Below are 56,343 nucleotides of genomic sequence, written 5' to 3' on the forward strand. Positions count from 1 at the left end.
TCGTGACAAAGGTGCAGCTGGAGAGCCAGCTGGATTCCTCGCTGCGCAATGTCTCGGTCAGCGACGAGTACGTGCAGAAGCTGTTCATCGCCTGCACCCTTCCCGACCGGGCGACCGTCCCGCCGATCAAGGGGACGTACACCGTGCAGCTCGTCACCGTGTCCGGGAGCACCTGCACCTCCGCCGGGGCCTCGCCGATCGGCGTGACGGCCGCCGACATCGCCGTGGCCGCCGGTGTGCGGGACAACGCCCTGCACACGGCCAGCACGAAGAGTGGCAAGAGGATGCGCGTGTACACAGACGCGTACGCACCCCACAACCCGGCGCCCGGCCTGGCCCCGGGAAGCTTCGCGGTCTCCGTCGCCCGTCCGATGAGCGAGATCGACGCCCCGCTCTCCACCCTCGCCTGGATGCTCCTGGCCGTCTCCGGCATCGGCGTCATCGGCGCGGGCGCGGCCGGCCTCTGGATCGCCCGCACCGGGCTGCGCCCCGTGGACGAGCTCACCCGGGCCGTCGAGCACGTCGCCCGCACCGAGGACCTCACTGTCCGCATCCCGGCCGAGGGCGAGGACGAGATCGCCCGGCTGTCCCGCTCCTTCAACTCGATGACCGCGTCCCTGGCCACCTCCCGCGACCGCCAGGCCCAGCTGATCGCGGACGCCGGCCACGAGCTGCGCACTCCCCTGACGTCCCTGCGCACCAACGTCGAGCTCCTCGCTCGCAGCGACGACACCGGCCGGGCCATCCCGCCCGACGACCGCAAGGCCCTGATGAAGTCGGTCAAGGCCCAGATGACCGAGCTGGCCTCGCTCATCGGCGACCTCCAGGAACTGGCCCGCCCCGACGCCCCCGCCCCCGGCCCGCTCCAGGTCGTCGCGCTGCACGACATCGCGGACACCGCACTGGAACGCGCCCGGCTGCGCGGACCCGAGCTGACCATCAGGGCCGACCTGACCCCTTGGTACGTACGGGCCGAGCCCGCCGCGCTGGAGCGGGCGGTGGTCAACGTCCTGGACAACGCGGTCAAGTTCAGCCCGCCCCGCGGCACGATCGAGATCGCCCTGCGCGACGGCGAGCTGACCGTGCGGGACCAGGGCCCCGGCATCCCCGCCGACGAACTCCCCCACGTCTTCGAACGCTTCTGGCGCTCCCCGTCCGCCCGCCAGCTCCCCGGCTCGGGCCTGGGCCTGTCGATCGTCGCCCGCACGGTCCAGCAGTCGGGCGGCGAGGTCACCCTGCGCCCGGCGGTGGAGGGTCCGGGCACGATCGCCTCGATCCGCCTGCCGGGGGCACCGCAGCCGCCGCCGGGGCTGTGAGCACGGGCGGTCCGGGTACCGCGCGGAGTCAGAGACGGCGCCGGAACTCGGCAGCGAACTGCGGAGCGCCTCCCGCGTCCAGCCTGTCCAGCAGCCCGTGCAGGTCGCGGGGCTCCTTCCGGTAGGAGCCCACCTGCGTACGCAGGACGGAGTTCATCTCCACCGGGGCGAGATCGAGCATGTCCAGCAGGAAGTCGTCGGGGCGCATTACCTCGATCTCGTACGGATCCGACGCCTCGGCCGGGAAGTCCTTCACATTCAGCGTGACGACGGCATGCGCCTGTCCCCGGACCGCCGCCGCCAGCACATGCCGGTCCTTGGGGTCGTTCGCCATGGCAGGTATGAGCGCCTCGTATCCCGACACGAGACTGTCGGGAAACGTGCCCGCCATGACTTCGACGATTCCCTTGGCCTTCAAGGCCCCGATCCGCTCGCCGACATTCCTGGTCAGCTCATCCAGGATGTCGGTGGACCAGAGCGGCTCATAGAGCTCGGCCTCGGCAAGGTTCAGCAATGTGTCCCTGAGGTAGTTCGGGAAAAGAACACAGGTGTCCAGGACGACGCGCTGCACATCGCTCCAGTCGACTCGGGCGGATTCAGCTGATCAGTTGTCGTAGAGACCGGCGTCCTCGGTCAGTCCGACCAGTTCGTCCAGTCCTCGGCGACGCTGCGAGCGCCTCTTCTCCTTGTAGTCGAGAACGTCCGCCAGCAGCACTCTGCGGTGTCTTCCGGGCCGCGAGAAGGGGATCCCGCCCTCATCCAGGATTTTGACGAACGTCGGCCGGCTGACTCCCAGGAGGTCGGCAGCCTCTTGCGTCGTCAGTGTGGTGTTCACCGGTGCGACCGTCACGGCCTTGCCCTCCGACAGGGCCCGCACCACCACCATCAGCGCCTCGTAGACCTCCGGGGGCAGCGTGCGCGTGGCGCCGTCGGGGCCGCGCAGCATGGCCGGCTCCACAGCTTGTGGGGTCCGGTCCAGGAAGGCGCAGAGCTCAGCGATCTCCGCGCGGTGCTCGGGCAGGAGAGTGCGGTCTTCGGTAGTGCCGTGCATAGCTCTGTCTCCTTTGAGAGTAGAACCAGCATCGCACAATTCGAAAGAAACGCAAGCCCTGATTCGGGCCCGCTCACCGGCCGACCGAGCGCCAGATGTGGTGCGGAACCGTCCGCGCGGCTTCTTCCATGTCGATGTCCCCGACGGAGAGCCAGCGGCGCACAATGCCCGTCACCGGGCCCAGGATCAGCGACTCCAGTACGGGCAGGGGGAGGTCGACAAGCTGCCCGGACGCCTGATGGGCGTGCAGCCAGGCCGCGATCGGGGCCAGCCGGGCTTCCTGGGCGCCCCGGAGCCGGCGGGCGTGTACCGCGATCTCGCGGTCCGCGGTGACGGAGTGCATGAGCCGTGCCGCGTCCGGGTGGAGCTGGGCGAAGCGGAAGTAGGCCCGCACCACGGCGTGGACGCCGGAACGGGCGTCGTCCGTCTGCTCCAGCGCCTTGCCCAGATCGTCGAGGAGCCGGCCCAGCCAGGACTGCGCGAGCGCGAGCGCCACTCCTTGGAGGCTGCCGAAGTGGTGGTAGATGCTTCCCGCGCTGACCCCGCTGGCCGAGGTGATCGCGGAGAGCGTGAGGCCGGATTCGCCCTCCGCCACATAGATGTCGAGTGCGCAGTCGAGCACCTGGGCGGCAGTGGCCTCACCACGTTGTTGCTTCGGGCTCATCGATGCCGTCCTCGTTCCCGGAACCGCAGGTCCCTCGTGGAGTGTCTCCGGGAACAGCGTAGTGAAGCTTCTGGAATTCTTTCCGGAAGTAGCTCCAATAGCTGCGTGTCGTACCTCAGACTGAACACCGACTGCTTCAAGTCGCAGCAGAGCAAGCGGACTTCGGATGACTGAGACGGTCCCACGGGCTGCGGCGCGGGACACGCGGGGGAGCGCTCGAACATGACCAGCGTGCACAACGACGATCACGAGAGCAGCGAGGACAACATCGACGGCGGCATCAAGCCGCTGACCGCGAACGACCCGGCCCGCATCGGGCCCTATCTGTTGCTCGGCAGGCTCGGAGCGGGCGGTATGGGCCGGGTCTACCTCGCCCGTTCCGAGGGCGGCCGCACGGTCGCGGTCAAGGTGGTGCACGCGGAGCACGTCGCGGATCCCCAGTTCAGGGCCCGTTTCCGCCGCGAGGTCGACGCGGCGAGGCGGGTGGGCGAGCACTACACCGCGCCCGTGCTGGACGCGGCCCCCGACGAGGAGTACCCCTGGGTGGCCACCGGCTACGTACCGGGGCTCTCACTCGAACAGATCGTGCGGGGCCACGGCGCGCTCCCCACCGAATCCGTGCTCGCTCTCGCAGACGGGCTGCTGCGGGCACTCAAGGACATCCACGCGGCCGGCATCGTCCACCGCGACCTCAAGCCCTCGAACGTGATGCTCACGGTCGAGGGCCCCAAGGTCATCGACTTCGGCATCGCCCGCGCCGTCGAGACCTCGGTCGAATCCCTGCTCACCAGCACGGGGATGGTGATCGGGTCACCGGGCTTCATGTCCCCGGAGCAGATCCTCGGCGAGAGCGCGAGTCCGAAGAGCGATGTGTTCACGCTCGGGACCGTACTGACCTACGCGGCGACCGGCACGCTCCCGTTCGGCCACGGGGTGAGCAACCAGCACGCGGTGATGTACCACATAGTCGAGGCCGTCCCCGACCTCAAGAGGGTGCGCGACGAGGGCCTGCGCACCCTCATCAGCCGCCTCCTGACCAAGTCGGCCGACGAACGCCCCTCCGTGGACGAGCTGTTGGCCGATTCCGACGGTCATCGCCTGGCCCCGCCGACGGCGTCGTGGCTGCCGGCGGAGGTGGTGGGCCACCTCGCACGGCAGTCGGCGCAGCTCCTGGACGCGGAGGCGGCGCCGGTACGGCAGGAGCGCGTGGACCGCAGCACGGTCGGCCTCCGGGCGGCCGGGCCCGCTCCCGAGGTCGTCCCCGAGGCGGTTCTCGTCGGCGGGACGACCGAGCCGAAGCGCAAGCGGGAGGAGCGGCGGCGCAGGTGGGTCGTGTCCGTCCCCGTGGTTGTGGTCCTGGCCGGGGGCGGCGGCACGGTGGCCGTGCTCCAGCCGTTCAGCAGCGACAGCGGAAACCACGCGTCCGCACCGTCCGCCGGCGCGACGAGCATGGCCTCCCCCACGTCGCCGTCGTCATCGTCGTCGTCATCGCCGGAGGGCGCCCCCTCGAAGGCGAAGAAGAGCCCCGGCTCCTCCGGCGACAAGAACAAGCCGGGCGACGACGGCAAGGACGGCCGGGACGGAGAGGACGGCCGGAACGCCCAGGCCCCGGGCGGAAGTTCGGGGTCCTCCGGCGCGGGCGACACGTCGTCTACAGGCGGGACCTCGTCCGGCGGCTCGTCCAGCAGCTCGTCCGGTGGCGGCGGATCGTCGTCGACAGGCGGCACCAGCACGTCGGGCGGCGGGGGTTCGAGCGGCACGTCGGGATCCACCGGCGGCTCGGGCGGCGGGACCTCGGTCCCCTCGAAGTTCGTGGGCACCTGGAAGTACGGCGACATGTACAACTCCGGACAGCCGAACACCATCACCATCTCCCGCGCCGGTGTGGTGCACCTGTCCGACTACCTCTACAACCAGTGCCCGTACGAGGGGAAGGTGACCTCCACGGCGAGTGGCGGCAGCCGTATCAACGTCGGCACCGCCAAGCTCGTCGGCCCCAGCGTCCCCTACTGCTACCCGAGTCTCGACCCGTCGTACTTCGTCGTCAACGGCAGCGGCATCAAGTTCTACGTGAACTCCGCCGGCGCCGGCTACTACTACAAACGGGCCTGAGACCGGCGGCCGGGAGGCCACGACCAGGCGACGGCAGGGCCCCGCGACGGGGCCGCCCGCGCCTCTCAGACACCCGGATTGTGCCGGATCAGCGATTCCACCAGGCCCGACCGGGTGGCGGGGAAATCAAGCGGGACGATCCCCAGCCCGGTCCAGCCCGCCGCCTCGGAGCCGTCCAGGAACGACTGCACCTGCGGGTTGAGCCGGTCCGCGTTCCAGCGCGGCGGCATCAGGGCGGCGGTGCTGACGTAGTTCATGTACAGCTTCCCGGGCTGCTGGGCGGCCTTGCGGAACTGGGCCTCGATCTTGGAGTACTTGGCGAACGGCTCCGCCATGTAGTCGTCCTGGATGTCGAAGAGCGCCGAGTCGGCGTACCGGACACCGGGCAGCCCGCCGTTGTCGGCCAGCAGCACGACCTTGCCGCGCGCCTGACCCAGCGAGGGCAGCGCCGGATCGATGCGGAACAGCGGCCGCCAGCCCCGGTTGTCTAGGTAGTCGTCGAAAACCGCCCGGAACGTCGCGTCGCTCTCCTCCGAGTACTCCTGCTTGACCCGCATCAGCACCGTCTCGGTGGGGCGAGCCGCCAGGAAGTCCCAGCAGGCGCCCAGCACATCGCCGAACATCAGGTTCTGGTACGAGGCCCCGTGATGGATCGCGAACGAGCCACCGGTGACCCGGCACCGTACGTCCAGGAAACGGATGCCGCTGCTCAACTGCTCGGCGATCGTGGTGTTCTGGCACTCGGTCCAGGGTCCGCCGTAGCGGGCGCCGGAGTCGTGCGAGCCGGGGATCGTGAGGCGCTGCAGCCCGGTGGCGTCGGGGACGGCGCCCATCCAGTCCTGGGTGCCGAGGACTTGGCGGCCGGCGGCACCTGCGGTTCCCCCGCCGATCAGGACGGTGGCGGTGGCGGCGAGTGCGCCGGCCAGGAAGTTTCGGCGAGTGGCGGTGTACGGGCTCATGCGGGAAGTGCCTCCGTCTGCCGTGGGGGCCTGGGGCCTGGGGCCCAGGGGGTCAGCCGTCAGAGTATGACGGGTGCACGTCACTACCGGAACAGGCTGCACACCACCACAGGAACAGGGTGCACATCACTCCGGGAACAGGGTGAACGGCACTGCAGAACAGGCTGCACGGCACACGTCACGGTGCCGCCGCGGTGCCGGTCAGCAGGTCCAGCCCCAGCGGGGTGCAGGAATGCCGGACCGCCTTGCCCTCGCGTTGCGTGACGATCAGACGCGCGTCCCGGAGGGCCTTCGTGTGTTCGGAGGCCGACGATTTGCTGATCTCCAGCTCCCGGGCGATGTCCGTGGTGGTGAGCTGCTGGGTGAGCAGGCCGAGGGCGGCCGCCCGGGTACGGCCCAGCAGGGCGCTCAGGGGATCGCCGTCGTCGCGCGGGCCGAGCAGCGGCAGCGGGGTCAGGGCCGGGTAGATGAGGATGCTCGGGGCGTCGTCGTGCGCGGCGACCACGGGCGGGCCGTCCCACACGAGGGACGGCAGCAGTACGAGCCCGTGTCCGGTCAGGATGACCTCGCCGTGCTTCGCGCAGTCGAAGACCAGGGTCGTTCCCTGCCAGCGCGCACCGGGGACGAGGCCGGTCAGCGTGGCACGGATTCCGTGCTCGGCGAGAAACCGGGTGCGCCAGGCACGTTCGGCGTCGAATCCCGACCGCAGCCGGCTCCAGGACGGGGCCACGAAGCTCGCGTACGCCGACCGCACGGCCTGCTCCAGGTCCTGCCAGGCATCCTTGTCCCGGTCCGCCAGTGAGCGGATCCACGGGGTGAGCGGACGGCTCGCCCGGCAGACCCGGCCCAGTTCCGCGCGGACGGTGTCGGTGGGAGCCGACAGGACCAAGTCGAGCCCTTCCTCCAGCCCATGGCTCAGCGGGTCGAGGAACATCGGGCCCGTCGCCGTGGGCGGCACCAGTTCCAGCAGTCGGCGCGCGGCCTGCGGAAATCCGGCACGGATCGCGTGCTGCCACCGCCTGAACACCGGCGAGACGTCGCGCTGAGCCATCCCGGTGACCAGTATCAGCTCCATCAGGGGTGCCGGACCGGTCGCGAACGTCACCCCCAGCAGATCCTCGGGCGTGAAACTCACACTCAGCATGCGTCCCCCTCGTGCCGGTCCCGGATTCCCGCGCGCCACTGTTCGGCCAGAACCGAAACCATCGCGGCCCCCCGGCCCCGTCCCGACCATGGACACGCAACGCCTTCGAGGGTGGCCCCGGCAGCCCCCGGGCGAAAGCCACTATCCGGCCCTGTGCGATCCGATCGCCCAGGGCCACACCCGGACCGACGGGGGGATTTCCCGCAGCCGAGGCATGGCTACGGGAGCTGAGTGTCCGGCAGTACACCCGAACTCACGAGTCACAGGAGCCACAGATGAACGTGTTACGAGCCATATCCCTGAAGCGGGCGTCCATGGTGGGCATCGCCGTCGCCGCGACCAGCGCCGCCACCCTCGCACTCGCGCCGACGGCCGGTGCGACATCGACGAACATCGACACCTGGTCGTCGTTCTGGCAGCCCTGCGGCACCTACATGTGCCTCTACTACAGCCCCAATCTCACCAACGCGAGCTGGACTCCGTCCGGGACGTCGGACTCGGACCTGTCGGGCAACAAGTTCGCCAACCATGGGACGGGCTCGGCGGGTGCCGGGCTGGTGGTGCGCAACAACGCCGCCTCCATGGGCAACAACACCGTCAACTGCCACGTCACCGCCTTCTACTCCCCCGGCTTCAAGGGTGACTCGAACTGGCTCCACGCCGGGCGTGCGGGAAACCTGACCAGCGGCCTGCGCAACAACGAAGCCTCGATCCGGGTGGACAGCTGCACCTGAGCCGGACCTGCACGACCGCCCCGCCCGCGCCCCAGGTGCGGGCGGGGCCTTCCAGCCTCACCGGGACCCGAGAGAGCGGAGAGTCCAGACATGGCAGAACCACCCGAGAACACGGAACGGGCAGCCTTCCGGCGTCGAACGGCCTGGCTCACCGCCCTGTCCGCAGGTGCGCTGACCACCACCCTTCTCGTCTCCGGGTGCGGCGGCGAACCGTCGCGACCGCCCGCCGCTCCCGGGCCCGTGGCGACGCCGACCCCGGCCACCACAGCCAACCTCCGGCTGCCGCTGAACGCCTACCTCCCCACTCCCGAGGACCAGGCCACCGGCGAGTACCTCGTCTACCGCGTGCAACAGCACTGCATGCGCGGCTTCGGATTCCGCTATCTGCCCCACCTGACCAGCGAATACGTCGCAACCACGGTCGCGACGTGGCGCGAGTACGAGTCGCGCCGGTACGGGATCAGCGACCGGGCCATCGCCGCCGAACGCGGGTACCACCTCGGCAAGGACCCCGGCGGGACTCATGCTCCGCAGATCGCGAACGCCCTGTCCCTGCCGGAGCGCGAGGTGTTGTCGGGCCGCAAGGCGGACGGCCGGGCGTCGTCAACGCCCCTACACCGCAAGCTGGTTCCCCGAGGCGGATGCGCGGGACAGGCCGAACGAACGGTGTACGCGGACGACGCGGAGACGGCCCAACGCGGCAACGACCTCGTCGCCCGGCTGCGCCACGAGGCGTTCGAGCGCTCGCGCTCGGACCCCCGGGTCACGGCGGTGAACCGGACGTGGTCCTCCTGCATGCGGGGCAGGGGATTCACCTACCGCGATCCCGACGCCGCCCTCGAAGACTCCCGCTGGGACCTGCGCAGCTCCCGGCCCAGCCGCGAGGAGATCGCCGTCGCCACGGCCGACATCTCCTGCAAGCTGCGGGTCAACCTGCTGGGTGTGAACTTCGCCGTCGAGGCGGAGTACGAAAACGCGGCCATCAACGACCACACCCCCGAACTGGAGAAGGTCCGAACGCACAACACCTCCGACGCCGCACGGCTCCCCAGCCTGATGCAGCGGTACGACCGGGCCCCGCGCCCCTCGTGAAACGCTCGGGGCCGACCCGCCTCCAGCCATAATTTCACCCCGGCGGCACCGCGGACAGCGGGTCCCCGGCGTCCGCGGGAGAGCCGGAACCCGGACGTACGGTCCACTCGATCCAGGCACCCTGGTGACTGAGCGAGAGACCGCAGGGCTCACCGCGATGGAGCGCACCGATGGCAGCGACACATCCGCCGCCGTCCACCCAGCTCAGCGCCCGGTGACGTTCAAAGAGCGGCAGTCCGGCGGCCAGCGCCCGCACCTCCAGCCGGATGAAGCGGATCGCCCCGGCGGGGTCGAGCGCCTTGTGCCGGAACACCTCGGCGATCTCGTCGGCCTCCATCGTGCGGTAGGTGACCCGCTCGCACCAGAACACGCGCGTCGCGGACGGTACGGGTGGCTGCTCGCTCACGGGATGCCTCCTGATGCCCCATCGGAACCGCCCCGCACCTGCGGCCGGCGTGACGAGCGGCAGGCGGCGGGGAGGCCCTTCGGAACTCCGCCCAACTGGCGCAGCGCTGAGCGGAGTTGCGCGCCACGGACACCGACCGCTGTGGGCCGGTTAGACCGGGGGCGCGCCTCGAAGCTAGTACTTTGCGCGAGCCCGTATCAAGTGTTTGATATCTAACGAGTGAGATGAATATTCGCCAAGGATGAGATGCAACAGCAGCGGGCGGCCCCCACCTGCGCCGGTGGGAGCCGCCCGAAGCGAGAGCGTGGCAGCTCAGGCCAGATCGTCGAATTCGCCTTCCTTGGCGCCACCGAGGAAGGCGCGAAGCTTGGCACGGCTCGTACGGATGATCACGTCCGGATTGTCACTCTCACGCATGAGGATCTCGCCGCCGAACTCGGCGAGTTCCAGACAGTTGTCGCCGTCGGCATCGGCCGACTTGGACGACTTTCGCCACTGAATTTCCATGATTCTCACGCCTTCACACTTGCTCTGCGACTTCCTTGATGAAGTCTCTCGAACTCTGCGGATCGAGCGATCGCCCTTCCGTCCGGTCGAGTACCGCCCGAAAGACCTGGAGCCGCGCCTCGGCGTCGACGAAACCGGAGCCCAACAGGGCGTCCGTCTGCACGGTGTCGAGCTGCGGAACCGGACCGTAGACATAGTGGGTCGAGCTGCCCGCATTCGGAAAGCCGCCCACTGCGAACGGGATCACTCGCACGGTGACATTGTCGCGTTCCGACTCCTTCAGAAGGTGCTCAAGCTGTCCACGCGCCACCTTGCGCCCGCCGAACTGCATCCGCAGCGCCGCTTCGTGGACCAAGAACGTACAGACAGGCGGATTCGACCGGTCGAGCACATCCCTGCGCCTCAACCGATGCGAGATCCTTCGCCGGAGACTCGCCGGGGTCGGCGCGGGCAGGGATTCCGAGTAGACGGCACGCGCATAGTCCTCGGTCTGAAGCAGACCGGGCATATGCATGATCTGAACCGAGCGGAAGCCCGCCGCGTGATGCTCCAGTTCCGCCAGGTCGAGAGCGCTCCCGGAAAGCTCGCCGCGATAGTCCTCCCACCACCCCTTTATCCGCTCCTCGGCCATGCCGGCGAGTGCGTCGACATAGGCCGCATCGGAGCACGCGTAGTGCCCGGCCCATGTGCGCACCCGCGCACCGCTCACTCCGAACCGTCCCGATTCGGTGTTGCTGATCGTGGTGCGGTCCGTGCCCAGCAGGGCTGCGGCCTCGGTCGGCGTCAGACCGGCGTGCTCGCGCATCTTGCGCAGCTCCGCACCCAGTCGGCACTGCCGCGCGGTAGGGGGCTTCCTCGGTGGCATCAACCTCTCCTCTTGTCGAAACCCAGTCTGGCCGCATCCACTCGAAGGGGTCCACTTCTCGCAAGAATTATGGGTTCCTACACAACAATTGATACTCCCACGCTACCGTCCTTACATGCCGCGCCGCACGCCGGTAAACCCGAAGTGCAGCTGTACATAGGTGTGTTCGGACATGCCCGCGTACGGCCATCGCCACGGACGACGAGCAGCGCACCCGTTCACACCGCACCGCGTTGGGAGAACGACATGCCCCACGTCCACGCAACCCCCCGCTCCGCACCGCCGGGCCCACCGGGCGGCGAGGTCTACCGGCTCGCGCTGCCGAACACGTCCTGCGCCGCGAAGCTGTCACGCGACTTCCTCTCGTCGCTGCTGACCGTCAGCAGACACCGCGGCCTGATCGACGACGCACGCCTGTGCGTCACCGAAGTGGTCACCAACGCCCACCGCCACACGCGTACGTCCCTGATCCGGGTCGGCGTGACCGTGCAGCGCAAACAGGTCACGGTCTCCGTCGCGGACGACGACCATTGGGCCCTGCCCGAACCACCGGCCTTCCGCGAGGTACGCGAGGAGGTAGGCGAACAGGAGGGCGGGCGTGGGCTGTTGCTCGTGGAACGGCTGGCGCTCGCCTGGGGAATGACCGTGCTGGGCGGCTGTTTCCCGTACCGGAAGGCGGTCTGGTTCACGCTCGCCCGAGCCGGTTCGGCGCCCTGAACCGGCCACGGAAACGCAGAAGGGCGGTGGGCCCGCCGGCCCACCGCCCCGCTCACCCGCGTACGGGAGTTACTACTGGATGACCGTGATCCGGTCCGCCGCCGGCGGAGCCAGCGGTGCCTGGGCCGTGGAGTGGGCCGCCAGGTAGGCGTTGAACACGTCCAGGTCGGAGGGGCCGACCAGCTTGTTCGTGCCCTGGCCGAGCGCCGCGAAGCCGTCGCCGCCGCCCGCCAGGAACTCGTTCATCGCGACGCGGTAGGTCTTGGCCGGGTCGATCGCCTCACCGTTGAGCTCGATGGTGTCGGTGACCACACGGGCCGCCCCCGTCTTCGTCATGTCCAGGGTGTAGGTGAGGCCCTTGGAGATCTGGAGGATCTTCGGGCTGGCCTCGTTGGAGCCGCTGACCTGCTGCTGGAGCGCCTGGACCAGCTGGGCGCCGGTCAGGTCGACGACGTTCATCATGTTGGTGAAGGGCTGCACGGTGAAGGACTCCCCGTACGTCACCACCCCGTCGCCCTCGGCGCCGGACGCCTTGTGGACCAGGTCCGCGCGGATGCCGCCCGGGTTCATGAAGGCGACGACCGCCCCGCCCTTGTCCGCCGGGGCCAGACCCTCCAGCTGGGCATCGGCGATCAGGTCACCGAGCGGCTTCTCGGGGGCAGTGGAGCCGCGGCCGTTGATGTCGGCGGTGATGTAGCCCTGCGGCCGGTTCGAGATGGGCGCCGCGAGGGTGTTCCAGCGGGCGATCAGGGCCGTCATGTCGTTGGCCTTGGGCTGGTCCCGGCTGACGATGTGGTTCGCCGACTTCGGGTTCTTGGCACCGGCCGACTTCACCGACGTACGGACGATGTCCTTGGTGCGGCGGTCGTAGGTGAGCGTCGTGTCGGTGTAGAGCTTGCCGAAGGAGGACGCCGAGGTGACCATGCGCGGGTTGCCCGCCGGGTCCGGGATCGTGCACACGTACGCCTGGTGGGTGTGGCCCGTGACCAGGGTGTCGACCTTGGGCGTGATGCCCTTGGCGATGTCGGTGATCGGCCCGGAGATGCCGTCGCCGGCGCCGGAGGAGTCGCAGTCGTAGTTGTACGAGGTGGAGGCCGGGGCCCCGCCCTCGTGGATCAGCGCGACGATGGACTTGACGCCCTGGCGGTCCAGCTCCTTGGCGTACTTGTTGATCGTCTCGATCTCGTCGTGGAACTTCAGGCCCTTGACGCCGTTGGCCGTGACGATGTTCGGCGTGCCCTCCAGGGTCACCCCGATGAAGCCGATCTTGACGCCGTTCTTCTTCCAGACCGTGTACGGCTTGAGGATCGGCTTGCCGGACTTCTCGTTCGTCACATTGGCGGCGAGGTAGGGGAAGTCGGCGCCCTCGAACTTCTTGTCCTTCTCGTAGCATCCCTCGACCGGGTGGCAGCCGCCGTTCTGGAGGCGGGCCAGCTCGGTGGCGCCCTCGTCGAACTCGTGGTTGCCGACGGTCGTCACATCGAGGTCGATCTTGTTGAGCGCCTCGATGGTCGGCTCGTCGTGGAAGAGGCCGGACAGCAGCGGGCTCGCGCCCACCATGTCGCCGCCGGCCGCGGTGATCGAGTACGGGTGCCCCTTGCGCGCGGTGCGCAGCGAGGAGGCGAGGTACTCGACGCCGCCGGCCGGGATCGCCTTGGTCGTGCCGTCCGCCTGCGTCTCGGTGACCGTGCCGGCCGAGCCGGCCGGCGGCTCCAGGTTCCCGTGCAAGTCGTTGAAGGACAGCAGCTGCACGTCGACAGTGCGGCCCGGCTTGTGGTGGCCGCCCCCGTGTCCGTGGCCGTGGCGGTCCTGGGCGCCGGCCGGCATCGCGGCGACGAGCGCGCCGACGGTGGCGAGCCCGGCCGCGGCGGCGAGCACCCGCCGGGATGCGCGGTTCTTCTGCGGTGTCGCTGACATCGGTCCCCTTGTGAGTTCAGCGGGAGGTCGAAAGTGGTGACGAGTCTGGAGACTTCGTGCGCAGCCTAGGGTCAACGCGCGTAGCGCGACAGGTGTCCGGGGTTACGAACTGGTTGCCATGCGGTGAGGCGCCGAGGTCGCCGCCGGCCGTCGGCACCTGTGCCGGGCTGCCCGACAGCGTGCGCGAGCTGCTGCCCAGCGCCGAAGATCTCTCCCGTATCGCCGACGGTGTGCTCAACACACCGCAGACCGCCGACCGAGTCCCGAAGCGCCCGCGCACCACCCCGGTACGCACCTCGCCCCCTTAGGCTCGTAGACATGACGACTGACGCACCCCTCCCCGCTCCCGGACGTGAGATCCGGACGCTCGACGAGCTCTCCCCCGAGCAGGCGGACGCCGTGTCCGATCTGCTCGCCGAGGCGGCCCGGTCCGACGGCAGGCAGGCCGTCTCCGAGCAGGGGCGGTTGCAGCTTCGGGGCGGGCCGCGGGCGGGCGTCCGGCACCTGCTGCTGACCAGCGGGGCGGTCCTGGTCGGGTACGCACAGCTGGAGGACACCGACCCCGTCGAGGCTCCGGCGGCCGAGCTGGTCGTGCATCCGGCGTACCGGGGGCAGGGGCACGGGCGGGCGCTGGGCGCGGCGCTGCTCGCCGCGACCGGGAAGCGGCTGCGGGTGTGGGCGCACGGCGGGAAGTCCGCGGCGCGGCATCTCGCGCAGGTCCTCGGACTCTCGCTCTTCCGCGAACTGCGCCAGCTGCGCCGCCCGTTGGCTCCGCCGGACATCGCGGAGCCGGTGCTGCCGACCGGCGTCACCATCCGTACCTTCGTGCCCGGCGAGGACGACGCCGCCTGGCTCGCGGTGAACCGGGCCGCCTTCGCCCACCACCCGGAGCAGGGCTCGCTGACCCAGCGCGACCTGGACGACCGCAAGGCGGAGCCGTGGTTCGACCCGAAGGGGTTCTTCCTGGCCGAGCGCGACGGCGAGCTGATCGGCTTCCACTGGACGAAGGTGCACGCCGAGGAGCAGCTCGGCGAGGTGTACGTCGTCGGCATCCGGCCCGACGCGCAGGGCGGCGGGCTCGGCAAGGCGCTCACCGCGATCGGGCTGCGCCACCTGGCCGCCGAGGCGCTGCCGACCGCGATGCTCTACGTGGACGCGGACAACAAGGCGGCGCTGGCCGTCTACGAGCGGATGGGCTTCGCGACGCACGAGGTGGACCTGATGTACCGGACGGAGTCCTGAGGCAAGGGCCCACAGACCCAACTCACCCGGGGGCGGCGTCGCTTGACGCCGCCCCTTCCTTACGCCACTCTTTCACTACTCAATTAGTGAAAGGGGTGAACATGGCAGAGTCCGCAGCGGTCGAGTACCGCATCGACCGGCGCAGCGGCGTCGCCACGTACCTCCAGATCGTCCAGCAGACCAAGCAGGCGCTCCGCCTCGGCCTGCTGGAGCCCGGCGACCGGCTGCCCACCGCGCGCGAGGTCGTCGAGGCCACCGCCATCAACCCGAACACCGTGCTCAAGGCGTACCGGGAGCTGGAGCGCGAGGGCCTGGTCGAGGCCCGGCGCGGGCTCGGCACCTTCGTCACCCGGACCCTCGGTGGCGCGGCGGCCGCCGACGACGCACCGCTGCGCGCCGAGCTCGCCGACTGGACCCGCCGGGCCCGCGCGGCCGGGCTGGAGAAGGACGACGTGAGCGCGCTCTTCACCGCCGTACTGGACAGGACTTTCGAGGGGGATCAAGCCGGATGACAGGCGCTGCGATCGAGGCCACCGGCCTCGGCATGAAGTACCGGGGCAGAGGCAGGGGCTGGGCGCTGCGCGACTGCTCCTTCCGGCTCCCCGCCGGGCGGGTGTGCGCCCTCGTCGGGCCCAACGGCGCGGGCAAGTCCACCCTTCTCGCCCTCGCGGCCGGCTTCCTGCGGCCGTCGGAGGGCACGGTGCGGGTGCTGGGCACGGCCCCCGGGGACGCCCGTACGCGGATGGCCTTCGTGGCCCAGGACAAGCCGCTGTACCCGCAGTTGACGGTGGACGCGACGCTCTGGGCGGGCGCCGAGCTGAACCCCTTCACCTGGGACCAGGACACCGCCGAACGCATCGCCGGGAAGCTCCCGCGCGACGCCCGGGTCCGTGACCTCTCCGGCGGCCAGCGCACTCGGCTCGCCCTGGCCCTCGCGCTGGGCAAACGGCCCGAACTGCTCCTGCTGGACGAGCCGATGGCCGACCTCGACCCGCTCGCCCGCCACCAGCTGATGGGCGCCCTGATGGCGGAGGCCGCTGAGCACGCCACCACCATCGTGATGTCCTCGCACATCCTCACCGAGCTGGAGGGCGCCTGCGACTACCTCCTGCTCGTCGACGGCGGCCGGGTCCGCCTCGGCGGCGAGGCGGAGGACATCCTCGCCGCGCACACCCTGCTCACCGGCCCGGTGCGGGACACCGCACCGCACACCGTCGTCGAGTCCCGCACCGCGGGACGCCTGAAGACCGCACTCGTACGGAGGCAGGGCCCCGTGGACACCGACGTCTGGGAGGCCACCGAGCCTTCCCTGGAAGAACTGCTGCTGGCGCATCTGCGGTCGCCGGAGGCCCCGGCGCTGCTGACGCCGAGCGCGACGGCCGCCGAGGCCGGCGAAGCCGTCGAGACCGCCGGGGAGGTGGCCGCCGTATGAGCTCGATCTCCCTGCGTGGGCCGGAACGGGTCGTTGTCGCCCATCACCGGTGGGCGCTGTGGGTCATGGGCGCGCTTCCGGTCCTGGCCCTCGCCGTCCTCGCCGGCACCTGGCTGTGGACCGACCACGTCGCGGACGCCTTCGCCGCGACCGGCTGCTCGGTCGTGCACACGACGCCCGGCTGCGTCGACACGGTCGACGAATACCTCGGCCGTCAGCCGTGGCTGCAGGACGCCGTCAACTGGTCCCGCGTGCTGATGACGGTCCTCCCCGCGTTCGTCGGGATCTTCGTCGCGGGCCCGGTGATCGCCCGTGAGCTGGAGAGCGGCACGTACAAGGTGGCGTGGTCGCAGTCCGTGACACCCGCCCGCTGGTTCGCCGCCAAGCTCGCCGTCCCCGCCATGGTGACGCTGGCCTCCGTCTCCGTGCTGTCGGCCGTCTGTGCCTGGGCCCGGAACCGGGCCGACGCGCTGGGCGAGCCGCGGGTATGGCACGAACGCGATGTGTACGGCTCGATCGGCACCGTCCCGGTCGGCTACGCCCTGTGCATGCTGGCCCTCGGCGCGCTCACCGGGCTACTGCTTCGCCGCACCGTCACCGCGATGATCGTGACGGTGGCCGGTTACGGCGCGCTGGTCATCGCCCTGAACAAGGTGCGCAGCCATCTGTGGCCGGTCCTGACCGACACCTTCGCGCCGGGGAGCAAGTACCGCTTCCCCGACGGGGCCTTCGACACCGGGCAGGGGTGGCTGACCGGCACCGGTGAACGGCTGCCCCCCGACGCGTGCCTGTACTGGAACAGCGGCTTCGAGCAGTGCCTGGCCGACAAGGGCATCACGCACCGCTACATCGACTACCACCCCGCCTCGCACTTCTGGCCCCTCCAGCTCGTCGAGACCGGCATCCTGCTCGCTCTCGCCGCGCTCGCGGTCGCCATCGCCTTCCGGGTGCTGCGCCGCCGACACGGCTGACGTCCGAACCGGTTCCGGGCCCCTCCCCGGGCCCGGAATCGGTTCGTATGACCAATCCGCGCACGGCACACCGCTTCCTGCATGTCATGTCGCCGTTACCAGCCATTCAGAAGAGCTTGCGACGCTCTCAGAATGCAGCCAGCCGTGCCGACCCCCCGCAACGGGAGAAATCCCGGCGGAGACCGCACGAACCACGTCAACCGTGCGTTTCCCGCGATCTCCGCACCCTCCGGCGCGCCCCTGGAGCCGTCCGCGCGGAACAATAGGGCCATGAGCCAGCAGCCCAGCTCCGAGGTCCCGGCCCAGTCCACCGTGCAGCCGTCGGTCGGCTCACTCGCCGCGCACCGGCCGCACGCCGTCGCCGCCTCCAACGGCGCCGCGCTGTCCACCGCCGCCGACCTGGATCCCGACATCGACGCCGACGTCGACGCGTACGAACCCGATGTCGACGGCGACCAGCTGCCGCAGGGCCGCTTCCTGGACCGCGAGCGCAGTTGGCTCGCGTTCAACGAACGAGTGCTCGAACTGGCCGAGGACCCCGCGACCCCCCTCCTCGAACGGGCTAATTTCCTCGCCATCTTCGCCTCGAACCTGGACGAGTTCTTCATGGTCCGGGTGGCTGGACTGAAGCGCCGTATCGCCACCGGCGTCGCCACCCGTTCCGCCTCCGGACTCCAGCCCCGCGAGGTCCTGGACCTGATCTGGACCCGCTCGCGCGAACTCATGGCCCGGCACGCCGCCTGCTACCAGCAGGACGTCGCCCCCGCCCTGTCCGACGAGGGCATCCAGCTGATCCGCTGGCCCGAGCTGACCGAGAAGGAGCAGGCCCGCCTGTTCACCTTCTTCCGGCAGCGCGTCTTCCCCGTGCTGACACCGCTCGCCGTCGACCCGGCGCACCCCTTCCCGTACATCTCGGGGCTCTCGCTCAACCTCGCCGTCGTCGTACGCAACCCGGTCAGTGGTCACCGTCACTTCGCCCGGGTCAAGGTGCCGCCGCTGCTGACCCGTTTCCTGGAGGCGTCGCCGCAGCGGTACGTGCCCATAGAGGACATCATCGCGGCCCACCTCGAAGAACTCTTCCCGGGCATGGAGGTCCTCGCCCACCACATGTTCCGGGTCACCAGGAACGAGGACCTGGAGGTCGAGGAGGACGACGCCGAGAACCTCCTCAAGGCCCTGGAGAAGGAGCTCATGCGGCGCCGGTTCGGCCCGCCGGTCCGGCTGGAGGTAGAGGAGTCCATCGACCCGTACGTACTGGACCTGCTGGTGCGCGAGCTGAAGGTGTCCGACGCCGAGGTCTACCCGCTGCCCGGACCGCTCGATCTCACCGGGCTCTTCGGCATAGCCTCCCTGGACCGGCCCGAGCTGAAGTACCCCAAGTTCATCGCCGGCACCCACCGCGACCTCTCCGAGGTCGAATCCGCCTCCGCGCCCGACATCTTCGCCGCGCTGCGCGAACGCGACGTGCTCCTGCACCACCCGTACGACTCCTTCTCCACCTCCGTACAGGCGTTCCTGGAGCAGGCCGCCGCCGACCCCGACGTCCTCGCCATCAAGCAGACCCTGTACCGGACCTCGGGCGAATCCCCGATAGTGGAAGCCCTGATCGACGCCGCCGAGTCCGGCAAGCAGGTCCTGGTGCTCGTGGAGATCAAGGCCCGCTTCGACGAGCAGGCCAACATCAAGTGGGCGCGGAAGCTGGAGGAGTCCGGCTGCCACGTCGTCTACGGCCTCGTCGGGCTGAAGACCCACTGCAAGCTGTCGCTCGTGGTCCGCCAGGAGGGCGACACCCTGCGCCGCTACTCGCACGTCGGGACCGGCAACTACCACCCCAAGACGGCACGGCTGTACGAGGACCTCGGCCTGCTGACGGCGGACCCGCAGGTCGGCGCGGACCTCTCCGACCTCTTCAACCGGCTCTCCGGCTACTCCCGCCGCGAGACCTACCGCCGTCTCCTGGTCGCCCCGAAATCCCTGCGGGACGGGCTGATCACCCGGATCAACAAGGAGATCACCCACCAGCGGGCCGGGCGGAGCGCCTACGTCCGCATCAAGGTCAACTCGATGGTCGACGAGGCGATCATCGACGCCTGCTACCGGGCCGCGGCGGCCGGCGTACCGGTCGACATATGGGTACGCGGCATCTGCGCGATCCGCCCCGGCGTCACCGGTCTCTCCGAGAACATCCGGGTCCGCTCGATACTGGGCCGCTTCCTCGAACACTCCCGGATCTTCGCCTTCGGCAACGGCGGCGAACCCGAAGTGTGGTTCGGCAGCGCCGACATGATGCACCGCAACCTCGACCGCCGGATCGAAGCACTGGTCCGGGTCACCGACCCCGCCCACCGCGCCGCGCTCAGCCGTCTCCTGGAGACCGGCATGGCCGACACCACCTCCTCCTGGCACCTGGGTCCCGACGGGAACTGGACCCGGCACTCCACGGACGCGGACGGCCAGCCGCTGCGGCACGTACAGGAAATGCTCATTGATGCCCGGAGGCGCCGGCGTGCGACGCCATGACCACCAGACGACGCAGGCGGACCTCGCGGACCTTACGGCGGGCGCGGTACTCGCGCCCTACCTTCAGGAACAGGCCGCCGAATTCCTCCGCAGCCTGCGCCTGCACCGCGAGAACAGCGCCCCCACGGACGCCGGGACCCACGGAGCCGAGGAGGCCGCCGGCGCGCTGCGCCGCTCCTCGCGCCGGATCGGCGCCACGCTGCACACCTTCCGGGCGGCGCTGGACGCCACCTGGGCCGAGCAGCTCCGTACCGAACTGGCCTGGCTGTCGGGCACCCTGGCCAGGGAACACGCCTACGCGACCCGGCTGCGCCGGCTCCTCGAAGCCCTGCACGCCCTGTCCGGCACCTCACTGCCCACCGCCCGCAACGGGTCCGGCTCCGACAGCGCCGCAGACAAGGAGCGCGCCGCCCTCGGCGTCGGCGCGGCCCGTGCCGGAGCGCTCCTCGACCGGCAGCTGACCCTCGCCAGGACCCGCGCCCACTCCGCCGCCCTCCAGGCGCTCGGCTCCTCCCGCTTCCACGCGGTGGCCGACTCCGTCGCGCTGCTCGCCTCGGACGTCCCGCTGGCCCCGGCAGCCGCGGCCCCGGCCGAGGAGATGCTGCACGGGCCCGCCGACCGGGCCGAACAGCAGCTGCTCGGCGCGGTGGCGGCACTCCCGTCCGGCCAGGCGGTCGAGCCGTACAACGAGGCGCAGGACGCGCCCTGGCACCGGACCCGGCTGCTGCTGCGGCTGCACCGGTACGCCCACGAGGTGGTGCGGGGCGCCCCCGATCCGGTCCTGGCCGCGCCGGGGCACGCCCTCGATCTGCACCGGGATGCCTCGGAGGCGGCCGCGGCGGCGTCGTCGGCGGCCCGTACGCCCCGCATCGCGCCCGCGACCGCGTACGCCCTGGGGGTGCTCCACGCCGACCAGCGCCATGAGGTGGAGGCCGCCCGCGGCGTGTTCCGGGCGAGCTGGCCGTACGCCGCGGCCGTGACCGCCCCATGAGCGGGGCGGTGGGCGCCCGCGGTACCGGGCGTGGGCAGCGCACCGGGAACGGGCCGGTGCTCGCCGCCGGGTGCGTGCTGTGGCGGCGGTCGGAGCGCTCCGGCACGCTGGAGATCTGCCTGGTCCACCGGCCCCGTTACGACGACTGGTCGCATCCCAAGGGGAAGCTGAAGCGCGGCGAGCCCGCGCTGGACGCCGCCCGGCGTGAGGTCCTGGAGGAGACCGGCCACCACTGCGCCCCCGGCGCCGCGCTCCCCACGATCCGCTATCTCGCGAACGGCCGGCCCAAGGAGGTCGCCTACTGGGCGGCCGAGGCGACCGGCGGCTCCTTCGTGCCCGGCACCGAGGTCGACCGGGTGAGCTGGCTCTCCCCGGCGGCGGCCCGTACCCGCCTCACCCAGGACCGCGACCGGGAGCTGCTGGACGCCCTCCTGGCGACGCTGCCGGAGCACTGACGCCGCCGGGCCCTCCTCGCGACACCCACCACGCCCTGGCTCCGCCGAACCCTCCTCCCGCCCAAGGGCCAGAACCGCACCGTCCGACACGGTTCACCTTCCGTTCACTCTCCCCCGTAGGCCGCTTCACCTGTTCTGCCTAACTTCGGCAGTGCACGGGGCACGGCGCAAAGCCGGAGCACCCACCACACCGCACGCCGTCGTAGAACGAAAAGCCTCGGCGGCTCCTGGAAGGAACACCCGAAAGTGAAGCTTCAGCGCAAGAACCTGCTTCGTGCCACCGCGCTCGGTGCCCTGGCCGTCTCCGGCGCCCTGGTCCTCACGGCGTGCGGTTCGGACGACAACAGCGGCGCGACCGGCGGCAACGGCGGGAAGACGAGCGCCGCGTCGAACATCAAGTGCGACGACGCCAAGGGCCAGCTGCCCGCCTCCGGCTCCAGCGCGCAGAAGAACGCCATGGACCTCTGGGCCAAGAACTACATGGCCGGCTGCTCCGGCGTCGAGATCAACTACAAGTCCTCCTCCTCCGGCGAGGGCATCGTCGCCTTCAACCAGGGCACCGTCGGCTTCGCCGGTTCCGACTCGGCGCTGAAGCCCGAAGAGGTCGCCGACTCGAAGAAGATCTGCAAGGGCGGCCAGGGCATCAACCTCCCGATGGTCGGCGGCCCGATCGCCATCGGCTTCCACCTGGAGGGTGTCGACAGCCTCACGCTGGACGCCCCCACCCTCGCCAAGATCTTCGACGGCAAGATCAAGAAGTGGAACGACGAGGCGATCGCCAAGCTCAACACCGGCGCGAAGCTCCCGGACAAGCCGATCCAGGCCTTCCACCGCTCCGAGGACTCCGGCACCACGCAGAACCTCGGCAAGTACCTCGGCGCGGCCGCCCCGAGCGACTGGAAGTACGAGGCCGAGAAGAAGTGGCCGGCCCCCGGTGGCCAGGCCGCGTCCGGCTCCTCCGGTGTCGCCGCCCAGGTGAAGCAGGTCGACGGCTCGATCGGCTACTTCGAGCTCAGCTACGCCACCTCGCAGTCGATCTCCACCGTGGACATCGACACCGGTGGCTCCGCCCCGGTCAAGGCCACCTCGGAGAACGCCTCCAAGGCCATCGCCGCCGCCAAGATCAAGGGCACCGGCAAGGACCTGGCGCTGGACCTCGACTACACCACCAAGGCCGAGGGCGCCTACCCGATCGTCCTGGTGACGTACGAGATCGTCTGCGACAAGGGCAACAAGCCCGAGACCCTCTCCACGGTCAAGTCCTTCCTCAACTACACCGCCGGTGACGAGGGCCAGAAGCTCCTCACCGAGGCCGGCTACGCGCCGATCCCGGCCGAGATCAACAGCAAGGTCCGCGAGACCGTCGCCTCCCTCTCGTAGCCGGGACGGGCAGACCACGCCCGTAACACCTTCAGCAGAACCAGCAACATCCGGCGGACCGGTCCGGTGCACCCCTCCGGACCGGTCCGCCACCACCCATCCGGTGCACCGCCGCCAGGGGAGCCAGACCGCTCCCCCACACAGACCGGAAAGACCATGGCTTCCACCACACCGATAGAAACCCCGCCGGCGCCGCCGGTGGTGCGCAAGCGCGCCGGCGCCGGCTCCGGCCGCTTCGGCGACAAGGTCTTCCTGGGCCTCTCCAGGGGCTCGGGCATTCTGCTGCTCGTGATCATGGCGTCGATCGCCGTGTTCCTGACCTACCGCGCCTCGATCGCCGTCTCCAAGGACGAAGGCAACTTCTTCACCACCTTCGACTGGAACCCGGCCGGTGACCCGCCGGTGTTCGGCATCGCGGTCCTCCTCTTCGGCACGGTCGTCAGCTCGATCATTGCGATGGCCATCGCCGTCCCGGTCGCTGTCGGCATCGCCCTGTTCATCTCGCACTACGCGCCGCGCAAGCTGGCCGCGCCCCTCGCGTACGTCGTCGACCTGCTCGCCGCAGTGCCGAGCATCGTGTACGGCATCTGGGGCGCCCTCGTCCTGGTCCCGTACCTGGAGGGCCTGAACCTCTGGCTCGACCAGTTCTTCGGCTGGACGTACATCTTCGAGAAGACCGAGGTCGGCGTCGCCCGCTCGCTCTTCACCGTCGGCATCCTGCTCGCGATCATGATCCTGCCGATCGTGACCAGCGTCAGCCGCGAGGTCTTCCTCCAGGTCCCGAAGACGAACGAGGAGGCCGCCCTCGCGCTCGGCGCCACCCGCTGGGAAGTGATCCGCCTCTCGGTCCTCCCCTTCGGCCGCTCCGGCGTGATCTCCGCCTCGATGCTGGGACTGGGCCGCGCGCTCGGCGAGACGATGGCCGTCGCCACGGTCCTGTCGCCGAGCTTCATCATCTCCGGGCACCTGCTCAACCCCGGCGGCGGCACCTTCGCCCAGAACATCGCCGCGAAGTTCGACGAGGCCGACGAGTTCGGGCGCGACGCCCTGATCGCCTCGGGCCTCGTGCTCTTCGTCCTCACCCTGCTGGTCAACGGCGCGGCCCGGCTGATCATCGCCCGCCGCAAGGAATACTCGGGGGCCAACGCATGAGCCAGGCAGCCAACACCGGCATCCAGGAGCGCCCCGCCGCGACGGCGCCGAAGCGCCCGACGAGCCTGAGCAGCCGGGCACTGCCCCGCTGGGCCCCGTTCGCCTTCGCCGCCGTGGCGCTCGCGCTGGGCGTGGGCACCGGCGCCGCGGCCGGCTGGCAGAGCCGCACGCAGTGGGGGCTGTTCTCCGCCGTCCTCTTCGTCGTCATCTCGTACATCACGACCTCGGTCGTGGAGAACCGGCGCCAGGCCAAGGACCGGCTCGCGACCAGCATCGTCTGGGTGTGCTTCCTGCTGGCCGTCGTGCCGCTCGCCTCGCTGCTGTGGACGACGATCAGCCGGGGCGCGGAGCGCCTGGACGGGTACTTCCTGACCCACTCGATGGCCGGCGTGCTCGGCTCCGAGCCGACCGGCGGCGTCTACCACGCGCTGATCGGGACGCTGGAGCAGGTCGGCATCGCCACCGTGATCTCCGCCCCGATCGGCATGCTGACCGCCGTCTACCTGGTGGAGTACGGCAGGGGCGCCCTGGCCAGGGCCGTGACCTTCTTCGTCGATGTCATGACGGGCATCCCGTCCATCGTCGCCGGTCTCTTCATCCTCTCGATCATGCTGATGACGAAGACCCAGCCGTCCGGTCTGATGGGCGCGCTGGCCCTCACGATCCTGATGATCCCGGTCGTGGTCCGCTCCACCGAGGAGATGCTCAAGCTCGTCCCGAACGAGCTCCGCGAGGCATCGCTCGCCCTCGGCGTCCCGAAGTGGCGCACGATCCTGAAGGTGGTCCTGCCGACCGCGATCGGCGGCATCACCACCGGTGTGATGCTCGCGATCGCCCGCATCGCCGGTGAGACCGCGCCGATCATGCTGCTGGTCTTCGGCAGCCAGCTGATCAACCCCAACCCGTTCCAGGGTGCACAGTCCTCGCTCCCCTTCTACATCTGGGAGCAGTACCGGGTCGGTACCGACCAGTCGTACGACCGTGCCTGGGCCGCCGCGCTGGTCCTGATCGCCTTCGTCATGATCCTCAACCTGGTGGCCCGCGGCATCGCCCGCTGGAAGGCCCCGAAGACCGGCCGCTGACGCGGCACGAAAGAAGCAGTGATTCAGATGGCCAAGCGCATCGACGTCAGCGGTCTGTCCGCCTACTACGGCTCCCACCTCGCCATCGAGGACATCTCGATGACCGTGGAGCCCCGCTCCGTGACCGCCTTCATCGGCCCGTCCGGCTGCGGCAAGTCCACCTTCCTGCGCACCCTGAACCGCATGCACGAGGTCACCCCCGGTGGCCGCGTCGAGGGCAAGGTGCTGCTGGACGACGAGAACCTGTACGGGGCGAACGTCGACCCGGTCACCGTGCGCCGCACGGTCGGCATGGTCTTCCAGCGCCCGAACCCGTTCCCGACGATGTCGATCTTCGACAACGTCGCGGCCGGCCTCAAGCTGAACGGCTCGTACAAGAAGAGCCAGCTGCCCGAGATCGTCGAGAAGTCGCTGCGTGGCGCCAACCTCTGGAACGAGGTCAAGGACCGGCTGAACAAGCCCGGCTCCGGTCTCTCCGGCGGTCAGCAGCAGCGTCTGTGCATCGCCCGCGCGATCGCGGTCGAGCCGGACGTGCTGCTGATGGACGAGCCGTGCTCCGCCCTGGACCCGATCTCCACCCTCGCCATCGAGGACCTGATCGGCGAGCTGAAGGAACGCTTCACGATCGTCATCGTGACGCACAACATGCAGCAGGCGGCTCGCGTCTCGGACCGGACGGCGTTCTTCAACCTCGCGGCGGTCGGCAAGCCCGGAAAGCTCATCGAGCTCGACGAGACGGAACGCATCTTCTCCAACCCGTCCGTCCAGGCCACCGAGGACTACATCTCGGGACGCTTCGGATAGACAGGTCACCCGGCAACGGAGCCGGCGCGTGCCGGGGGCGTGGGTGGTTATGCCCGGTGGTGGGTTTCCACCGGCGAACCGCCTCACCCCTCCGGCGAACCGGCCTCGTCCCCAGACTGCCTTGGGGTGCTGCATGGCGGTGCCACCACAAGGCGAAGGGGCCGCCCCCACTCCCGCGAAGGGAGTGGGGGCGGCCCCATTTCCGTACGTACTGCCGTGCCCGAGCGGCCGACGGCCGTCAGCCGAAGAGCAGGACCACGACCCCATAGCTCGCCGCGGCGACCAGTGCCGCGGCCGGCATCGTGATGAACCAGCCGAGGATGATGTTCTTGGCGACGCCCCAGCGGACCGCGTTCACCCGCTTCGTGGCGCCCACACCCATGATCGCGGAGGTGATCACATGCGTCGTGGAGATCGGCGCGTGGAACAGGAACGCCGAGCCGAACATGATCGAGGCGCCCGTGGTCTCCGCCGCGAACCCCTGCGGCGGGTCCAGCTCGATGATCTTCCGGCCGAGCGTCCGCATGATGCGCCAGCCACCCGCGTACGTACCCAGCGAGAGCATCAGCGCGCAGACCAGCTTCACCCAGACCGGGATCGGGTCGCTCGGGCTCTCGACGTCGGCGATGACCAGGGCCATCACCACGATGCCCATGGTCTTCTGCGCGTCCTGGAGACCGTGGCCGAGCGCCATGCCCGCGGCCGAGACCGTCTGCGCGATCCGGAAGCCGCGCTTGGCCTTGTGCGGGTTGGACTTCCGGAACATCCACATGATCGCGACCATCACCAGATAGCCGACGACCAGACCGATGACCGGCGAGACGAACATCGGGATGACGACCTTGTCGAGCACCCCGTCCCAGTGCACCAGCGTCCCGCCGGCCAGCGCCGCGCCGACCATGCCGCCGAACAGGGCGTGCGAGGACGAGGACGGCAGGCCGAAGTACCAGGTGACGAGGTTCCAGATGATCGCGCCGACGAGCGCGGCGAAGAGAATTCCCATCCCCTTGTGGCCCTCGGGCGTCGCGATCAGGCCCTCGCTGACGGTCTTGGCGACACCGCTGCCGAGAAACGCACCGGCCAGGTTCATCACCGCGGCCATCGCGAGCGCCGCGCGGGGGGTGAGCGCACGGGTGGAGACGGACGTGGCGATGGCGTTCGCCGAGTCGTGGAAGCCGTTCGTATACGTGAAGCCGAGCGCGACACCGATGGTCACGATCAGCGCAAAGGTGTCCACGTGGTTCAGGACTCCTTGACCGCGATGGTCTCCACCGTGTTGGCGACGTGCTCGAACGCGTCGGCCGCCTCTTCCAGCACGTCCACGATCTGCTTGAGCTTCAGCACCTCTATGGCGTCGTACTTGCCGTTGAAGAGATGAGCGAGCAGCTTGCGGTGGATCTGGTCGGCCTGGTTCTCCAGACGGTTGACCTCGATCCAGTACTCGGTGAGGTTGTCCATCGTGCGCAGCCCCGGCATCGCCTCGGCGGTCAGCTCGGCCGCGCGGGCCAGCACCTCGATCTGCTGGGCAATGCCGTTGGGGAGTTCCTCGACCTGATAGAGCACGACCAGGTCGACGGCCTCCTCCATGAAGTCCATGATGTCGTCGAGCGACGACGCGAGGTTGTAAATGTCCTCGCGGTCGAACGGCGTAATGAAAGAGGAGTTCAGCTGGTGGAAGATCGCGTGGGTGGCATCGTCCCCCGCGTGCTCCGCTGCCCGCATGCGCTCCGCGATCTCGACTCGGGAGGCAGAGTCCGCCCCGAGCAGTTCCATCAGGAGTTTCGAGCCCGTGACGATGTTGTCCGCGGACGCGGAGAACATGTCGTAGAAGCTCGTCTCCCTGGGGGTCAGACGAAAGCGCACGTGGGGTCCTCGGGGTGCTTTGGATTCGGTCAGGCTGATGCTAGGCGCATCATCCGGCCACGGCTAACCGGCGTTCTTCAGTGTCGCGCATCGGGCACAGTGATCAGCACGGGCCCCCGGTCACGTTTCAGATGAATTCGTTAGGATATACCCACCAGGGGTATATAAACAGCAGGGTAAAGGGAAAACGGGAGGCAGTAATGACCACCACCGAGGCCGCCGGGACCGCCACGGAGACGGAATCCGCCATCACCGATCACGACCGGGGCATACACGGTTATCACCATCAGAAGGCCGAACACCTCAAGCGGCTGCGCCGGATCGAGGGCCAGATCCGCGGCCTCCAGCGCATGGTCGACGAGGACGTCTACTGCATCGACATACTGACCCAGGTATCTGCGTCCACGAAGGCGCTCCAGTCGTTCGCGCTCCAGCTGCTGGAGGAGCACCTGCGGCACTGCGTCGCGGACGCGGCGGTCAAGGGCGGCGGGGAGATCGACGCCAAGGTCGAGGAAGCCACGAAGGCGATCGCCCGGCTGCTCCGCACCTGATGGCGGGGGCCCGGGCCGCAGACGCCGCGCTCGCCCCCGGCGCTATCCCTGCCGGGGGCCGGTGGCCCGCTCGGTGATCACGCGGACGTCGAGCACCTCGTCGATACGGTCCGCGCTGAGCCGTTCCCCGATCGCGGCCGACGCGGCGATCATCAGCTCACCGCAGAGCTCGATCTCGGCGAGGGCCACATGGTCGGATACGGTCCGCGCGCTGAGCGTCACCACGTCACTCGCCTCTCACTGCCGTCACCGGCTTCCTAGCGTAGGGAGCGGACCACGCGCCGCGCATGGCACGGACGGACCATTTCACCGGTGCCGGCATGCCTACGTCACGCCCGCCTCCCCACCCGCGTCCTGGCTCGCGCCCCCGTCCGTCCACCGCTCGGCTATTCCTGCCGGATCTGCCCGGTGTAGATGTCACGGCCCTCCGGCAGCCGTACGGAGACCGGCACCCCGAACCCGTACAGCAGTGTGGTCGACACCACCTCCACCGCCGGCCCCTTGTTGGCGAAGCTGAACCGGTGGCGCACCTTGCGCAGCCGCCCCTGCTCGTCGAGGTACGCGTCGAACGGCACCGTGACCCTGCTGAACCCTTTCGCTGCCGCGGCCAGCGCACCGCGCGATCCGGGCGCGGCCTCGCGCGCGGCCAGTCCGATGTCCGCCGTCCCCCGGTAGTGCCGCACGGGGACCCCGGCGAGCACGGTTTTCTCCACGTACGTCACCTGCCGTGCCCCGCCCAGCAGTTCGGCGGCGGCCATCGGATCGGTCACCCCGCCGGTGACGAGGTTGCCGTCCTCCAGGGTCGTCGTGTCCACCCTGACCCATTTGTCGGCGGGCACTCCGGCGCCGCGGTTCATCATGTAGAGCGCGCCGGGGGCCAGCAGTTCGGTGATGGGGCGGTGCTCGTCCTCACCGGCGGCGTCCTCGGGCAGCACGACGGTGAGCCGGCCGGTCCGGTTGCGGAAGTCGTACGTGCCCCGGCCCCGGATGGTCACCCGCGTCCCGCCCGCCGCGGTCTCCATCGACGTCAGCACCTCGGCGGTCCCGGCGACGGCCCCGGAGCCTGGGGAGGCCGAGGAATCGGCAGCGGCCGAGGAACCAGGAGAGGCCGAGGAACCAGGGGAGGCCATGGCCGCCGTTCCCGTCCCGCTCACCGTCCCCGCGAGCACCGCGGCCGCGCGGTGGACCGCGTCGAGGGAGTCGGCCCCGCCCCGTTCGTCGGCCACGGCCGGGTCACCGTCTCCGCCCGCCGAGCATCCGGCGGTCGCCGCCATCACGCCCACCACGGCAAGGGCGCAGACAGCGCGAGCCCCGCCCTTGGACCTGTGCTGCCGCACCACCATCGCCTGCCAACCCCCAACGCCGTAACGCCTGCCCGAGAGGCCCATCCGTTCCGCATAACGACGACCCGTGTCCCCCGTCACGCCGCCCGCACCGGGCACACCGCCGGGTGGCCGTGGCCAGTACCGTGGACGGGTGTATGACCGACGCACCGACGAGGTCCCGCCGACCGCCCCCACCGCCACGTCCGCCGGGCACGGACCCACGACCGTGGAACGCGGTTCCTTCTGCATCGCGCGCTGCGGCTGCGGCTGGTCCGGCCCGGCCCGCCGCTCCAGGGACCGGGCACGTACGGATGCCGCGGAGCACCGCGCGGCCCCCTGATCTCCCTCTTCCCCCCGGCCGTTGTGCCGTCCCCGACCTCCCCCTCTGCAGCCGATCCCCCCACGCCCGGCCTCCCCCGGCCACCACCGGCCGGCCCATGAGCGCCAAGACTCGGAGATCCGATGAACCTGCCGCCCCTGCCCGCCCGGCGCACCCTCCTCACCGCGGGCGCCGCCGCACTCGTCGGCGTCACCGCCAGCGCCTGCAGCGGCACTTCCGGCGGCTCCACGGCCCCGTCCGATGCCGCCGGCACCTCCGACGGCTCCGGTACCTCGGGCAGCACGGGTGCCTCCCCCGCCCCACCGGCCCCGTCGAAGTCGGCCCCCACCGGACCGGCGGACTTCTCCGCCCTGGCCAAGAGCCTCGACGGCAGCCTCGTACGACCTCAGGACGCCTCCTATCCGACCGCCCGTCAGCTCTACAACACCCGCTTCGACGGCCTGAAGCCCGCCGCCGTCGCCTATGTCCGGCACGAGGCGGACATCCGCGAGTGCCTGGCCTTCGCCCGCCGCAAGGGCACCCCCGTCTCCATCCGCAGCGGGGGCCACTCGTACGCGGGCTGGTCGAGCGGGAACGGACGGCTCGTCATCGACGTCTCGTCGCTGTCCCGCGTCGGGACGGACGGCACGACAGGCGCGGGCGCCAAGCTCATCGATGTCTACCAGGGCCTCGCCCGCAGTGGCCTGACGATCCCCGGCGGCTCCTGCCCCACCGTCGGCATCTCCGGCCTCACCCTCGGCGGTGGCCACGGCGTCGCCTCCCGCGCGTACGGCCTGACCTGCGACAGCCTGACCGCGGCGACGCTCGTCACGGCCGACGGCAAGACCCTCACCGTGGACGCCGGACACCACCCGGACCTCTTCTGGGCGCTGCGCGGCGCGGGCAACGGAAACTTCGGTGTGGTCACCGAGCTGACGTTTCGTACCCGCCCGGTCCCGCAGACCGTCACCGCCTACATGTCGTGGCCGTGGTCACGCGCCCGGTCCGTCGTCTCGGCCTGGCAGGAGTGGGGCCCGGACCAGCCAGACGAGATCTGGTCCTCCGCACACCTCGCCGCCGGCCCCGGGGGCGGCGACCCGACCGTCTCGGTCGCCGCGTTCAGCCTCGGTACGTACGGCGACCTGCAGAACGCCGTCGACCGCCTGGCCGACCGGATCGGCGCTTCGGCCTCCTCCGTGTCGCTGCGCCGCCGCAGCTACCAGGAGTCGATGCTCGTGTACGCGGGCTGCTCGGGCATCACCGACGCCCAGTGCCATCTGCCGGGGACGACGCCCGGCCGTACCAGGCAGGGCACGCTCCAGCGCGAGACGTACGGCGCCGCGTCCGACTTCTACGACCGCTCGCTGTCCCCGGCGGGCGTGCAGGCCCTGCTCGACCGGACCGAGGTGTTCACCCGGATTCCGGTGACACAGTCCGGGGGCGGCGGCTCCATAGCGCTCACCGCGCTCGGCGGGGCGATCAACCGGGTCTCCCCGCAGTCGACGGCCTTCGTCCACCGGGGCTCGCGGGTGCTCGCGCAGTACATCGCTTCCTGGAGCCCCGGTACGACCGGCACCGCCCAGCAGGAGTGGCTGAAAAACACTCATGCGGCGATGCGCCGGCACGCGTCGGGCGCGGCGTACCAGAACTACACCGACCCGACGCTGACCGACTGGCGCCGGGCCTACTACGGCTCGGCGGCCGACCGCCTCGCCGGTCTGAAGAAGCAGTACGACCCCGACCGCCTCTTCGCCTTCCCACAGGCGCTCTGAGGGCGCCGGCCCTTATGCCGCGAGGTCCTTCTCGCCGTCGCCGCCGCCAGTGCCCGGCCGCGGCTCGGGGATTCCGAACGCCCCGGCCGGGCCTCCGGCCGCTGCCACCGGCACCGGCCGGCGCGACCGTACGAGCCACCCGAACCGGTCCGACCGCGAGACCGCCGCCACCAGCGGGGTCAGCAGCATCATCGCCAGCGGGGCGAGCAGCAGGGCGACCGCGGTGCCGAGCGCCAATCCGCCGATGACGTCGGTCGGGTAGTGGACGCCCATGTAGATCCGGCAGAAGCCCTCCAGGAGGGCGAGCGCGATCGCGGCGATGCCGAACTTCCGGTTGGCCACGAAGATCCCGACGGCCAGGGCCATCGCCATCGTGGCGTGGTCGCTGACGAAGGAGAAGTCGTTCTTCCCCGTCACCAGGACCTCCAGCCCCTGGTGGTCCCTGAACGGGCGGGGCCGGTGCACGAATCCGCGGATCGGGATGTTGATCAGGAGCGCGATCCCGGCGGCGAGCGGCGCCCAGACGATTGCGGAGACCGCGGCCGCCGAGTCGTCGGCCGTGCCGCTCCGGCGCACGCTCCACCAGCACCACAGGACCACGAGGACCATGCCGAGCATGATTCCGTACTCACCGACGAACTCCATGACCCGGTCGAACCAGGTGGGAGCGGACTTCGCGAGTCCGTTGATGTCGTAGAGCAGGCTGACGTCGGGGTTCGACCCATCCAGTGCGAGTCCAGCCATCTGCTGCGGCCCCTTGCCTTGTCTGCTGCCGCGGGCACACCCGTGTGCACCGCTATGACGAACCCCCGTGTCGGTCCGATCACTAAGCGATTCAGTGCTTGATCAGTGCTTCACGAACCGGTGCGCAGTCGCTCCGGTCCACCCAGGGAACGACGTCCCCCGTGCCCGCGTTCCACTCTCCACCGAATGATCACCATGACGTTATCGAAGAGTGACTCGTCGTCGCAGCTCAGGGCCCAGGCTTCACAGAGAGTTCCGGCCATCGCCGCCGCTGCGTCATGCTTCCGGCCGGGCCGTCGGAAGGGCGGCGGCCCCGTCCTTGGTCACGCGCGTCGCGCCGAAGTAGTCGGGCGCGTCGATCTTGTCGAACCGGATCACGGCCCCGGTGTACGGAGCGTTGATCATGTACCCGCCGCCGACGTAGATCCCCACGTGGTGGATGGCCCGCGAGTTTCCCAGGTCGTTCGAGAAGAAGACCAGGTCGCCGGGGAGCAGCTCGTCCCGGGAGGGGTGCGGACCGGCGTTGTACTGATCGTTCGCCACCCGGGGCAGCTCGATGTCCACGGTCCGGTACGCGGCCTGGGTCAGCCCCGAGCAGTCGAACCGCCCGTTCTGCTCGGGCGTGCCGTTCCCGCCCCAGAGGTACGGCGTACCGAGCTTCTTCTGCGCGAAGTAGATCGCCCCGGCCGCCTGCTCCGAGGGCTGTACGCGCCCGACGGGCCTGGCGAAGCTCTTCTCCAGGGAACGGATGATGGTGACGTAGTTCTGGGTCTCCGAGATGTCCGGGACCCCACCGGCCCGGATCACCCGGTACGCGCCGGCGTTGTACGCGGCCAGCATGTTGTCCGTCTGATCCCCCGGCACCTTCTTCACGTACCCGGCCAGTTCGCAGTCGTACGAGGCGGCGGACGGGATCGCGTCGGCCGGATCCCATACGTCCCGGTCGCCGTCCTTGTCCCCGTCGATCCCGTGGCCGGCCCAGGTGCCGGGGATGAACTGGGCGATGCCCTGCGCGGCGGCGGGACTCTCGGCCCGGGGGTTCCACCCGCTCTCCTGGTAGAGCTGGGCGGCGAGCAGGGCCGGGTTGATGGCGGAGCAGAGGTTGCCCCACTTCTGCACCAACGCCTGGTACTTCGCGGGCACCGCCCCCTTGGCAAGCGCAACGGCTCCGCCGCCACCGGAACCCGCGAGTCCGGCGGCGGCGGAGTACGTACCGACGACGAGCAGCGCCACGAAGCACATGGCCATGCCGACACCGATGCCACCGACCACCCAGAATTTCCGCACCCCTCAACCATCCCCCATCCGGGACGTGTTCATGGCCGTTTTCGAGGGTGTGTGCGAGTCTTCGGGGTCATCGGGGCTCACCGGCCGGCCAATCCGGCGCACGGAACCGTCCGCCCGGCGCACTCGGTGCACCGGCCGGATCGGCCGGCGCACCGAGTGACCGCGTGCCCGATCCCCCGTCAGGAGGCTCCGGCGGACCAGAAGTCGGAGCGCACATTGGGGCTCGGCAGGGGGTAGACGCCCTTGTAGGCCGGCCCGTTCGGCTTCGACGTGGAGTCGGCGACCTTCGACTCCTTCACGCAGGGGGTGTCCGCCTCGAAGTGGACCTGCCCCTTGGCACGCACGCTCACGCTGATGCCGAAGCCGTCCTTCGTCCCCGCGTAGACCGCGGGGAACTGCTCGTCCTTGTTCTTCGCCTTGATGCGGTAGTCACCGGCGCGCCAGAACTTCTCGACCTGGTCCAGGAAGCTCTGCCGCCGGTCCGCGGAGACGATGGTCATCACGGTGCGCCTGCGCGTCACATCGCAGCTGCCCTTCGTCGTCGGGCCGTGGGCCCACTGCACCTCGGGGTCGATCGCCTTCAGTACGTCGTCGAGCATGCCGTCGGCCCGCTCGGCGGCCTCCTGCATGTCCATGTTGCTCCCCTTGGTGCCTTCGGAGCCCGCGCTTGTGGTGGTCGTGGTGTTCGTGTCGGCCCCCGGGTGCGCCTTCTCACTGCCGCAGGCGGACAGCGCGAAGCCTACGGCCAGAGCCACCGCGACGATCTGGAACCTTCGGCTCATCGGTACTCCTCAATCTTGAGCCGGTCGGCGTGTCCCGACACGATAAGGGCGATGCTGTCGGCGGACACGGCGTCCCGTGACGGGGTGAAGTAATTGGAGTGCGAGTCGAAGCTCATGGGCTTGCCCGGATCCACCGGGAACCGCCTGGCCCCGAACGCCGCGCTCGCCGGGTCCTTGCCGAACCAGAGGTCGTCGTCGCCCGGGTCGGCCAGGTCGCCGGCGATGTAGGAGCCGGCCGGTCCGCCCAGGATCATCCCGATCCCGCCCACGATGACCTGCGTCTTGGACGGGAGCTTGGTCACCGGGTCGTTGGCCGCGGCGCCGACGAAGACGTGCCCGGCACCGACCCCGAGGTCCACGGCCCGGTCCACGCCCACACCCGGGCTGCCGACCAGGATGATGTCGTCCACCCCCGGAATCCCGCCGAGGCGCTGGGTCGCGGCACCGACGGCGCGCGAGCCGTAGGAGTGCCCGATGGCCGTGATGTGGGGGTCCCTGTTCTGGTTGGTCGCGACGATGCCGCTCATGAAGTCGTTGTACGCCGCGCCGCCCTTCTCCGCCCGCGCGGTACCGGCGACCGCCAGGCTGTGCAGCCCGTCCGGCGTCTGCGGGGCGTCGTACCCGAGCCAGATGATCGCCGCGCTGGACGGGTCGTAGCCCTGGGCGCCGATCGCCGTGTCACGGGCCCGCTTGAGGCCGCTCTTGGCGAACTCCTCGTCGAGAGCGGTGTTCAGCCCCGGCACGTAGGCCGACACGTTCTTCGAGGTGTCGGGGTTCCCGTAGGAGACGATCGCCCGGCCGTTGCCCTCGTCGCTGATGCCGATGAGGTACATCGGGGGCTGGCTGCCCTCCTTCAGCTGCCGGTCGATCTCGCGCAGCCCGGCCAGCTGCTCCTTCGACTTCTTGTCGGTCTTGCCCTCCAGCTTCGAGATCAGGTCCGGCAGGTTGCGGCGGTTGGCCGTGTCCCGGTCCGCGACCGGAATCCCGTCCAGGCTGCCGATCTGGTCCGGGGAGAGCTCCAGGTAGCGGTCGCGCTGCTCCTGCGTCAGCCCGTTCCACCAGGCCTTGCGGCCGGCCGCGCTGGAGCCGTGCGGGATGCGGTCGTTGAGGTACTGCCGTTCCCCGTCTCGTACCGCGGACTCGACGCGGGTACCGGACCCGGGCAGCCCGGTGAGCGCGTTGCCGCCTCCGCCGGAACCCTTGGTCACGTCCCAGGCGGCCTGGATGTACTTGCCCTTGCCCCACTTGTCGCCGGCCTTGTTCGCGGCCTGCGCGTACTGGTCGGCGACGCCCTTGGCGGTGTCGACGGGGTGCGCGATCGTGTCGATGGCCCCGGTGACGTCGCCCAGCAGACCGTCGTCGCCCACGACTCCGGTGAGGAAGCCGCCCTTCGATTCGTCGCTGGAACCGGGGACCGGGGTTTGTCTACCCGCGTTGACTTCTGTAGAAGAATCACCGTTTCCATCCGAACCACCAGCGCCACCGGCACCGGCACCGCCGGCACCACCCGCACCACCTGAGGCATCGCCTCCGCCGGAACCACTACCGCCGGAGCCACTGCCCCCCGAGCCGCTGCCGCCGGTCGCATCCGACCCCCCGGCGCCCGTTCCACCGGTCACGGTCGCGCCTTCGGACCCGGCATCACCGCCGCCGCTGCCGTTCCCGCCCCCATTGCCGTTCCCGTTGCTGCCGTCGGCGACGGCACCAGGCGGCGGGCAGGCGCTTCCGGTCAGCTGGCAGATGGCATTGCGGAGTTGACCGGACACCTGCCCGCCGATACCCGTGGCCACCAGCCCGCCGATGAGGGCCACGACCACGAGGATCATGCCCAGGTACTCCATCGCGGTCTGACCGTTGTCCCGACGCGCCTTGAGCATCCGTCGTACGACACTGAACGACCGGTGCTCGACGCGCTGTTCGGGGGCGAGCCTGAACCATGCGCGGGAGCTGGACCGGAACAGCAGGACGAGGATGACGACGGGCAGCACCAGTTGCGTCACGCCCCGACCGTTCTCCGCGTCGTTCAGCGTCGCCAGTGCACCGAGCAGGAGCCAGGCGCTCACGGCCAGGAGCCCGCGCCGGATCCAGACGCCACCGGTCCGCATGTACAGCGACAACACGAACCCGGCGATGCCGGGCAGCGACGCGTACAGCACCATCCCCAGCAGCCGGCCGTCCACCGCATCGACGGACGAAGCCACGACCAGTGCGTCGAACGCGCCCACGACCGTGAGAACGAAGAGCAATCGGACGAGAATCAGTACCGCCTGCAAGGGGCGCGACAGTGGCTGCCTGCCCGGAGGGACCTCGGCGGTGCTCACGTCAGCACCACCCGGTACCGCTAGTTCTCGTATGCCAGACACGGCGAGTCTCCCCAGCTTTGTGAGTGGGCGCAGCGACAGTTCCCCCCGGTATCCGTATGCGACCACAGCAGCGCAGCCCCGGCATGGGCCCCAGGACCCAATGCCGGGCTCAACGTCGCACCCGCGACCCATCCCGTACTGCCACCGACCGGGCCGTTACGGGTCATTGGGGGCAGTGATGGGGCGTCAGGGCGCTCCGGCGGACCAGAAGGCGGAGCGGACGTTGGGGCGGGGAAGGGGGTAAACGCCGTCGTAGCCGGGACCGTTCGGCGGCGTGGTGGACTCAGCGACCTTCGACTCCTTCACGCAGGGGCTGTCCGCCTCGAAGAAAGCCTGCCCCTCGCCACCGATGCTGAGGCTGACTCCGAAGCCGTCCTTCGTCTGCGCATAGATCGCCGGAACATCCGCATTCTTGTTGACGGCCTTGATCCTGTACCCGCTCCGGCGCCAGAAGCGGTCCACCACACCAAGGAAGCTGCCCCTCCGCCCTTCGGACACGACGGTCATGACCACGCGCATACGAGACACATCACAGCTACCCGTACTCGTCGGCCCGTGCGCCCACTGAACTTCCGGTCTGATCTCCCCCAGTACGGCATCAAGCAGTTGATCGGCTCGATTCGCCGCATCCTGCATGTCCATCTTCTCCAGCCTTCCCAGACCTGTTGAGGCAATTCCCCCTGCACAACCAGAAAGCGTCAGGCACAACACCATCGCTGTGCCAAGAGCCCGAAACCGAGACTTCACCGGGGTTCCTCCAGCTGGATATCGCGAGATCTCCCAGCAGCGATCAGCGCAATGCTGTCTGCGGACACGGAATCCTTCTTCGGGCTGAAGTACTGGGAGTGCGCATCGATCGAGAGGCCGTGCAGACCGACCAGAGGAGGACCCTCATTCACGGGAAAGCGCCGGGCGCCGAATGCTTCGCTCGCCGGATCCTTACCGAACCAGATGTCGTCGTCCCCCTGGTCGGCCATGTCCCCCGCCAGATACCCGACCACCGGACCGGCAGCGATCGTTCCCAGTGCGCCGACCAGGCTCTCCTGCCCGGATGGAACCTTGGTCACCACGTCGTGTTCGGCCGCACCGACGAATACATGGTCCTTGCCGACTCCGAGGTCCTCCGCGCGATCGACGCCTACCCCCGGGCTGCCGACCAGGACGATGTCATCGACCCCCGGGATGCCACCGCCGTGCTGCGTCGCCGCTCCCACGGTGCGCGAGCCGTAGGAGTGCCCGATCGCCGTGAGGTGCGGGTCCCCGGTCTCGTTGGTGGCCGACAGCCCTACCATGAAGCCATTGAAGGCTACGCCGCCCTCCTCGGCTCTCCCCGCTCCCGCCACCGAGAGGCTGGACATGCCATCCGGCGATTGCGGCGCGTCATATCCAAGCCAGGTGATGGCTGCACTGGAATGGTCGTACTTCTGAGCGCCCTTGGCCGTGTCCCAAGCGCGCTTGATGTCACCTGTCGCGAATTCCTTGTCCAAGGAAGTGTTCAATCCTGGGACGTACGCCGCCACGTTCTTCGCCGTATCCGGATTCCCGAAGGAGACGATCGCCCGCCCGTTCCCCTCGTCGCCGATGCCGAGCAGGTACATCGGAGGGCGGCTGCCCGCCCCCAGCTGCCGGTCGATCTCCCGCAGCGCCGCCAGCTGCGTCTGCGACTTCGCATCGTCCCGCCCCTCCAGCTTCCCCATCAGCAGCTGGAGGTTGTCCCGGTTCGCCGCATCCCGTACCAGCGCCGGAATGCCGTCCAGGTTGCCGATCCGGTCCGGGTACACCGCGAGGTACTCCTCGCGCTGTTCGTCCGTCAGGGCGGACCACCAGGACTTCCGCTCGGCCGGGGACGCGTCGTACGGGATCGCGTCCTTCAGGTAGCCGCGTGCCGCGTCGCGTACCGCTGCCGCGTCGCCCGCCGCGTCCTTCCACGTCGAGTCCGGGACCTTCAGGCCCTCTTCGGCCTTCAGCCTCCGCAGGATCCGGGCGTACCGCCAGTCGATCTCGGCCGCTGTCCGCACGGCCTTCGCGACCCGGTCCGCGATGTCCTGCGCCTTCGCCACGTTCGGGTTGGGGGCGACCAGGCCCGAAGGCGCGTGCAGGCCGGGCGCCACGGGCCCCGTCCTCGCCGTACCGCCCGGCAGCGGCCTGCCGTCGATCAGGCCCTCGCCCGCCGCCGGATACGTCACCGAACCGTCCCCGTGCACGGTGAACTTCAGGTTCTCCGCGTCCTCCAACGCCTCCCGCAACGCCCGCTGCTGGGTGCGCAGCTCGTGGGCCAGGCTGTTCAGCGTCGTACGGAGCAGGCCGCACTCCGTGTAGAGGTAGCCGAGGTTCCGGCTCATCTGCCGCAGCCGTCCGACCGCCGCCTTCGCCGCCTCGCCGCGCTGCGTGTCGCGCAACCCGCTCAGCAGCTGCGTCTCGATCCGGTCCCGGCCCGCGTCGGCACGGTTGCTCGCCTTCCCCCACCCGTCGGCCGCGCCCTCCAGTTCGCCGCAGTTCAGATCCCGTAACTGTGCCCAGGTCAGCGTCATCGCGCCTCGTCCCGTGCCGACGGTGACGGCTCCGTCGACACCGAAGCCAAGGCCGACCTCACGGTCTCCTCCGTCTCGTCCTGGACACGCGCGACGGCCCGTAGTTTCCCGGCCAGCGCCCGGCACTCCCCGCGCGCCGCCTCGAACCTCCGCGTCCACGAATCCCGTACGGCACCCAGTTCCGCCATCGCGGTCAGTCCGCCGGTCCCGGCGAGGAGGCCCTCGTGCGCGGTCTCCAGCTCCGACTTCACCGGGCCGAGGTGCGTACACATCCCGTCCGCGCCACCGGCCGCCCGCAACCAGGCACCGCCGCTGTGTTTCAGTACGTCCCCACCACCGCTCGGCTCCTGTCGGCCCGCCGGTTGTCCCACCACTGCCACTGCGCTCACCCGCCCGTTCCTCGATCGCGGAGCGGCACTGTGCCAAATCATGCGGGGGTGACACGCCACGTGCGCGGACGCAGGTCGGCGGATCGGCCCGTGGTTACCGGGCCTCCCGACGTGTCGCCCCCGGAGCGGATCACCCGAACGGTGGACGGTCGGCCGCCCTACCGGGCACCGCCGTCCCCGCGGTCCGTCCTCGCGTCCACCGGGGCGAGGCGCTGGAGCGCGGCGGCGGCCATCGCGGCGGAACGGCGCGAGAGAGCCGGAGCGGGAGCGGACGTAGGAGTCGGAGCCGACCTGGGAGCCGGAGCCGACGTGGGAGTGAGCGCGCCGCGCTCTTCCGGGTCGCTCAACGGGCTGGATTGTTCTCGATTCCTTGAGTCATGCGCGGAGTCTGGGAGGCACCCCGTACACGCACCACCAGATTTCCCTGTCCGGCATTTCGCGGACGTCAGCTTCGTGGGCGTCCACCCCGTGGACGTCCGTTCGAGGACGTCAGCAGGACGTCAGTGAGGCGTCAGCGGAACGTGAGCGATCCACAGGATGCTTATGTTGTCAAGAGGTCAGAGAGAGCGGTTCGCCGCAGGATCCGGGCCTTGCCTCACCCTCATCCTGGGAGATTTCCATGCGTACGTTCCGCAGCCGCAAGCACACCGCCACCCTCGGCGCCGTCACCGCGGTCCTGGCCCTGGCCCTCACCGCCTGCAACGGCGACGAGACCGGTACGAAGTCCGCCGGCCCGGCCGACAACACCGCTTCGGTCTCCTCCTCCCAGCCCTCGACCGACGCCACGACCACGGACGGCAAGAAGGCCGGCAACGCCGCGCAGAACACCGGCGCCACGAAGACGGGCACCTCGAAGGCCGGCACCTCCGGCACCTCCGGCGGCGGCAGCACGAGCGACAGCTACGCCTACAAGCACCCGTGCCAGAGCGGGGACCTGTCGGTGCGCGTGTACCCCCTGGAGGGGTCGGCCACCCAGCACGTGATCGAGGTCAACAACACCGGCGCGAACTCCTGCGGCCTGAGCTACTTCCCGCGGGTCAGCCTGGGCGCCTCGAAGGCCTCGGACCACAGCGGCGACATCACGCCGGCGGTTCCCGGCGGCCTGGGCGGCGCGCCCGCGTACCCGGTCAAGCCCAAGACTGCCGCCATCGCGGTGATCGACCTCAACCCCGGCGGCAAGGGCGGCGTGACCTGGGTCAACGAGATGAACGTGCTGGCCGACGGCGACCACATGCCCAACGCGGACACGCAGAACTTCGAGCTCGGCCCGGACGTCAAGGTCGGCGACGCGAAGCTCGGCCTGTACCGGAGCACGGTCGCCGACGCGGTGAGCTCCATGAAGACGGCGGGCAACTGACCTGCTGACCGAGGGTGTACGACGAGCTCCGCGGGACGCGATTCCTCCCCTCCCCCCTCCTCGTACGCGCCGCACAAGCCACATACGCCGCAGAGGGCCTGGATCATCCTGGATCCGGGCCCTCTGCGGCGCTCTCGTCCCCTCCCCGCGCCGGGGACGATTGGCGACTCCACCGGACTAGCCGATCCACTCAACAGATGCGCCAAATCCAGCCAGTTCGTCAGAGCGGGCAAAGTCGAGTTCCACGGTGAGTGCCCCTTCCCTCACGCCGAGTTGAATGCGGAGTCGGTCGGGCTCGGGTGCTCACCCCTTCGCGAGAACCTGAAGCTGGGCGCCCGGCACGGGCCCCGCCGACACCCGTTCCCGGGTCGGCACCGCCTCGCGGTGGACGGTCCAAAGGCGGCTTCGCGGCCGTCCGGAAGCAGTCCGAAAACCACCAGAATCCGGGCCGGGACGGCTGTGCCGGATGGGTAACGTTCGGCCGGAGCGGGAGTCACCGACACGGGGGCGAGGTGGGTGCACTGAGCGGGATCGTGGTCTATCTGCCGCGAAGGAGCGACGACGGCGGAGGGATACCTTCCGGTACCCCGGCCGACCCGGTGACGTTGCGGCTGGGTCCGGGGGAAGTGGCGCGTTTCGGGCGGGGCTCCGCGACGACCCCGGTCGAACTGCGCCTCGAAGACGAGGCCATCTCCCGACTGGCCGGCGAGATCCGGGTGACGGACGACCACTGGCAGCTGAGCAACCACAGCACGACCCAGAGCTACCTGGTGGAGAACCCGGAGGGCGCGGGAGAGTATCTGCGGGTCCCGCCCCGGCGGGCCGGCGCCCCCATACCCTTCGAGTTCTCCCGGGTCGTGCTGCCCACCCGCCGCAACACCACCGTCTCATTCCAGGTGTTCGCGCCCGACCACGTCTATCTGGACCCCGGCCCGGGCCCCGACGGCGCGGCGGGCCAGTGGGGCAGCCGCACCGTCATGGCGTACTCGCTGGACGAGACGGCCCTCTACTTCCTGATCCTGGTCGCACTCTGCGAACCCCGGCTGCGGGACGAGTCGCCGGTCGCGGTGCCGACCACTCCGCAGATCGTCGAACGGCTCAAGGGGCACGCCTCGTGCGGCCAGCTGAAGGCGCGGGCGGTCAGCTCGCACATCGACTACCTCGCCGAGGAGAAGATGCGGATCAGCGCTCCGGCCGAGCAGGGATCCGGAGGGGCGCGCCGCAACGGAAAGCGGGAGGCTCTCGTCGGGGTCGCGCTGCGGTTCGGGCTCGTACGGGAGGAACACCTGGCGCTGCTGCCGCCCCGTACCACCACGCGCGTCCGGGGGCGGGAGACGGACAGTTGAGCGGCAGGCCCACCGAGGGCCGCGGCCCCCGGTCGGGAAGTGAACGTACGGAGCTGCTTCCGCGCGGCTACCGGGTCGGCGGCTGGGAGGTCACCGACCCGATCGCGTCCGGCGGCTGGGCAACGGTGTACGCGGGCCGCCCGGTCGACCGCTCACCACAGCTGCTGGAGGCTGGACCGGGGTCGGGACCGGGGTCGGGGTCGGGACCACGCTTGGGGCCAGAGCCGGAATCGCGGCCGGCGGAGGTCGCGCTCAAGTTCCTGCCGACCGCGGGGCTCGCACCGCGCCAGGCCCGCAAGGTCGCGGAGACCGCCCGGCGGGAGGTCGAACTCGGCCACCGGGCCGGCCATCCGAGGCTGATCCGCCTGCTGGACTCCCTCGTGATCAGCGACCCGGACCGGCCGTTCCTGGACGGTGCGATCGTGCTGGTGATGGAGCGGGCCGAGCGCAGTCTGCGTGACCTGTTCGATGCCGGGGGCGCGGAAGCGGACGCCGCCCGGCTGTTCGCCGAGATCTGCGAGGGCCTGGCCCATCTGCACCGCAGCGGCTGGGTGCACGGCGACCTCAAGCCGGAGAACATCCTGCTGATGGCCGACGGTGCGCTCAAGCTGTCGGACTTCGGGCTCGCCACCGAACTGACCGGCACCCACGGCACCCACGGGTACGCGCCGCCGATGGGCACCCTGGACTACCTCCCGCCCGAACGCTGGCAGGCCCCGCTCGGCGAGCACGGCGTGGAGGTCCGGCCCAGTGCCGACATCTGGGCCCTGGGCATCATGGTCCACGAGGTGTTCGCGTCCGGTGCCTCGCCGTTCCCCGGCGCGACGCCGGTGGCGCGCGGTGCAGCGGTACAGGAGTACGCCGGCGGGCGCGCACCGCTGCGGCTCGCCGGTGCGCTGCCGCCGTTCTGGCGCGCCCTGGCCGCCGACTGCCTGGCCCCGACCCACGCCGACCGCGCCGAGCACAGCGCCGAGAACCTCCTCGCACGCATCACCGCCCGGTCGCCGGCAACCCGTCCCGCACGCCGCCGGTGGAGGTCCCGCGCCGCCCTGGTGACCGTCGCCGTGTGCTCGGTGGCCGCGACGGTCTGGTCGCACGCCGTCGGGGCCGTCGGCGACGGCGCCTCGGGCGCGAGGAGTGGACCACCGGCCCGGCTCAGGGTGTTCAACGCCGACGACGGGTGCCGGGTACGTACGGACCGGAACCCGCAGTGCAGCCTCGGCCTGGCGATCGACCCGCTTCAGCCGTACACCGTCGACAACGTTGTACCGGTACGGGTGTGGCACGGCGACGTCCTCGCCGTCGACTGCCGCCTCGCCCGGGGGATCCCCATCATCGACGAGTCGGACGCGAGCTCCACCGAGTGGTACCGCGTCCGCCTGCCGGCCGGCTCGACCGCTTCGTCGGCCCCCGCCTCCTCCGCCGCCTCCGCCGTCACCATCGCCTGGCTGCCGGCCGTGCGTACGGCGGACCACCCCCAAGTCCCCGACTGCCCGCGCCCCACGGGCACACCCGTCCCCACGCCCGTACCCGCGCAAGTACCCACCTCCGTACCCGCGTCCGTGCCTGTTCGTTGAGTTTCGGCGCTCGCGTCGCGGGCTGTCACTCCGGATCGTTCCGGATGGGCGGCCCGGCACCCCGCCACTACTTTGCGGCTGTCGCCAACTCGCCCGAGAACCAACGGACGGAAGAGGTAACAGCCCATGCGTGGCACGCGCTCGCTCCTGCTCGGCGGGGTCTTCGCCCTCGCCTCCCTGGCCGCGCCTTCCGGCGCCCTGGCCGTCGAGAACGGCTCGCCGTCCCCCGCGCAGGCCGATGACGCCATCCAGAGTTTCCGCAACCAGGCCACGGGCCGCTGCATGGACGACACCGACAACGGCTTCCGCACGTGGAGCTGCAACGGGAGCAACCCGCAGCTCTGGACCGTACACACCTGGGACGACGGCACACGCCAACTGCGCAACATCAACACGGGCCGCTGCATCGAGGACACGGACAACGGGTTCCGTACCGTCGGCACGTGCAGCTCCGGCCCGGAGCAGAGCTGGTGGGTCAAGGTCTGGGCCGACGGCACCGTCCGCTTCCAGAACCAGGCCACCCTGCGGTGCATCGACGACAGCTCCCTGGGCCTGCGCACCTGGGCGTGCAACGACACCCCGTACCAGAGCTGGTCCTGACCTCGGCGCCCGGAACTCCACGAGTTCCGGGCGCCCCTTGTCCCTCCCGCTCTCCTCCAGGCTTTTCCGACACGAAGGAGCAGGCACGTGCGTGGCTCTACCGAACGACGCGCGATACGCAGATCAGCGGTCCTGCTGGTCGCACTGGCCGCCGTGACCGGCCTCGGCGACCCGGCATCCGCACAGAGCGCGAGCGATGTGCCGGGCCCCCTCGGGCACGCCGCACCGGCCGCGCTGTACTGCGACATCCCGGCGGACCGGGACATCGCCGTGACCCGCAAGGTGTACGAGGCCGGGCAGCGCCGCGGCGTGTCCGACAAGGTGATGCTCGCCGGCTTCGAGACGGGCTGGGTCGAGTCCCGGATGAACAACCTGGCGTGCGGGGACCGGGATTCGCTCGGTGTCTTCCAGCAGCGGCCCTCGATGGGCTGGTGCGAACCCGCCCAGTGCCTCGACGTCGGCTACGCGGCGGACAAGTTCTTCGAGGTGGCCCAGCAGATGGAGCCCGACTGGGACACCGCGGGCGAGCTGGCCCAGGCCGTCCAGCGCTCCGCGTACCCCGAGCGCTACCCGCAGGCGGAGGGCTACGCCCGGGAGTTGATGGCCGAGGCGTTCGCGCCGTACGGCACGATCGGCGCGAAGTACGCCGGCCTCGGCGGCCCCGGCGGGCCGCTCGGCCGACCGGTCCGTGCCGAGGAGGATTCCTCGCTCGGCGGGCGGTTCCAGCTCTTCCAGAACGGGATCGTCATCTGGCACCCGGACGAGGCCCACGCGATCTACGGGGACATCCTCACGAAGTTCTGGAACACCGACGCCGAACGCCGCTGGGGCTTCCCGACCACCGACGAAGCCGACGCCGCACAAGCACCCGACGGCACCAAGGGCCGCTACCAGTTCTTCGAACGCGGCCTCTTCCTCTGGTCACCCCAGACCGGCGCCCACACCGTCCACGGCGCCATCTACGACGCCTTCCACGCCGCCGGACACGAAACCGCACTCGGCTACCCCCTCACCGACGAAACCGACGAAACAGGCGGCGGCAAAGCCCAGAAATTTCAGAAAGCCACCATCCACTGGACCGCCGAGAACGGCACCTGGATCACCAGCAACTGACGGGAGGCAGCAATGAGATCGATCAGTTCCGTGAGCTCTCCCGGATCGCTGAACTTCCGGCTGACTCTCCGGCGTGCGCTCGGTGCGGTGACACTGGTCATGGCGGCTCTCGCGGTCATGTTCACCACGGCACCGGCCGCGACCGCGTCGGAGCCGGGCGGGCCGATCGGGCGCGGCGAGGCGATGGACCGCGCGTGGTCGTGGATCGCCGAGCAGGTGCCGTACAGCCAGAGCGGCTGCCACCAGAACCAGTTCGGCTGCTACCGGCCGGATTGCTCGGGCTATGTGTCGATGGCCTGGAACCTCGGTACGTCCCTGACCACATGGGGCCTGTGGGACGTCACCTTCGACATCCCGGCGAGCGACCTGCAACCCGGTGACGCCCTGCTGCGCGACTCGGGCGGCACGGACCACGTGGCGCTGTTCCTCCGCTGGGCGGACCCCGCCCACACCCAGCCGGTGGTGCGCGAGGAGTACGACTTCGGGCACGTCGCCGAGGAGCGAGTGTGGGGCGACGGGCTCAGGGGCTTCACGCCCCGCCGTTACAACAACCTGGACGACCTGATCCCGTACGGCACCATCGCGACGAAGTACGACAGCACGGGCGGCCCCAATGGTCCGCTGGGACGACCGATCACGGGTGAGCGCGACTCCTCGCTCGGCGGGCGCTTCCAGCAGTTCCAGAACGGGATCGTCATCTGGCACCCGGACGAGGCCCACGCGATCTACGGGGACATCCTCACGAAGTTCTGGAACACCGACGCCGAACGCCGCTGGGGCTTCCCGACCACCGACGAAGCCGACGCCGCACAAGCACCCGACGGCACCAAGGGCCGCTACCAGTTCTTCGAACGCGGCCTCTTCCTCTGGTCACCCCAGACCGGCGCCCACACCGTCCACGGCGCCATCTACGACGCCTTCCACGCCGCCGGACACGAAACCGCACTCGGCTACCCCCTCACCGACGAAACCGACGAAACAGGCGGCGGCAAAGCCCAGAAATTCCAGAAAGCCACCATCCACTGGACCGCCGAAAAGGGCACCTGGATCACCAACAACTGACCTACAGCTGAGCGAGAACCAGGAGATCGCGTTGAGCGAGCAGCACCCCACCCGCCGGAACGTCCTGAGGACCGCCGGCGGGCTCTCCGCGGCACTGGCGCTCGGCGCCGGAGGCGTCCTGGCCACGGCCACGACGGCGAGCGCGGCCAGTGACGGCTTCGGGCTGCACATCGTGGACCACGACGAGCGCGACCGGCGCATGAAGTACTACCGGTTCCAGACCGGCGCGATCGGCTGGAACCCCGGCGTCAACGTCCTGCTCCCCGACGACTACGACACCGGCGGCCGCACCTACCCGGTGCTCTACCTCTTCCACGGCGGCGGCCTCACCTCGGACTTCATCGAGTTCGACCGCGTGGGCGTCCGCGACTGGACCGCCGGGAAGCCGATCATCGTCGTGATGCCCGACGGCGGCCACGCCGGCTGGTACTCCAACCCGGTCAGCTCCAACACCGGCCCGCGGAACTGGGAGACCTTCCACATCACCCAACTGCTCCCGTGGATCGACGCGAACTTCCGTACGTACGCGGAGTACGACGGCCGCGCCGTCGCCGGGTTCTCGATGGGCGGCTTCGGCGCGCTGAAGTACGCCGCGAAGTACTACGGCCACTTCGCCTCGGTCAGCGCCCACTCCGGCCCGGCTAGCCTGCGCCGCAATCTCGGCGCGGTCACGCACTGGGCCAATGTGTCCTCCGCCGCCGCGGACCTGGCGGGCGGCACGGTCTACGGCGCTCCGCTGTGGGACGAGGCCCGGGTCAGCGCCGACAACCCGGTCGAGCGCATCGAGAGCTACCGCAACAAGCGGGTCTTCCTCGTCGCCGGGACCGGGGGCCGGCCCGTGCCCTGGTTCAGCCAGATCAGCGAGGACAACGTGCTCCAGGGCCAGCGGGAGTTCCGCGGCCTCCTCGACGGGGCCGGCATCCCGTACGAGGCGCACGAGGAGCCCGGCAGCCATGAGTTCCGCGTACCGCTGTTCCTCCGCGACCTCGACGGCATCATCGGGCGCCTCCGCAAGGCCTGACACGGAAGACTGCCGTACCCCCTTACCTCACTCTTCGCCCCGCCCCCACCCTCAGACACACGGAGAGCCGAACATGCCCACCCCTTCACAGCCCCCACAGCCCTCGCAGCCGGCCCACCGAGCCGCCGCCACCCGCCGGTCGGCGCTCAAGGCAGGCATGGGCTTCGCCCTGGGCGCCGGTCTGCTGGGGGCCGCCCCCGGCGTCGCCGCCGCCGACGACCGGTCCGCCAGGACGGCAGCCGGGCGCCCGGCCGCCCGGCTGCTCCAGACCGGCACCCCGCTGTGCGAGCAGCCCGGTGACTCGGCGAGCGCGCAGGGGCTCGGCTCGGGAGACCTTGCGATCCCGTACTACCGGGAGCACGACAACACCTGGGGCTACGTGTTCGGCGACGCGTTCGGCGGGATCGCCCAGGCCGACCCCTACCTGGGTTCCCCGGTGATCCTGAACCAGGCGAACTTCGACGCCTCCGGCGCGTCCCCGATCTCGTTCTCCTGGGCGATGCCGACCGGGGGCGCCGCCGATCAGTGCTTCGACTACGCGCACTGGGCGGACAACGGGCACGGCTTCGAGATCTCCCGCATCCCCAACGACTGCATCGAATTCGGGGGCCGCACCTACATCCAGTACACGTCCGTGGCCCTGTGGGAGAACCTCCCGGCCGGGTACGACGGCTCGCTGATGTCGGGCGTCGCGTACTCGGACGACTACGGCGTGACCTGGCAGGACTACCCGTACCACTGGGCCGGCGACACCCAGGGGACCAATCAGTCCATGTACGGGATGTGGTCGTTCGCAGGCATCGACCCCGACGGCTGGCTGTACATCTTCTCCAAGCGCTGGAACGGCACACACGCGAACACCGCCGACGGCGGAGCGATCCAGCTGTTCCGCATCCGGCCCGACGAGTTCCGCGCGGGCAACTTCGGGGCCCAGGAGAACTGGGCCTTCCTGGACGGCCGTTGGCAGTGGACGAGGGCGGTGGGCCCGTCGGTCATGCTGTCCGGGAACAAGATCGGCGAGTTCTCCGTCAAACGGATCGGCAACACGTACTGCATGAGCTACTTCGACGTGGACGACTACGCGATCTGCACCCGCACCGCGTCCCGCCCGGACGCCGTGTGGACCGCACCCAAGCCCCAGATCGTCGGCGACGGACTCCCGCCCCACCATTGGGGCAAGCCCCAACTCCCCTTCCTCTACGGCGGATACATCCACCCCGGCAGCGCGAGCGCCACATCCCTGACCCTGATCGCCTCGCAGTGGCAGTCCGTGAACCACGGAAAGACGCCGTACCGCGTCCTCCAATACGACGGCATCCAGCCCTGACGCGCAGGGCACCACGCACGTAACGGCCACACCAGCGCGACAGGCGCGTCGGGGCGTCACCGATCACCACGGTGGCGCCCCGAGCCGCGTGCCGCCTCCGGCCCGGACGCCCCGCCGCGTGCCCCGTCGGGGCCTCCGGCAGGCGGTTCCCGCCTGGCGTTCGGCAGTCGGCATCCTCTCCTACGCCTTCGCCGTGCACTCCACCCAGAGCAGCTTCCCGCCCTGCCCTGGAAGCCCGCCACGCATGGGGTACGCGCCCCAGCACTCCGCGTACATCGTGACGAGGTGCAATCCCCGCCCCCGCTCGGCCAGTTCCTCCGGCGCCTGGACGCTCCACCGGAACGGGGCGGGGATGTGCGGATCGGTGTCCCACACGCTCAGCCGGATGCGGCTGCGCCCGGCATCGCGCAATCGGAGCGAGTACGGCCCCGAGGAGTACTGGTAGGCGTTGGTGACCAACTCGCTCGCCAACAGCTCTGCGAGCTCGGTGAGTTCGCGCATGCCGTGCACCCGCAGGACATTACGGAGGGTGGCACGGGCGACGCCGGGGGCGCGGGGATCCTGCGGGAGTTGGAGGGTATACGTCCAGGGCGGGGATACCGTGGCACTGACCATGGAAGTCTCCGTTCACGGAGGAAAGTCGGATGGTGCGCTTCGGATTGCCCGGTGACGAGGCCGCTCCGTCGAGCGGGGTACTTCCGGGCGGGTGGCCTGAGACCGAGACTAGACTCCTGAAAGGATTGCTTTCACTCAATGACCGGAATCCTTGACCTGAACCACTCGTGTGAGTGACTGACCGCCTCAGCCGTATTCCAGGGAGAGTTAGAGATGGCAGGCAGGGCCGCCCCCACCGCACGTCGCATCCGGCTCGGCATCGAGTTGCGCAAGCTGCGGGAACGCGCCGGAATGACCACGACGCAAGCAGCCGACCTTCTCGGCACGAGCTCGGGGCAGCTCAGCAACATAGAGGTGGCGCGCTTCGGCGTGAGCGCCGACCGCGTACGGGTCGCGGCCCACACGTACTCCTGCACCGATCAATCTCTGATCGATGCGCTCGTTGCCATGACAGGTGACCGCAAGCGCAGCTGGTGGGAGGAGTACCGGGAGATTCTGCCGCCCAAGCTGCTCGACCTGGCCGAGATCGAACACCACGGCACCGGTCTGCATGCGGCGCACAGCATCCACATTCCCGGACTGCTCCAGACCGTTGATCACGCCCGGGAGATCTACCGGCAGGCCGTTCCCGAGTTGTCGCCGCCGGAGATCGAGCACCGCGTCTCGTACCGCGTCAAACGACAGGAAGTGCTCTACCGGACGACCCCCGTCCCGTACCGAGCCGTTATCCACGAGGCCGCTCTTCGCATGAAGTTCGGCGGTCCGGGCATCGCGCGGGACCAGCTCCAACACCTGCTCAAGATGAGCGAACTGCCCCACACGACCATTCGCGTAATCCCGTTCGAGGCCACGTACTACCCAGGCTCAGGACAGTCCGTGTATTACGTGCGCGGACCGGTGCCCGCACTCGACACGGCGCAACTCGACCAGTCGCACGGCCCCGTGTTCATCGACGCTGAGGCCCAGTTGACCCAGTACCGCCTGCTGCTCGAACGGCTCGACGCCGCAGCTCTGGACATCGGGCAGTCCCGAGAACTCATCCACAAGGTCGTCCGAGGCCTGTGAAAGGAGCCGAGATGCCTGCGTACGTCTGGCAGAAGTCGTCCTATTGTGCACAGGGCGAGGCATGCATACACGTGGCTACGGCCAGAACCGGCACGGTCAGCCTCACCGAGAGCGGCGACCCCACCGGCTCGACACTCCGCACCACACCCGCCGCCTGGGCCGCCCTCGTACGCACCATCAAGGAGAACCGCGCCCGTGACTGACGCCCCCGGCATCCCCACCGACCTCACCTGGGTCCGCGCCGTGCCCGAGGGCGAGGAAGGCCCCGGCCCATGGATCGAGATCGCCTTCGGGCCGGACGAACTCGTCTACCTCCGCGAGACCGGCGACCCCACCAACATCGTCACAACCACCCGGACGAAATGGGCGGCCTTCACCAAGGGCGTCATGGCAGGCGAGTTCGACCACTTCGCCGAACCCGCCGGTTAGAGCCGATTCTCACCGCCGAAGCGGAGATCCGGCCTCTGCCCACGCGCGGGCGAACCGTTCGTGCACGGGTGGTGGGACGACGGCAGGCGGGGTCGCCGGGGCGGGGCGGGGTGCTGGGCGCGGGGCCTTCGCCGCGGTGAGTTCCTTGCGGACGGCACGGTGGTGGTCGAGGGTCCAGGTGTTCCAGCGGCGTACGGTGCGGTCGGCCGGGCGGTCGAAGGCGTGCAGCTGGAGGTGGAGGGCCGCCGCGTCGCGGCCGACGCCGAGGGACGCGGCCACCTCGTCCACCAGGTGCGGGACGCTGAAGAGCGGGTTGGCCTCGTACTGGCCGGGCGGGACCGGGGTGTCCGCCGAGCGGTCCGCCAAGGCGCGCAGGGCGGTGAGGTGGCCGGCCCCGGTGGCCGTGAGCCGGTCGAGCAGGGCGTGGGCGCCCTCCATGGCGGGGTCGCCGACCGGCCGCTCGGTGAATGCCCAGGTCAGGGCGGTGACGGCGGCCCGTATCCCGTCGGCGTCCAATGGGGGCTCCACCGCGTGCTCCAGGCGGCCGGTGAGCAGGGCGGTGGCCCAGGGCGCGGGCAGGTCGTGGTCCCTGGCCAGCGCGGCGGCATGGCTGCCGTCGTCGGCGTACGGGGTGACCGCGACCCGTTCGGACCACTCGATGGCCATCCGGTCCGCGGCGGCGGTCATCCCGCCGGGCGCCCAGAGGTCCGCCGGGTCGGCGGGGACGGCGGCGGCGAGCACGGCGCGCCGGCCCTCCGGGCCGAGGTTCATCCGCGCGACCTCGTACGCGTGCACCAGGGCCCGGTCGGCCTTGTACGGCTTGGCGCGGCAGAGCTTGAGGTGGACCGCGTAGTCGTCGCTGCCGGCGAAGCCGTCGAGGACCAGGGCGGCGATCGCGCGCGGCACCCCCGTACGCCACCGGAACAGGTCCACGGCTTCCTCGGGCACCGGCAGCGGGCCTCGTTCGGCGAGCAGGGCCAGCAGGCGGGGCAGCCTCGTGGTGTCGTCGCCCGCGATGGTGCGGGTCTCGCACTCCTCGGCACCGGCGGGCGCCGGGTCGGCGGACCGCTGGAGGAAGGGGGCGAGGTCGCTGCGGACCGGGCCGGAGGCCACCGGGACGCCGGACGAGCGGAGTTCGGCGATCCCTGACGCTGGGGCGCGGCCGGTGCGCCAGGTGGTGCCCGGCTCCGCGAACGGCTGGCGGCTCCACACGCCGAGCAGCGCGGTCAGTGCCCGCCGGTGCTCGTCAGGGGTGGCGGCGACAGCGGCCCGCCAGGCCACGGCGTCGATCCGGCCGGTCAGTACCGCCCATTCGGTCGGAGGGGCGGGCAGGGCCAGCACCCGTACCTCGTCGTCGATCTCACCGCGCAGATACCGGCCGTCGGCGGCGACCGCGGTGAGGAGGGCGGGCTGCGGCTGCGGCGGCCGTTCCTCGTACCCCCGGAACTGGGCCAGCAGGCCGTGCAGGGCCGGGACGAGCCGGGTGTCGGGCTCCGGATCGGGCAGTTCGACGACCGGTCCGGAGCGCATGACGGCAACCCGGTGCGACAGCTCGCGGCGGCGGCGCAGCACATCGGCGGCGAGCCGCACGGCGCGGGCCACGCCCTGCCGGATCCGCGGGTCGGTCACCCCGGCCGGCGCGTCCCCGGAGTCGGACGGCGACAGCAGTTCGCGGACGGCCTCCTCGGTGACCGCGCGCAGCGCACGGGAGGAGGGCTCGTCGCGCGGGGTGAGGAAGTGCCAGAAGGCGGGCGGCGGTACGGGACCGGCCTGTTCGCCGAGGGTGGCCCGGATCCGCCCGGTGCGGTGGCTGCCGGGGAAGCCCCGGACCTGCCAGAGCAGCGAGTTGTCCTCGGCGGCGTGGCAGCGGACGGTGGTGCTGCCGACCACGACGGCGTCCTCACCGCCGGCCGGGAGGCCGAGGATGCCCCACGGGCGGCGACCCCAGGTGGTGGTGCGGTAGGACGCGGTGCGGCCGTCGATGGACTCCAGCTCGAACTCGCGGGGCGAGGGACCGGCGTACGGAGTGCGGTAGTTGACCCGGCAGCCGGTGAGCCGGCCGTCCTGGCCGAGGGGGGACTGCGGGGCGCCGGGCGGCAGTTCGGCGAGGATGCGATGGTCGGGGAAGGGCCTGGTGCCGTCCGGGAGCGAGTCGGGGATGTGGAAGCCGGGCAGGGTGTGGTCGGTGGTGGGCTCGCCGGTTGCGGAGTCCGTCCGGAGCCATCCGCCGCGGCGGTCCTCGCTGAACACCTCGGTGCTCCAGAAGTGCTGACCGTCGTACATCTGGTAATCGTGGTGACCGACGCCCGTGGTGTCGCCGGGCCGCAGGACCTTCTCGCCGTCGAACCGGCCGCCGCCGTCCGGGGTCTGGAACTGGTAGCCGAGGCCGCCCCGGATGCTGCCGCCGTAGGGACGCAGCCCGTAGGAGTCTTCCGGTACGAACGTGTCGACGGGGCTGCCCGACCAGTACGCCGTGCAGATGCCGTGCTCGTCGCCCGAGACGGTCCAGGCGACGAGGAACTGGCCGCCGACCCAGTGCACCGTGGGGTGGTGGGCACCTTCCGGCAGCTCAAGGCTGTGCTCGCCGCGCCGGCCCGCGTGGTCGACGGCGAACGCACGGGTCTCCCCGTACAGCGTGAGCACCGGCCAGGTGGAGGTGACGTGCACCGTCTCGTCCGGCCGGAATTCGGCGAGGGCCTCCTCCAGGGCGCTCCAGCCCAGCTCCTCGGGCAGCCCGGCGCGCAGGGCACGGGCCAGCGGGCCGGTGAGGTCCAGCGCGTCGAGAACCTCCTCGATGCCGTCCAGGGCGATGGCGGTGGGCCGGTCGAGGAGGCCGTGCAGCTCGTCCACGGCTTCGTCGGCCGCGGCGAGCCCGCCGCCGCGCAGGCTGTCGAGCAGCTTCTCGACCCGGCCGTGCACCTCGGCCGCGATGCCCGGATTGTGCGGAAGCCGGCTGATGGCCGTCCCTCCCCGGGACCGGAGCCCGGCGTGCACCGTGCCTTCGAGCCGGGAGCCGAACACCGGGTCGGCGGCGAGGGCCCTGAGATCGCGCCGCGCGTCCTCGTCCCAGAACTCCAGGGAGATCGTGGGGCCGGGGTCGTAAACGGGGATGCCCTCGGCGAGGCAGACGTCGAGCAGGTCCGCATCCAGGTGCGGCCACCGGTAGCGGTCCTCGTGGAGCCTGACCGGGGTGCCGTCCTCCTTCAGGAGCGGCGCGAACCGGGTCACCAGCTCGAAGAGTTCGACGGGCATTGCCTGGCGGGTCACCCCGCCACCGGCGACGGTCCGGTGCGAGTACCGGGTGGCGTACCGCCGCAGCCACTCGCCGAGGCCGCCCTCCGGGGTGACACGGCCGGCCGCGGCGGCGTCGGCGGCCCCGGAGCCGATGAGCAGCCGCAGCCAGGCGGCCGCGTCGTTCTTCGACTCGGGAAACAGATCGAGCAGGGCGGCGGCCCGGTCGTCGGCCGGCGGGTGGGCGGAGAGCGGGCCGAGCGCCGCGTCGAGCAGCCGGTCCGGCACGGCCTTGCCGGAAGCGGACGCGAGCACCTCGCCCAGCACCCGCGCCTCCTCGTCGGCTCCGAGCCCCGCCGCGCGCACGGAATCCCGGACCCGGCGGGCCAGATCGGCGGGCAGCTCACCCGGTGACGCCGCCCAGGTGGTCAGCAGCCGCATGAACTCGCGGTGCGCGTCGTCCGGCTCGAAGACCTCGGCCAGCCAGGCCGGGGCGCCGCTGAGCTCGGTGGCGGGAAGCGCGCCGAAGCGGGCGAACAACTGAAGGTTCGCCAGCCGCCAGTCGCGGTCGACGGGCAGACCGTGGGTGCGCTCCGCGGTGCGCGCGTTCCCGTACGCACGCGCGGCGGACCGGCGGTGCGTCTCCAGCATCCAGTGCCCGATGGTGTCCCAGAACCAGGGCAGATGAGCCGTCGGCAGGCCTCTCGCCAGGCGCTCCGTCTCGTCCATGAACCGCCCTGGCTTCTCCCAGGCCCGGTGCCGGCCGCTGCCCGCCCGCTCCAGCACGTCACGGGCACCGGTCTCGGCACCGGGAACCCGGGCGCGCGCCCAGTCGGCGTACGTCTCGGAGATGTGGTGATTGGCCGGGAGCGGGACGGGAGTTCCGGTGCTGCTGGTCATGTGTACGAGTCTGGCAGGCGGCACTGACAACGGCCCCCGTCGCCTGCTCGCGACGGTGGAGACCCCCCTCATCGACTGCGTGCCAGGTGTACTGCGAGTGCTCCCCGGTGTGGGACGGCAAGGACGACCTGTTCGACGTGGGCTCGCTCGACGACCTCGGCCTCCTGCCGAACCTGCGGCGGATCAGCGGCGCCCAGGACTGCGGACCGGGTGTCCGGTTCAAGGAGGGGATCCTCGCCGCCCGGGGCATCGCCTTCGACTGACGCCCCGTCTCGGTACGGCGTACGCCCTTTCGATGGCACGGCATCAGGTAATCGGACCACGTGTTCGGTCCCCGTGGCGCGGGCATGATCAACGGCATGAACGACGGCATGAACGACGAGCCGGGCCGGATCCTCCGCTGGAACTTCTTCATCGGCGGCCACCTGAGTGCGTCGGTCCCCGTACGCCTCGTCGAGCGCACCGACCGGGGTCAGCTGGTGTGGATGGAGACCGGCACCCCTATGTGGCGTACGGAACTTCCGAACGGGGGGCACCTGCGGGACATCGCACCGGACGACCGCCCGCCCGGCGGCTACCCGGTGGTCGCCGACCGCTGGCCGATGGGCAGCGCGCTCTTCTACCAGCCGGCCGGCGCGGCGCACTCGGTGCTCTGGCTGTTCGGCCGCAGACGGAAGTTCCGTGGCTGGTACGTGAACCTGGAACGCCGGATCCATCGCGGTGACGACATCGACATCACCGACCACGAACTCGACATCAACGTCGCGCCGGACCGGAGCTGGCGGTGGAAGGACGAAGAGTCCTTCGCCGAGAAGACCGGTCACCCCGTCTACTGGTCGGCGGACGAGGCCTCGGCGATCCGGAACGAGGGCGCCTCGGTGGCCCGGCTCGCCGAGGCCGGAACGTTTCCCTTCGACGGCACCTGGTGCGATTTCCGGCCGCCGTCCTCCTGGACCACGCCGCCCCGGCCGCCCGTCCCACGCCATCCGCTTCTCTGAACGGCCCCTGCTCCGACCGGATCCGGGGCGCTGACCAGGGCGTGTGCAAAATTCTCGGCCAGGGTGGCGGGATGGCAGTCATTGCCCGGGGTCACACCCCGTGATACACAGAGTAACCATACATATTCGGTCATACATCGATTCGATCCACAGCTCAGGGCGGTCGGACCGGTCAAATGTGCGGGATCCGGGTAAAGAGAGCCGCCAAGCCGTCGTACGAAAGCAGTTTCATCAGCGAAGATAGAGAGCGACCCGTGCCGTGT

Annotated in this window: 55 protein-coding genes (1 of these 55 only partly in view); 33 read left to right on the forward strand and 22 right to left on the reverse strand. The window is 70.3% G+C overall.

Going from position 1 to position 56,343, the window contains the following annotated elements:
- A protein-coding gene (locus ACIRJP_RS28600) for a sensor histidine kinase (protein ID WP_404179998.1) crosses the window boundary here: on the forward strand, window positions 1–1,316 show its 3' portion. It extends 112 nt beyond the left edge of the window; only the last 1,316 of its 1,428 coding nucleotides appear in the window; its start codon lies off the left edge, out of view; its stop codon occupies window positions 1,314–1,316.
- A 28-nt stretch (window positions 1,317–1,344) separates the two neighbouring features.
- Here ACIRJP_RS28600 and ACIRJP_RS28605 read toward each other — a convergent pair whose 3' ends face one another.
- The 3 genes from ACIRJP_RS28605 to ACIRJP_RS28615 form a co-directional block, all read right to left on the reverse strand.
- Entirely contained in the window at window positions 1,345–1,887 is a 543-nt protein-coding gene (locus tag ACIRJP_RS28605) for a putative toxin-antitoxin system toxin component, PIN family (protein ID WP_404180001.1), read from the reverse strand.
- Between the two features lie 33 nt (window positions 1,888–1,920).
- Window positions 1,921–2,367 (reverse strand): helix-turn-helix domain-containing protein, encoded by a 447-nt coding sequence (locus tag ACIRJP_RS28610; RefSeq protein ID WP_404180004.1) that lies wholly within the window; start codon window positions 2,365–2,367, stop codon window positions 1,921–1,923.
- 73 nt (window positions 2,368–2,440) lie between these two features.
- Window positions 2,441–3,031, reverse strand: a complete 591-nt coding sequence (locus tag ACIRJP_RS28615) for a TetR/AcrR family transcriptional regulator (RefSeq protein ID WP_404180007.1) — start codon at window positions 3,029–3,031, stop codon at window positions 2,441–2,443.
- Window positions 3,032–3,253: 222 nt separating this feature from the next.
- Between ACIRJP_RS28615 and ACIRJP_RS28620 the strand changes: the two genes are divergently transcribed.
- The gene (locus tag ACIRJP_RS28620; protein WP_404180010.1) at window positions 3,254–5,143 is read left to right on the forward strand and encodes a serine/threonine-protein kinase; all 1,890 of its coding nucleotides are present in this window, start codon (window positions 3,254–3,256) and stop codon (window positions 5,141–5,143) included.
- 65 nt (window positions 5,144–5,208) lie between these two features.
- Here the strand turns inward: ACIRJP_RS28620 and ACIRJP_RS28625 are convergent, their stop codons facing one another.
- Together ACIRJP_RS28625 and ACIRJP_RS28630 are read right to left on the reverse strand one after the other, a co-directional pair.
- Entirely contained in the window at window positions 5,209–6,102 is an 894-nt protein-coding gene (locus ACIRJP_RS28625) for a phosphatidylinositol-specific phospholipase C (RefSeq protein ID WP_404180013.1), read from the reverse strand.
- Between the two features lie 178 nt (window positions 6,103–6,280).
- A complete protein-coding gene (locus tag ACIRJP_RS28630) occupies window positions 6,281–7,246 on the reverse strand; it encodes an ArsR family transcriptional regulator (protein WP_404180016.1) in 966 nt (321 codons plus the stop codon).
- A 275-nt stretch (window positions 7,247–7,521) separates the two neighbouring features.
- On the opposite strand from ACIRJP_RS28630, the gene ACIRJP_RS28635 reads away from it, so the two are divergent.
- Entirely contained in the window at window positions 7,522–7,980 is a 459-nt protein-coding gene (locus ACIRJP_RS28635) for a hypothetical protein (RefSeq protein ID WP_376415160.1), read from the forward strand.
- A 90-nt stretch (window positions 7,981–8,070) separates the two neighbouring features.
- The gene (locus tag ACIRJP_RS28640) at window positions 8,071–9,072 is read left to right on the forward strand and encodes a hypothetical protein (RefSeq protein ID WP_404180019.1); all 1,002 of its coding nucleotides are present in this window, start codon (window positions 8,071–8,073) and stop codon (window positions 9,070–9,072) included.
- 34 nt (window positions 9,073–9,106) lie between these two features.
- On the opposite strand, the gene ACIRJP_RS28645 is transcribed toward ACIRJP_RS28640, so the two are convergent.
- From ACIRJP_RS28645 to ACIRJP_RS28655, 3 genes are all read right to left on the reverse strand, one after another.
- Window positions 9,107–9,478, reverse strand: coding sequence for a hypothetical protein (locus ACIRJP_RS28645; protein ID WP_404180022.1), 372 nt, complete (start codon window positions 9,476–9,478; stop codon window positions 9,107–9,109).
- Between the two features lie 312 nt (window positions 9,479–9,790).
- Window positions 9,791–9,985: a DUF397 domain-containing protein gene (locus ACIRJP_RS28650; RefSeq protein WP_376626787.1), complete on the reverse strand. Its 195-nt coding sequence runs from the start codon at window positions 9,983–9,985 to the stop codon at window positions 9,791–9,793.
- A gap of 13 nt (window positions 9,986–9,998) precedes the next feature.
- Complete coding sequence (locus ACIRJP_RS28655) at window positions 9,999–10,850, reverse strand: Scr1 family TA system antitoxin-like transcriptional regulator (RefSeq protein ID WP_404180025.1); 852 nt, start codon at window positions 10,848–10,850, stop codon at window positions 9,999–10,001.
- 246 nt (window positions 10,851–11,096) lie between these two features.
- Between ACIRJP_RS28655 and ACIRJP_RS28660 the strand changes: the two genes are divergently transcribed.
- Window positions 11,097–11,567 carry an ATP-binding protein gene (locus tag ACIRJP_RS28660; protein WP_404180028.1) on the forward strand — a complete coding sequence of 157 codons (471 nt, stop codon included), beginning with the start codon at window positions 11,097–11,099 and terminating at the stop codon, window positions 11,565–11,567.
- A gap of 72 nt (window positions 11,568–11,639) precedes the next feature.
- On the opposite strand, the gene ACIRJP_RS28665 is transcribed toward ACIRJP_RS28660, so the two are convergent.
- Complete coding sequence (locus ACIRJP_RS28665; RefSeq protein ID WP_404180031.1) at window positions 11,640–13,484, reverse strand: bifunctional metallophosphatase/5'-nucleotidase; 1,845 nt, start codon at window positions 13,482–13,484, stop codon at window positions 11,640–11,642.
- 113 nt (window positions 13,485–13,597) lie between these two features.
- On the opposite strand from ACIRJP_RS28665, the gene ACIRJP_RS28670 reads away from it, so the two are divergent.
- The 12 genes from ACIRJP_RS28670 (at window position 13,598) to pstB (ending at window position 25,513) form a co-directional block, all read left to right on the forward strand.
- On the forward strand, window positions 13,598–13,792 hold the full coding sequence (locus ACIRJP_RS28670) for a hypothetical protein (RefSeq protein ID WP_404180034.1): 195 nt from the start codon (window positions 13,598–13,600) through the stop codon (window positions 13,790–13,792).
- 10 nt (window positions 13,793–13,802) lie between these two features.
- Complete coding sequence (gene mshD, locus ACIRJP_RS28675) at window positions 13,803–14,726, forward strand: mycothiol synthase (protein ID WP_404180037.1); 924 nt, start codon at window positions 13,803–13,805, stop codon at window positions 14,724–14,726.
- 101 nt (window positions 14,727–14,827) lie between these two features.
- A complete protein-coding gene (locus tag ACIRJP_RS28680) occupies window positions 14,828–15,238 on the forward strand; it encodes a GntR family transcriptional regulator (RefSeq protein ID WP_266416296.1) in 411 nt (136 codons plus the stop codon).
- The gene (locus ACIRJP_RS28685) at window positions 15,235–16,158 is read left to right on the forward strand and encodes an ABC transporter ATP-binding protein (RefSeq protein ID WP_404180040.1); all 924 of its coding nucleotides are present in this window, start codon (window positions 15,235–15,237) and stop codon (window positions 16,156–16,158) included. The genes ACIRJP_RS28680 and ACIRJP_RS28685 overlap by 4 nt, the downstream gene beginning before the upstream one ends.
- Complete coding sequence (locus ACIRJP_RS28690; protein WP_404180043.1) at window positions 16,155–17,129, forward strand: ABC transporter permease subunit; 975 nt, start codon at window positions 16,155–16,157, stop codon at window positions 17,127–17,129. Before ACIRJP_RS28685 ends, ACIRJP_RS28690 begins: the two co-directional genes overlap by 4 nt.
- Before the next feature lie 270 nt (window positions 17,130–17,399).
- Complete coding sequence (locus tag ACIRJP_RS28695) at window positions 17,400–19,649, forward strand: RNA degradosome polyphosphate kinase (RefSeq protein ID WP_404180046.1); 2,250 nt, start codon at window positions 17,400–17,402, stop codon at window positions 19,647–19,649.
- Window positions 19,636–20,640 carry a CHAD domain-containing protein gene (locus ACIRJP_RS28700; protein ID WP_404180049.1) on the forward strand — a complete coding sequence of 335 codons (1,005 nt, stop codon included), beginning with the start codon at window positions 19,636–19,638 and terminating at the stop codon, window positions 20,638–20,640. The genes ACIRJP_RS28695 and ACIRJP_RS28700 overlap by 14 nt, the downstream gene beginning before the upstream one ends.
- Window positions 20,637–21,095: an NUDIX hydrolase gene (locus tag ACIRJP_RS28705; protein ID WP_404180052.1), complete on the forward strand. Its 459-nt coding sequence runs from the start codon at window positions 20,637–20,639 to the stop codon at window positions 21,093–21,095. The genes ACIRJP_RS28700 and ACIRJP_RS28705 overlap by 4 nt, the downstream gene beginning before the upstream one ends.
- Window positions 21,096–21,341: 246 nt before the next feature.
- Window positions 21,342–22,475: a phosphate ABC transporter substrate-binding protein PstS gene (gene pstS, locus ACIRJP_RS28710; RefSeq protein WP_404180055.1), complete on the forward strand. Its 1,134-nt coding sequence runs from the start codon at window positions 21,342–21,344 to the stop codon at window positions 22,473–22,475.
- Between the two features lie 156 nt (window positions 22,476–22,631).
- Window positions 22,632–23,627, forward strand: a complete 996-nt coding sequence (pstC, locus tag ACIRJP_RS28715; RefSeq protein WP_404180058.1) for a phosphate ABC transporter permease subunit PstC — start codon at window positions 22,632–22,634, stop codon at window positions 23,625–23,627.
- The gene (gene pstA, locus ACIRJP_RS28720; protein ID WP_404180061.1) at window positions 23,624–24,709 is read left to right on the forward strand and encodes a phosphate ABC transporter permease PstA; all 1,086 of its coding nucleotides are present in this window, start codon (window positions 23,624–23,626) and stop codon (window positions 24,707–24,709) included. Before pstC ends, pstA begins: the two co-directional genes overlap by 4 nt.
- Window positions 24,710–24,736: 27 nt before the next feature.
- The gene (gene pstB, locus ACIRJP_RS28725) at window positions 24,737–25,513 is read left to right on the forward strand and encodes a phosphate ABC transporter ATP-binding protein PstB (RefSeq protein ID WP_351258286.1); all 777 of its coding nucleotides are present in this window, start codon (window positions 24,737–24,739) and stop codon (window positions 25,511–25,513) included.
- A gap of 238 nt (window positions 25,514–25,751) precedes the next feature.
- On the opposite strand, the gene ACIRJP_RS28730 is transcribed toward pstB, so the two are convergent.
- Window positions 25,752–26,750, reverse strand: coding sequence for an inorganic phosphate transporter (locus ACIRJP_RS28730; RefSeq protein ID WP_317866297.1), 999 nt, complete (start codon window positions 26,748–26,750; stop codon window positions 25,752–25,754).
- Window positions 26,751–26,755: 5 nt separating this feature from the next.
- On the reverse strand, window positions 26,756–27,376 hold the full coding sequence (locus ACIRJP_RS28735) for a DUF47 domain-containing protein (RefSeq protein WP_072488031.1): 621 nt from the start codon (window positions 27,374–27,376) through the stop codon (window positions 26,756–26,758).
- Window positions 27,377–27,576: 200 nt separating this feature from the next.
- On the opposite strand from ACIRJP_RS28735, the gene ACIRJP_RS28740 reads away from it, so the two are divergent.
- Window positions 27,577–27,927, forward strand: coding sequence for a metal-sensitive transcriptional regulator (locus ACIRJP_RS28740; RefSeq protein WP_376415129.1), 351 nt, complete (start codon window positions 27,577–27,579; stop codon window positions 27,925–27,927).
- A 42-nt stretch (window positions 27,928–27,969) separates the two neighbouring features.
- Here the strand turns inward: ACIRJP_RS28740 and ACIRJP_RS28745 are convergent, their stop codons facing one another.
- Window positions 27,970–28,152: a hypothetical protein gene (locus ACIRJP_RS28745; RefSeq protein ID WP_404180065.1), complete on the reverse strand. Its 183-nt coding sequence runs from the start codon at window positions 28,150–28,152 to the stop codon at window positions 27,970–27,972.
- A 161-nt stretch (window positions 28,153–28,313) separates the two neighbouring features.
- A complete protein-coding gene (locus ACIRJP_RS28750) occupies window positions 28,314–29,270 on the reverse strand; it encodes a hypothetical protein (RefSeq protein ID WP_404180068.1) in 957 nt (318 codons plus the stop codon).
- Window positions 29,271–29,403: 133 nt separating this feature from the next.
- Between ACIRJP_RS28750 and ACIRJP_RS28755 the strand changes: the two genes are divergently transcribed.
- Window positions 29,404–29,592 (forward strand): hypothetical protein, encoded by a 189-nt coding sequence (locus tag ACIRJP_RS28755; RefSeq protein WP_404180070.1) that lies wholly within the window; start codon window positions 29,404–29,406, stop codon window positions 29,590–29,592.
- A gap of 122 nt (window positions 29,593–29,714) precedes the next feature.
- On the forward strand, window positions 29,715–31,343 hold the full coding sequence (locus ACIRJP_RS28760; protein ID WP_404180073.1) for an FAD-binding oxidoreductase: 1,629 nt from the start codon (window positions 29,715–29,717) through the stop codon (window positions 31,341–31,343).
- Between the two features lie 12 nt (window positions 31,344–31,355).
- Here the strand turns inward: ACIRJP_RS28760 and ACIRJP_RS28765 are convergent, their stop codons facing one another.
- The 7 genes from ACIRJP_RS28765 to ACIRJP_RS28795 all read right to left on the reverse strand — a co-directional run bounded on the left by ACIRJP_RS28765 (window position 31,356) and on the right by ACIRJP_RS28795 (window position 39,439).
- Window positions 31,356–32,087 (reverse strand): phosphatase PAP2 family protein, encoded by a 732-nt coding sequence (locus tag ACIRJP_RS28765; protein ID WP_404180075.1) that lies wholly within the window; start codon window positions 32,085–32,087, stop codon window positions 31,356–31,358.
- Window positions 32,088–32,363: 276 nt separating this feature from the next.
- Entirely contained in the window at window positions 32,364–33,359 is a 996-nt protein-coding gene (locus ACIRJP_RS28770) for an NlpC/P60 family protein (RefSeq protein ID WP_404180148.1), read from the reverse strand.
- Window positions 33,360–33,553: 194 nt separating this feature from the next.
- A complete protein-coding gene (locus tag ACIRJP_RS28775; RefSeq protein ID WP_404180078.1) occupies window positions 33,554–34,156 on the reverse strand; it encodes a hypothetical protein in 603 nt (200 codons plus the stop codon).
- A complete protein-coding gene (locus ACIRJP_RS28780; RefSeq protein ID WP_404180150.1) occupies window positions 34,153–36,441 on the reverse strand; it encodes an alpha/beta hydrolase in 2,289 nt (762 codons plus the stop codon). The genes ACIRJP_RS28775 and ACIRJP_RS28780 overlap by 4 nt, the downstream gene beginning before the upstream one ends.
- A gap of 264 nt (window positions 36,442–36,705) precedes the next feature.
- Window positions 36,706–37,161: a hypothetical protein gene (locus ACIRJP_RS28785; RefSeq protein ID WP_404180080.1), complete on the reverse strand. Its 456-nt coding sequence runs from the start codon at window positions 37,159–37,161 to the stop codon at window positions 36,706–36,708.
- 101 nt (window positions 37,162–37,262) lie between these two features.
- Complete coding sequence (locus tag ACIRJP_RS28790) at window positions 37,263–39,050, reverse strand: alpha/beta hydrolase (protein ID WP_404180083.1); 1,788 nt, start codon at window positions 39,048–39,050, stop codon at window positions 37,263–37,265.
- Window positions 39,047–39,439, reverse strand: a complete 393-nt coding sequence (locus ACIRJP_RS28795) for a hypothetical protein (protein ID WP_404180086.1) — start codon at window positions 39,437–39,439, stop codon at window positions 39,047–39,049. The genes ACIRJP_RS28790 and ACIRJP_RS28795 overlap by 4 nt, the downstream gene beginning before the upstream one ends.
- Before the next feature lie 619 nt (window positions 39,440–40,058).
- On the opposite strand from ACIRJP_RS28795, the gene ACIRJP_RS28800 reads away from it, so the two are divergent.
- The 8 genes from ACIRJP_RS28800 (at window position 40,059) to ACIRJP_RS28835 (ending at window position 48,842) form a co-directional block, all read left to right on the forward strand.
- Window positions 40,059–40,796, forward strand: coding sequence for a DUF4232 domain-containing protein (locus ACIRJP_RS28800; protein ID WP_404180089.1), 738 nt, complete (start codon window positions 40,059–40,061; stop codon window positions 40,794–40,796).
- A gap of 521 nt (window positions 40,797–41,317) precedes the next feature.
- Window positions 41,318–42,142, forward strand: coding sequence for a serine/threonine protein kinase (locus ACIRJP_RS28805; RefSeq protein ID WP_404180153.1), 825 nt, complete (start codon window positions 41,318–41,320; stop codon window positions 42,140–42,142).
- Complete coding sequence (locus ACIRJP_RS28810) at window positions 42,139–43,719, forward strand: serine/threonine-protein kinase (protein ID WP_404180092.1); 1,581 nt, start codon at window positions 42,139–42,141, stop codon at window positions 43,717–43,719. Before ACIRJP_RS28805 ends, ACIRJP_RS28810 begins: the two co-directional genes overlap by 4 nt.
- 126 nt (window positions 43,720–43,845) lie before the next feature.
- A complete protein-coding gene (locus ACIRJP_RS28815; protein ID WP_404180096.1) occupies window positions 43,846–44,319 on the forward strand; it encodes an RICIN domain-containing protein in 474 nt (157 codons plus the stop codon).
- An 87-nt stretch (window positions 44,320–44,406) separates the two neighbouring features.
- On the forward strand, window positions 44,407–45,432 hold the full coding sequence (locus ACIRJP_RS28820) for an LGFP repeat-containing protein (RefSeq protein ID WP_404180099.1): 1,026 nt from the start codon (window positions 44,407–44,409) through the stop codon (window positions 45,430–45,432).
- Between the two features lie 99 nt (window positions 45,433–45,531).
- Entirely contained in the window at window positions 45,532–46,494 is a 963-nt protein-coding gene (locus ACIRJP_RS28825; RefSeq protein ID WP_404180156.1) for a hypothetical protein, read from the forward strand.
- Window positions 46,495–46,525: 31 nt separating this feature from the next.
- Window positions 46,526–47,515, forward strand: coding sequence for an alpha/beta hydrolase (locus ACIRJP_RS28830; RefSeq protein WP_404180102.1), 990 nt, complete (start codon window positions 46,526–46,528; stop codon window positions 47,513–47,515).
- Window positions 47,516–47,588: 73 nt separating this feature from the next.
- The gene (locus tag ACIRJP_RS28835; protein WP_404180105.1) at window positions 47,589–48,842 is read left to right on the forward strand and encodes a DUF4185 domain-containing protein; all 1,254 of its coding nucleotides are present in this window, start codon (window positions 47,589–47,591) and stop codon (window positions 48,840–48,842) included.
- 180 nt (window positions 48,843–49,022) lie between these two features.
- Here the strand turns inward: ACIRJP_RS28835 and ACIRJP_RS28840 are convergent, their stop codons facing one another.
- Window positions 49,023–49,457 (reverse strand): ATP-binding protein, encoded by a 435-nt coding sequence (locus ACIRJP_RS28840; RefSeq protein WP_404180108.1) that lies wholly within the window; start codon window positions 49,455–49,457, stop codon window positions 49,023–49,025.
- 213 nt (window positions 49,458–49,670) lie between these two features.
- Here ACIRJP_RS28840 and ACIRJP_RS28845 point away from each other — a divergent pair, with 213 nt between their 5' ends.
- Genes ACIRJP_RS28845 through ACIRJP_RS28855 form a run of 3 tightly spaced genes read left to right on the forward strand, consistent with a single transcriptional unit; the run spans window position 49,671 to window position 50,951 of the window.
- Window positions 49,671–50,522 (forward strand): Scr1 family TA system antitoxin-like transcriptional regulator, encoded by an 852-nt coding sequence (locus ACIRJP_RS28845; protein WP_404180111.1) that lies wholly within the window; start codon window positions 49,671–49,673, stop codon window positions 50,520–50,522.
- An 11-nt stretch (window positions 50,523–50,533) separates the two neighbouring features.
- Window positions 50,534–50,725, forward strand: coding sequence for a DUF397 domain-containing protein (locus ACIRJP_RS28850; protein ID WP_404180114.1), 192 nt, complete (start codon window positions 50,534–50,536; stop codon window positions 50,723–50,725).
- Entirely contained in the window at window positions 50,718–50,951 is a 234-nt protein-coding gene (locus tag ACIRJP_RS28855; RefSeq protein WP_404180117.1) for a DUF397 domain-containing protein, read from the forward strand. The genes ACIRJP_RS28850 and ACIRJP_RS28855 overlap by 8 nt, the downstream gene beginning before the upstream one ends.
- A gap of 9 nt (window positions 50,952–50,960) precedes the next feature.
- Here the strand turns inward: ACIRJP_RS28855 and ACIRJP_RS28860 are convergent, their stop codons facing one another.
- The gene (locus ACIRJP_RS28860; RefSeq protein WP_404180121.1) at window positions 50,961–55,082 is read right to left on the reverse strand and encodes a hypothetical protein; all 4,122 of its coding nucleotides are present in this window, start codon (window positions 55,080–55,082) and stop codon (window positions 50,961–50,963) included.
- Window positions 55,083–55,168: 86 nt separating this feature from the next.
- Between ACIRJP_RS28860 and ACIRJP_RS28865 the strand changes: the two genes are divergently transcribed.
- Both ACIRJP_RS28865 and ACIRJP_RS28870 read left to right on the forward strand, forming a co-directional pair.
- Window positions 55,169–55,345, forward strand: a complete 177-nt coding sequence (locus ACIRJP_RS28865; RefSeq protein WP_404180124.1) for a DUF6892 domain-containing protein — start codon at window positions 55,169–55,171, stop codon at window positions 55,343–55,345.
- 96 nt (window positions 55,346–55,441) lie between these two features.
- Complete coding sequence (locus ACIRJP_RS28870) at window positions 55,442–56,080, forward strand: DUF402 domain-containing protein (RefSeq protein ID WP_404180127.1); 639 nt, start codon at window positions 55,442–55,444, stop codon at window positions 56,078–56,080.
- Window positions 56,081–56,343 lie beyond the last annotated feature (263 nt).

This window comes from Streptomyces sp. NPDC102437 (assembly GCF_044765565.1).
In the GTDB taxonomy this organism is placed as follows: Bacteria; Actinomycetota; Actinomycetes; order Streptomycetales; family Streptomycetaceae; genus Streptomyces.

Excerpts from the sequence above, each read along its gene's own strand:
- ACIRJP_RS28850 (WP_404180114.1), top strand. The coding sequence starts at position 50,534 with ATGCCTGCGTACGTCTGGCAGAAGTCGTCCTATTGTGCACAGGGCGAG.
- ACIRJP_RS28815 (WP_404180096.1), top strand. The coding sequence starts at position 43,846 with ATGCGTGGCACGCGCTCGCTCCTGCTCGGCGGGGTCTTCGCCCTCGCC.
- ACIRJP_RS28825 (WP_404180156.1), top strand. The coding sequence starts at position 45,532 with ATGGCGGCTCTCGCGGTCATGTTCACCACGGCACCGGCCGCGACCGCG.
- ACIRJP_RS28635 (WP_376415160.1), top strand. The coding sequence starts at position 7,522 with ATGAACGTGTTACGAGCCATATCCCTGAAGCGGGCGTCCATGGTGGGC.
- ACIRJP_RS28640 (WP_404180019.1), top strand. The coding sequence starts at position 8,071 with ATGGCAGAACCACCCGAGAACACGGAACGGGCAGCCTTCCGGCGTCGA.
- ACIRJP_RS28610 (WP_404180004.1), bottom strand. The coding sequence starts at position 2,367 with ATGCACGGCACTACCGAAGACCGCACTCTCCTGCCCGAGCACCGCGCG.
- ACIRJP_RS28870 (WP_404180127.1), top strand. The coding sequence starts at position 55,442 with ATGAACGACGGCATGAACGACGAGCCGGGCCGGATCCTCCGCTGGAAC.
- ACIRJP_RS28650 (WP_376626787.1), bottom strand. The coding sequence starts at position 9,985 with ATGGAAATTCAGTGGCGAAAGTCGTCCAAGTCGGCCGATGCCGACGGC.
- ACIRJP_RS28695 (WP_404180046.1), top strand. The coding sequence starts at position 17,400 with ATGAGCCAGCAGCCCAGCTCCGAGGTCCCGGCCCAGTCCACCGTGCAG.
- ACIRJP_RS28685 (WP_404180040.1), top strand. The coding sequence starts at position 15,235 with ATGACAGGCGCTGCGATCGAGGCCACCGGCCTCGGCATGAAGTACCGG.
- ACIRJP_RS28750 (WP_404180068.1), bottom strand. The coding sequence starts at position 29,270 with ATGGTGGTGCGGCAGCACAGGTCCAAGGGCGGGGCTCGCGCTGTCTGC.
- ACIRJP_RS28680 (WP_266416296.1), top strand. The coding sequence starts at position 14,828 with ATGGCAGAGTCCGCAGCGGTCGAGTACCGCATCGACCGGCGCAGCGGC.
- ACIRJP_RS28785 (WP_404180080.1), bottom strand. The coding sequence starts at position 37,161 with ATGGACATGCAGGATGCGGCGAATCGAGCCGATCAACTGCTTGATGCC.
- ACIRJP_RS28655 (WP_404180025.1), bottom strand. The coding sequence starts at position 10,850 with ATGCCACCGAGGAAGCCCCCTACCGCGCGGCAGTGCCGACTGGGTGCG.
- ACIRJP_RS28790 (WP_404180083.1), bottom strand. The coding sequence starts at position 39,050 with ATGACGCTGACCTGGGCACAGTTACGGGATCTGAACTGCGGCGAACTG.
- ACIRJP_RS28660 (WP_404180028.1), top strand. The coding sequence starts at position 11,097 with ATGCCCCACGTCCACGCAACCCCCCGCTCCGCACCGCCGGGCCCACCG.
- ACIRJP_RS28615 (WP_404180007.1), bottom strand. The coding sequence starts at position 3,031 with ATGAGCCCGAAGCAACAACGTGGTGAGGCCACTGCCGCCCAGGTGCTC.
- ACIRJP_RS28775 (WP_404180078.1), bottom strand. The coding sequence starts at position 34,156 with ATGAGCCGAAGGTTCCAGATCGTCGCGGTGGCTCTGGCCGTAGGCTTC.
- ACIRJP_RS28835 (WP_404180105.1), top strand. The coding sequence starts at position 47,589 with ATGCCCACCCCTTCACAGCCCCCACAGCCCTCGCAGCCGGCCCACCGA.
- ACIRJP_RS28625 (WP_404180013.1), bottom strand. The coding sequence starts at position 6,102 with ATGAGCCCGTACACCGCCACTCGCCGAAACTTCCTGGCCGGCGCACTC.
- ACIRJP_RS28705 (WP_404180052.1), top strand. The coding sequence starts at position 20,637 with ATGAGCGGGGCGGTGGGCGCCCGCGGTACCGGGCGTGGGCAGCGCACC.
- ACIRJP_RS28860 (WP_404180121.1), bottom strand. The coding sequence starts at position 55,082 with ATGACCAGCAGCACCGGAACTCCCGTCCCGCTCCCGGCCAATCACCAC.
- mshD (WP_404180037.1), top strand. The coding sequence starts at position 13,803 with ATGACGACTGACGCACCCCTCCCCGCTCCCGGACGTGAGATCCGGACG.
- ACIRJP_RS28690 (WP_404180043.1), top strand. The coding sequence starts at position 16,155 with ATGAGCTCGATCTCCCTGCGTGGGCCGGAACGGGTCGTTGTCGCCCAT.
- pstC (WP_404180058.1), top strand. The coding sequence starts at position 22,632 with ATGGCTTCCACCACACCGATAGAAACCCCGCCGGCGCCGCCGGTGGTG.
- ACIRJP_RS28845 (WP_404180111.1), top strand. The coding sequence starts at position 49,671 with ATGGCAGGCAGGGCCGCCCCCACCGCACGTCGCATCCGGCTCGGCATC.
- ACIRJP_RS28800 (WP_404180089.1), top strand. The coding sequence starts at position 40,059 with ATGCGTACGTTCCGCAGCCGCAAGCACACCGCCACCCTCGGCGCCGTC.
- pstA (WP_404180061.1), top strand. The coding sequence starts at position 23,624 with ATGAGCCAGGCAGCCAACACCGGCATCCAGGAGCGCCCCGCCGCGACG.
- ACIRJP_RS28765 (WP_404180075.1), bottom strand. The coding sequence starts at position 32,087 with ATGGCTGGACTCGCACTGGATGGGTCGAACCCCGACGTCAGCCTGCTC.
- ACIRJP_RS28630 (WP_404180016.1), bottom strand. The coding sequence starts at position 7,246 with ATGCTGAGTGTGAGTTTCACGCCCGAGGATCTGCTGGGGGTGACGTTC.
- ACIRJP_RS28665 (WP_404180031.1), bottom strand. The coding sequence starts at position 13,484 with ATGTCAGCGACACCGCAGAAGAACCGCGCATCCCGGCGGGTGCTCGCC.
- pstB (WP_351258286.1), top strand. The coding sequence starts at position 24,737 with ATGGCCAAGCGCATCGACGTCAGCGGTCTGTCCGCCTACTACGGCTCC.
- ACIRJP_RS28760 (WP_404180073.1), top strand. The coding sequence starts at position 29,715 with ATGAACCTGCCGCCCCTGCCCGCCCGGCGCACCCTCCTCACCGCGGGC.
- ACIRJP_RS28840 (WP_404180108.1), bottom strand. The coding sequence starts at position 49,457 with ATGGTCAGTGCCACGGTATCCCCGCCCTGGACGTATACCCTCCAACTC.
- ACIRJP_RS28740 (WP_376415129.1), top strand. The coding sequence starts at position 27,577 with ATGACCACCACCGAGGCCGCCGGGACCGCCACGGAGACGGAATCCGCC.
- ACIRJP_RS28620 (WP_404180010.1), top strand. The coding sequence starts at position 3,254 with ATGACCAGCGTGCACAACGACGATCACGAGAGCAGCGAGGACAACATC.